Raw genomic sequence first — 55105 nt, forward strand, 5'->3', positions numbered from 1 at the left:
TCCAAAGACCGGACGAGGATAATTTGGCATTTGACAAGTGCACGCTGTTGAGTTCTCAAGGATCGGACGCACCCGAACACCCACCAACCAAGGCAGGACGCTCAGGGCAACTTCACAATCTTATCCGGCGGATCCGGGGCTGTCAAAGCAGCCGGGCCGGAGCCGGAACCTCCATCTTACACCCGCGAAACCGTGAGTGGAAGAAGAGGAGGTGTGGTCCGCTGCTTGAGGGGAGCTGGTGACCTTCCGGCCTCTCGCTCAACCCTTTGGGGCGAACAGGTAAAACATTACGCGGATCCCGCGGACCCGGCAAATCACGGCCTCACCCCGGGCGTGTCGCGATCAGTGAAGGCCAGGCCAGCGCACAGAACCAGGGTTGCGGCGCCCCACAGCCCGCTGGCGGCGGGGAGCACACGGTAGGCGAGGTGCTGCGCGGTGAACTCCGCGGTCAGCGGTCCGTATGCGGCCAGCCCGACCAGCCAGGCGGCCGCGAGAACGGCGGGCAGCGAGACCCACCAGGCCACACGCAGCCACGTCGGCGCGCGACGAACGACCGCGACGACCGGGCGTCGACGCAGCCAGAGCAACGCGAACACCGCGACGATCAACAGGCCGGCCGCGCTCGAGACGTGCTGCAGCCACCGATAGCCGGGCATCGGCCCCCACTGGTCAGCGAGGAGCGGCACAGCCTCGACGCCCCATCGCCCGTCGTGCGTGAACAGGTCCCACACGATGTGGGACAGCACCCCGAGCGCGAGCGACAGCACCACGAGCAGTGGATACGTCCACCGCCCGCGGGGCAGGAACGTCGCGGCGACGGCATCCCTCCCCCGCATCCGCCACTCGGCGGGAAGCCGCCCCGCAACCACAGCCGGCAGCAGTTCCACGGAGGCGGGGCGCAGCACCGCCCGCCAGATCAGCAGCAGCGCCGCGGCGATGAGCGTGGTCCACACGAGGTTGGCCGGCGCGTGCGTGAACCCGTAGGACGGGCCGAGGCCGCGCAGATACAGCGGCAGGTCCGGCGTCATCGCACCGATCGCGATCGCGGCCGGCACCAGGGGCGTGCGGACGAACGGCAGTGCCACGACGGCGTGGCTCGGGGTGAACGGCATGACGGGTGCGCGGCGACTCAACCGCCGATGAGCACTCCGGCGAGCGTCTTCTTCCCGCGGCGCAGCACCGACACCCCACCGGGCAGCGTGCCGTGCACCGCGACGTCATCGCTCTCCACCCGCTGCCCGTCGAGCGAGACGCCGCCCTGTGCGATCGCGCGGCGCGCCTCGGACAGGCTGGACACCAGTCCGGTGGCCACCAGCGCCTCGGCGACCGGCGTGCCGGCGGCGACGGTCGCGTTCGGCAGCTCGTCCAGCGCCGATCGCAGGGTCGCCGCGTCGAGCGCCGACAGGTCGCCCTGCCCGAACAGCGCCTCGGATGCCGCGATCGCGGCTGCCGTGGCATCCGCGCCGTGCACGGTCGTGCACACCTCGAGTGCGAGGCGCTTCTGCGCCGCGCGGCGGAACGGCTCGGTCGCGACGAGCTTCTCGTACTCCTCGATCTCGGCGCGGGTCAGGAACGTGAACACCTTCAGCCGCGCGATCACGTCGGCATCGTCGGTGTTCAGCCAGAACTGGTACATCCGGTACGGGCTGCACATCTCGGCGTCGAGCCAGATCGCGTTGCCCTCGCTCTTGCCGAACTTGGTGCCGTCGCTGTTGGTGATCAGCGGCGTGCCGATCGCGTGTGCGGAGACCCCCTCGACACGGTGGATCAGGTCGGTGCCGCTGGTGAGGTTGCCCCACTGGTCGCTGCCGCCGGTCTGCAACACGCAGCCGTACTGGCGGTACAGCTCCAGGAAATCCATGCCCTGCAGGATCTGGTAGCTGAACTCGGTGTAGCTGATCCCGGCGTCGGAGTTGAGGCGGGCGGCGACGGCATCCTTCTTCAGCATCGTGCCGACGCGGTAGTGCTTGCCGATCTCGCGGAGGAAGTCGATCGCGCTCAGCGGCGCCGTCCAGTCCAGGTTGTTGACGATGCGCGCGGCGTTGTCGCCCTCGAAGCTGAGGAAGCGCTCGACCTGGGCACGCAGCCGGCCGACCCACTCCTCCACGGTCTCGCGCGTGTTCAGGGTGCGCTCGGCCGTGGGCCGGGGATCTCCGATCAGACCGGTGGACCCGCCGACCAGTCCGAGCGGCTTGTGCCCGGCGAGCTGGATGCGACGCAGCGTGAGCAGCTGCACGAGGTTGCCGAGGTGCAGGCTGGGTGCGGTCGGGTCGAATCCGCAGTAATACGTGATCGGATCCCCGCCGAGAAGGGCGCGCAGCGCCTCCTGATCGGTGGACACGTGGACGAGGCCGCGCCACACGAGCTCGTCCCACACGTTCTCGAACGTGGGATCGAGCGCCACGGGCGCTGTCGTCAGAGCGGGATTCGACACGCGTTCCAGGCTATCAGCGGCGCCGAGCGCCCCTCACACGTGGGCGCACCACCACACCAGGAACGCCGCCCCCAGCCCGATCACCCAGCTCACCAGACTGCCCACGAGGAAGTACTCGGCGCGACCGCCGCTCTCGCCGTCCTTGGAGATCTCCGGAAAGCGCACGATGCCCTTCGCCGCGAGCATGGCGGCGAGCACCGGGTAGGCGGCCGTGAGCGTGAGCATGAAGACGATCACGCGCTCGAGCGGCCCGATCAGGCGCCCGCCCTTGAACCCGCCTCGCATGGTCGGCGGGTCGGATGCCGGTGGTGCGGCGATTCCTGCATCCGCGGGCTGCCACGCGTGCTCCCCCGTCAGCGCCGCGCGGACCACGAGGTTCGACGACTCCAGCAGGAACACCAGCACGCCGAGCACGAGCATGGCGAGGTCGAACGAGACGGCGCCGAAGGGTGTCTTCAGCTGCCAGACCTCGCCGACGATCCCGACCGTGCCGCGGTCCCCGATCCACAGCACCGCGACGATGCACACGAACGCGAGGGCGACCGCCGGCCAGAAGCTCCATCGGGCGTCACGGCTCTCGGGCATGCTCCACAGCCACAGCGCGCCCAGTACGGGCGCGACGATCATGGGCGCCAGTGCATCGGCCGCGCCGCCCAGGATGAGCAGCACGACGAGGATCGCCAGGTACCCGCCCCAGCGCCGCGGCACGAACTGCCGCACCAGGTCGGCGGCACCGATCGCGAACAACAGGAATCCGGCGACGATCACGCGGCGTCTCCCGTCAGCTCGGCGAGACCCTGCAGGATCGCGACCGCGCCGCTGCGGCGGAGCGCCTTGGACACCGCGGGCTGGGTGATCCCCTCGCGGTCGGCGAGCTCCTGCTGCGACGTCCCGATCACCCGGCCGTAGGCCAGGCGGCGCTCGCGCTCGCTCATCGACCCGACCAGTTCGTCGCGCAGAAGCAGATAGGCGTTCGCGGTGGCCACGGTGCTGTCCATGACCTCATCCTGCCCCGGGGCACCGACGATCCAGGTGCGCGCGTTCGGCGCGCTGCCGCGCTCGCGCGCATGCACGGTGTCGATCGCCTTCCGCGCTGCCCACCAGCCCGGCCCGTCGGTGAGCGGTCCGGAGGCGGATTCGATGGGTCGGATCTCGCCGATCCCGACGCCGAACCGGAACCCGATGCCGTCCGGAAGGGCGAGCTGCAGCATGAGCAGCGAGGTGAGCGCCGCGCCGAGCCCCGGGTACGTCCCCTGCTGCTCGTCCCCTACTGTGGGCGTCAGCGGCCGGGTGGCGAGGGGGCGATCGCGTTCCACGCGCGCGATGGCCTCGTCGAGGACGCGCTGGGCGTCGGCGCGATCCTCGAGTCTGCGGGAGCCGACGATGTCGGCGATGACGGCGATCACCATGGCATAACCATATCACTAATAATCTTAGTACATTCCAGAAACAGGAATATTTCAGAATCATGACCGATCAGAGCATCCCCTGGCAGGACGGCCACTGGACCACCGCTCCCCCGCACGTCGCACTGGACGACGGCATCCTGCGTGCCACGGCGGCGGAGGGCAGTGACGCATGGCGACACACCGCCTACGGGTTCGTGCACGACGACGCGCACGCGCTCGTCGCGCCACTGGCTGTGGGCGAGGCGATGGAGGTCTCCTTCACCGCACCGTGGCAGGGTCAGTTCGATCAGGCCGGCGTGTACGTGCACGTCGACGCCGAACGCTGGGTGAAGGCGGGCGTCGAATTCGCGGACGGGCACCTCGGGCTCGGCGCCGTGGTCACCGATCGCCGATCGGACTGGTCGGTGGGTTTCGTCGACGAGTGGCGGAATGCGGAGATCACCGTGCGGATCAGCCGCTGGCCGGATGCCGTGATCGTGCGCGCCAGGGCGGGTGCGGAACCGTGGCGGCTGGTGCGGGTCGCCCCGTTCGAGGCGGATGCCGCGGCGTCCGCCGGCCCGTTCCTCGCCGCACCCACGCGGGAGGGCCTGGAGGTATCGTTCACGCGCTGGCGACGCGGCGCCGCGGACGACGCCCTGCACTGACGCGGCTCAGCGTCGCAGGCGGCTCAGAGTCGCAGGCGGCTCAGAGTCCGAGAGCGTGCGCGGCAGCCTGCGCCCTCGCGACGAGCTCGGCGCGCTGCTCGGCCACCCGCTCAGGCGCCGTGCCGCCGGCGCCGGAACGCGACGCGACGGATCCCTCGATCGACAGCACCTCCCGCACCTCGGGGTCGAGGTGCTCCGATACGGAGCGCAGCAGCGCGTCGTCGGCGTCCTCGAGTCCGATCCCGCGCTCCTCGCAGGCGCGGACCAGCGCACCGGAGATCTCGTGGGCGTCGCGGAACGGCACGCGCCGCTTGACCAGCCACTCGGCGACGTCGGTCGCCAGCGAGAACCCCTGCGGAGCCAGAGACGCCATCCGCTCGGTGTCGAACCGCAGCGTGGCGATCATGCCGGCGAAAGCGGGCAGCACCACTTCGAGGGTCTGGACGGAGTCGAAGACGGGCTCCTTGTCCTCCTGCAGGTCGCGGTTGTACGCCAGGGGAAGGCCCTTGAGGGTGGCGAGCAGGCCGGACAGGTTGCCGATCAGGCGCCCGGACTTGCCGCGGGTCAGTTCCGCGATGTCGGGGTTCTTCTTCTGCGGCATGATGCTCGAGCCGGTGGAGTAGGCGTCGTCGAGGGTGACGAAACCGAACTCGCGCGTGTTCCAGAGGATGATCTCCTCGCTCAGGCGGGACAGGTCGATGCCGGTCATCGCGGCGATGAACGCGAACTCGGCCACCACGTCACGGGACGACGTGCCGTCCAGCGAGTTCTCCGCGGGGCGGTCCAGGCCCAGCTCGCGGGCGACGAGCGCCGGGTCGAGGCCGAGCGTGGAGCCGGCGAGCGCTCCCCCGCCGTACGGCGAGACCCCGGCACGCCGGCGCCAGTCGACCAGCCGCTCGATCTCGCGCACCAGCGGCCAGGCGTGCGCCTGCAGATGGTGCGCGAGCAGCACCGGCTGCGCGTGCTGCAGGTGCGTGCGGCCGGGAAGGATCGCGGACGGGTGCGCCTCCGCCTGCGCGACGAGCGCGTCGATGACGCGCAGCAGGTCGCGGGCGATGACCCTGGCGTGGTCGATGAGGTACATCCGCACGAGCGTCGCGATCTGGTCGTTGCGGCTGCGCCCGGCGCGCAGGCGCCCGCCCAGGTCGGCGCCGACCTCCGCGATCAGGGCCTTCTCGAGCGCGCCGTGCACGTCCTCGTCGCCCGGGTCGGGGCGGAGGGTGCCGTCCGCGATGCGGGCCGCGAGCGCGTCGAGACCCTCGTGCATGCGATGGGCCTCGTCGGGCTGCAGGTACCCGGCCGCCTCCAGCGCGGTGGCGTGAGCGTGGGATCCTGCGATGTCGTACGGGGCGAGCACCCAGTCGAAGTGCGTGGAGCGGCTCAGCTCCGCCAGCTCTGGCGACGGCCCGCTCGCGAACCGCGCACCCCACAGTGCGCCCTCGTTGGTGCCGTCGTGCTTCGCCTCACTCATCCGTCCAGCCTATGGGATCGGACCGCGAGCCTTGCGGCGCGGTCGACCAGCCACTCCAGGGGTCCGCGCCCGATCAGCAGCGCCCACACCGTGCACCCCGCGATCGTCCACACCGTGAGCGGCCAGAACGGCTCGAGGTCGCGGAACGCCTGCAGGTCGCCGGCGTCCCCGGCGACGGCGACGGCGATCGCCGCCCAGACCACCAGCTGCACGGTGTACGCGGTCAGCGGCATCGCGCCTGTCGCGCGCAGCGGCAGCACGATCATCCGCAGCATCCGGTTGCGGCAGAGCAGCAGGCAGCCGCCGATCACGGCGATCGCGAAGCCGCCGCTGCCGATCACCTCCAGCAGCCCGGTGGAGTGCGGCTCCGCCTGCCACACTCGCTGCAGGTACTCCGATGACGGGTCGGGCGGCACGAGCGCGAGCCCGTAGCCGAGCGTCGCGAGTGCGGCCCCGGCGATCAGCATCCGCAGCTGCACCGCGCGCGCGGTGACGCCGGCGCGCGCCACGCCGAGACCGGCGAGCAGGAACGCCATCCACGCCGGGAACGGATAGTGCCAGCCGAGCAGGTCGGACAGCTCAGCGCCGTACTGCGCCTGCCACAGCGGCAGGTCGGCAAGCATCGGTTGCAGGAGCGGCATGATCAGGGCGAGTGCCGCGGCGAGCGCCAGCAGCACGCCGGCGCCCAGCCGCAGGAACGGCAGGGCGAGCAGGAACAGGATGCCGTACGCCGGCAGGATCACGTACACCGGCACCCCGGTGAGGATGAGCAGGATCCCCAGCATCCACAGCAGTCCGGCTCGCGCCGCGAGACGTCCGCGGGCGCGATTCAGGGCGGGCCCCGGCAGCGGACGCGGGCCACCGGTGACCAGCCCGATCGACACGCCGGCGAGAGTGGCGAACAGAATGGAAGAGCGGCCGTCCACGATCGCCGACCAGGTGGCGGGGTCTGTCCACACCCACTGCTCGGCGGTGACGAGCAGGTGTGCGGCGAACATGCCGATCACGGCCAGCCCGCGGGCCAGGTCGACGCCGCCGACCCGGTCCGGTCCGTTCAGTCTGGCCAGCCGAGCGGCGAACGCCGCCGGAGTTCCGGTCAGCTCTTCTCGAGCAGCCACACCAGCAGGGCCTTCTGCGCGTGCAGGCGGTTCTCCGCCTCGTCCCACACCACGCTCTGCGGCCCGTCGATGACGTCGGAGTCCACCTCGTACCCGCGGTCGGCGGGCAGGCAGTGGATGAAGATCGCCTCCGCATCGGCGAGCCCCATGAGCTCGGCGGTGACCTTGTAGCCGCCGAGCTCCCGCAGACGGGTGGCCTTCTCCTCCTCCTTGCCCATCGACACCCACGTGTCCGTGACGATCACGTCGGCGCCTTCCGCGGCTTCGCGCGGATCGGTGAGCAGGGTGAGGGAACCCCCGGTCTCCGCTGCGCGGCGCTCGGCGGCCTCCACGACATCGGGGCGCGGCGCGTACGCCGTGGGCGACGCGATCCGCACGTGCATGCCGGCGGTCACTCCGGCCAGCACGTACGAGTGCGCCATGTTGCTGCGACCGTCGCCGAAGAACGTCAGTGTCAGGCCCCTCAGCTCGCCCTTGTGCTCGCGGATCGTGAGCAGGTCGGCCAGCAGCTGGCAGGGGTGGAAGTCGTCCGACAGCGCGTTGATGACCGGCACCCGGGTGCCCTCGGCCATCTCCTCCAGCCCGGACTGGGCGTAGGTGCGCCACACGATCGCGGCCACCTGGCGCTCCAGCACCCGCGCCGTGTCGGACGGGGTCTCCTTGCCGCCGAGCTGGCTGTTCGCCGTCGAGATGATCAGCGGCGAGCCGCCCAGGTCGGCGATGCCCACCGCGAACGACACCCTGGTGCGGGTGGAGGACTTGTCGAAGATAACGGCGACGGTCTGCGGGCCGGCGAGGGCCTTGTTCGCCCAGCGGTCCTTCTTCAGCTCCAGGGCGAGGTCGAGGATCTCGGCCTGCTCGGCCGGGGTCAGGTCGTCGTCTCGCAGCAGGTGGCGGGTCACTTCTGGGTCTCCAAGGGGGCGTGGGCGGTCTCGGCGACGGCGGCGAGCGCCGCGCCGAACAGGGTGAGGAACTCGGACACCTCGGCGTCGCCGATCGTGTACGCGGGGGCGATGCGGATGACGTCGTCGGTGGGTGCGTTGACGATGAGGCCGCGGTCGTGGGCGGCGGCGCGCACCTCGGCGGCCACCGGCGCGGTCAGGCGGATGCCGATCAGCAGGCCCGCGCCTCGGGTGTCCGCGACGAGCGGAAGATCGGCGACGCGCGCGCGCAGCTCGGCGCCCCGGGCGGTGACGTTCTGCAGCAGGCCGTTCTCCTCGATGTGCCCGAGCACGGCATTGGCGACCGCGCTCGCGAGCGGATTGCCACCGAACGTGGAGTTGTGCGTCCCGGGGTAGAAGAGTTCGCTGGCGGCGCCGAAGGTGATCAGCGCGCCGAGCGGGAAACCGGCGCCGATGCTCTTCGCCAGCGTCACGGCATCCGGCACCACACCCTCGCGCTGGAAGGCGAACCACTCGCCGGTGCGGCCCGACCCGGTCTGCACCTCGTCGAGGATCAGCAGCGCGTCGTGCTGCGTGGCCAGATCGCGGGCGCGGGCGAGGAAGCCGTCCGGCAGCTCGACGACGCCCGCCTCGCCTTGGATGGGTTCCACGATCAGGGCGGACACCGTCTCATCGAAGCCGGCCTCCAGACTCTCGATGCTGCGCTGGATGATCCGCACGCCGGGCAGCACCGGTTCGAACGGGTCACGGTAGGCGGGCTTCGGGGTCAACGAGAGCGTGCCCATGGTCCGGCCGTGGAACCCGCCTTCGACCACGAGGATCGTGGAGCGGTTCGTGCTGTTGCCGTGCAGGCGGGCGAGCTTGATCGCCATCTCGTTCGCCTCGGCGCCGGAGTTCGCGAGGAACACCCGCCCCTGCTCGCCGGTGCCGGCGAGTCGCTTCAGCCGGGCCGCCAGCTCCAACTGCTGCGGGCTGGCGAAGTAGTTCGACACGTGCGCGAGCGTGGCCGCCTGCCGCGACACCGCGTCGACGAACACGGGATGCGCGTGGCCGAGGCAGTTCACCGCGATGCCGCCGAGGAAGTCCAGGTAGCGGTTGCCCTCGGCATCCCACACCCACGACCCCTTCCCGCGCGTGAGCAGCGCGAGCCGCCCGCCCAGCGACATCAGGTCGCGTCCGGCGTCGTCCTGCCAGTTCATGCGCCCGTCTCCGCCCCGGCGACGACCTCGGTGCCGATGCCCTTGCTGGTGAACAGTTCGACGAGCACCGAGTGCGGCACCCGTCCGTCGATGATGGCGGCCGCGTCCACGCCGCCCTCGACGGCATCCAGGCAGGCGCGCATCTTCGGGATCATCCCGGATTCCAGCCCGGGGAGCATGCGGGTGAGGTCCCCGGACGTGATGTGCGAGACCAGCGAGTCGCGGTGCGGCCAGTCGGCGTACAGCCCCGGCACGTCGGTGAGGATGACGAGCTTGCGCGCCTTGAGGGCGACGGCGAGAGCGGATGCCGCGGCGTCGGCGTTCACGTTCAGCGACTGCCCGGGGTGGTCGAGATCGGGCGCGATCGACGACACCACCGGGATGCGACCGGACGAGAGGTGGTCGAGCACGGGCGTCGGATCGACCTGCACCACGTCCCCGACGCGGCCCAGGTCGACCTCCTCGCCGTCCACGACGATCCCGCGGCGGCGTCCGCCGAACAGGCCGGCGTCCTCGCCGCTCAGGCCCGTGGCGATCGGTCCGTGCGAGTTGATCTTCGCCACCAGGGTGGGGTTGATGTGCCCGGTGAGCACCATCCGGACCACGCTGATCGCCTCGGTGGAGGTGACGCGGTAGCCGCCCTTGAACTCGCTGGGGATGGCGAGCCGGTCGAGCATGCTGGAGATCTGCGGGCCGCCGCCGTGCACCACGACGGGCTGCACGCCCACGTAGCGCAGGTAGGCGATGTCCTGCGCGAACGCCTCCTGCAGCTCGTCGCTGATCATGGCGTTGCCGCCGTACTTGACCACCACGATCTGGTCGCGGAACTTCTTCAGCCAGGGCAGCGACTCGATGAGGGTGCCCGCCTTGACGGCGGCCTCCTCGGGGGCGGTGTCTTGCAGGTCTGTCATGAGGAGTAGGCGCTGTTCTCGTGGACGTAGTCGTGGGTGAGGTCGTTGGTGAGGATCGTCGCTGTCGCGTCGCCGGTCTTCAGGTCGATGAGCAGGTGCAGGGCGCGCGGAGTGAGATCGACCTCTTCGCGGGGACGGTCCGGGCCCCCCGCGGTGCACACGCGCACGCCGTTCATCGACACGTCGACGTCGTACGGGTCGAACTGGGCGCCGGTGGTGCCGATCGCGGCGAGCACCCGTCCCCAGTTCGGGTCGTTGCCGAACACGGCCGCCTTGAACAGGTTGTTCCGGGCGACCGAGCGCCCCACTTCGACGGCCTCGTCCTCGGTGGCGGCGCCGACCACCTCGATGGTGATGTCGTGGCTGGCGCCCTCCGCGTCCTGCTGCAGTTTCGCCGCCAGCTCGCGGCACAGCTCGGTGAGCGCCGCCGTGAAGTCCTCCAGGTCCGGCTTCACGCCGCTCGCCGCGTTGGCGAGCAGGGTGACCTGGTCGTTGGTGGACATGCAGCCGTCGGAGTCGAGGCGGTCGAAGCTGACGTGGGTGGCGCGCCGCAGCGCGGCATCCGCCTCGATGGCCTCCAGGTCGGCATCCGTGGTGATGACGACGAGCATCGTGGCAAGGCCAGGCGCGAGCATGCCCGCCCCCTTGGCCATGCCGCCGATCGTCCACCCGTCGCGGGCGATCACGGCGGTCTTCGGCACGGTGTCGGTGGTCATGATCGCCTCCGCCGCGGCCTGTCCGCCGTCGGCGCTGAGTGCGGCGACCCCCTGTGTGACGCCGTCCAGCACCCGGGATCGGAACGTCTCGTCGCCGGTGCCGATGAGCCCGGTGGAGCACACCAGGACGTCCCCGGCGCTCACGTCGAGCAGCTCGGCCGCCTTCTCGGCGGTGAGGTGCGTGGTCTGGAAGCCGAACGCGCCGGTGAAGCAGTTCGCACCGCCGGAGTTGAGCACGACCGCCTCGACGACCCGGTCGGCGATGGCCTGCTGCGACCACAGGATCGGGTTGGCCTTGGCGCGGTTCGTGGTGAACACCGCGGCGCCGACCTTGCGCGGTCCGCGGTTGACGACCACGGCGACGTCGGGCTTGCCGGTCGACTTCAGGCCGGCGGCGACTCCGGCGGCTTCGAATCCCTGAGGGGCGGTGACGGTCACGGTGCCACTCCGTTCACGGTGAGGGCGCGGTCCTCGGGCAGACCGAGCGCGATGTTCATGGACTGGACGGCCGCCCCGGCGGTGCCTTTGACGAGGTTGTCGACCGCGGTGACGACGGTGACCCGGCCTGCGGCGCGGTCCACGGCGAGACCCATCAGCGCGGTGTTCGCACCGAGGACGTCGGCGGTGCGGGGGAACCGCCCCTCCGGAAGCAGCTGCACGAACGTCTCGTCGCCGTACGCGCTCTGCCAGGCGTCCCGGATCTCGGCGTCGGTGGCGCCGTCGGCGATCGGCGCGCTCGACGTCGCGAGGATGCCCCTCGCCATCGGCACGATGATCGGGGTGAAGGAGATGCGGATGCCGTCTCCTTTCCCGGTCGTTGATGCGGAGTCGGTGTGGGTCCCTGAGCCTTTCGAAGGGCCCCGCGCTGCCTCCAGCGCCTGACGGATCTCCGGGATGTGCCGGTGCGTGCCGCCGACCGCGTACGGGTTGGCGCTGCCCAGGATCTCGCTGCCGAGCAGGTGCGGTTTGAGGCTCTTCCCCGCGCCGGACGGACCGACGGCGAGGACGGTGACGATGTCGGACGGGTCGATCACGCCTGCCGCCACGCCGGGCGCGAGGCTCAGGCTGACGGTGGACGCGTTGCAGCCGGGGGCGGCGATGCGAGTCGCGCCGCGGAGACGATCGCGCTGCTTGCCGTCGCCGACCAGCAGTTCGGGCACGCCGTAGGTCCACGGCTCGTGGAAGTGCCCGCCGTAGAAGGCGTCCCAGGCGTCCTGCGAGGTGAGCCGGTGGTCGGCCCCGGCGTCGATGACGAGCGGGACGTCGCCGAGTGCGTCGGTGTATTGCCCGGACTGGCCGTGCGGCAGCGCAAGGAACACGATGTCGTGCCCGGCGAGGATCTCGGGCGTGGTGTCCTGCAGGGTGAGATGCGCCAGGGAGCGCAGGTGCGGCTGGTGATCCGACAGCGACTGACCGGCGTTGGAGTGCGCGGTGACGGTTCGGATCTCGATGTCGGGATGCGCGGCGAGAAGCCGCAGGATCTCGCCTCCCGCATAGCCGGATGCGCCGGAGACGGCGACGGTGTACGTCATGGTTCCACCTTAACGGTCGGGGGTCGCCCGTTACGGGCGCGGGCCGAGGGGCGGCGACCCGGCTCACCCCGCCGACAGCGCGGCGCGGGAGGGCGGGGTCGCCTAGATTCGGCGGCCGCCACGACGTCGGCGCGCGACTGCGACGCTCGGAACGAGCGTGAGGCGGAAGGTCGCGGCCGGAGGCATGCCGCGACGATAGCGCCCGCGGTGCGGCATCCGCAAATCAGCCGTCGCCGGCCGTCGCGAAGGCGGCGTCGACGGCGTCGGCGAAGGCGGCCATGCTGAGGAACTCGAGATCGGGGGTGACGCTCACGCCCGGGTCCGGCGTCGCACCCCACCCCGGCTGCGCGTGCCGGCGGTTGATCCACACGGTCGGCAGTCCGGCGGCCTGGGCGGGGACGTGGTCGTGGAACAGCGACTGCGCGACGTGCAGCAGCCGGCCGGCGGCTCCGATCTGCTCGGCCCGGTCGAGGAGTGCCGTGAAGTTCGCCGGATTCGGCTTGTACGAACCGATGTCCTGCGCGGTGAGGATCTCGTCGAACTCGACCTGGAGCCGCCGATTGCTGCCGGCGAAGCCTACCCGGTCGACGTTGGAGAGGATGATGAGCCGGTAATGCCGCTTGAGCCGGTTGAGCGCGTCGGCGGAGTCCGGGAACGCCGGCCAGTCGGGCACGGACGCGGCGAGCGCGTCGGCGTCCTGGTCGGTCACCGGGAAGCCGAGCGTGCCGCCGGTGCGGCGGAAGGCCTCCCGCAGCACGTCGGGATAGCGGGTGGCCGGCTCCTCGCGCTCGACCGCGGCTTCGTGCTCGGCGTAGGCGACCAGGACGTCCTCGTCGGTGAGCGACGGGTCGTGCCGGCGCCCCCACGGCCCGAGGATCGCCGCGATGCCCGCCTCCCAGTCGATCAGCGTGCCGTAGCAGTCGAAGCTGAGGGCGCTGTACGCGGTCAGGTCGAGCGTCATCGTCATCTCCTGGAGGGTGCGTGGCTACTGCGTGACACACTACTCCCCTATAGTGAGGGCATGTCCGACGTCATCGCCGATCTCGCCCTCGTCGACGCCCGCCTCATCGCCGAGCGGGTGAGCATGGCATCCGCCATCGAGGCGCTCCAGACCACGCTCCGCAACGGATTCGACCCCGAGGACGACCTCCCCCGCACGATCGCCGACATCCCCGGCGGGCAGCTGCTGCTGATGCCCGCTGCGGCCGGCGGCGCGGTCGGCCAGAAGTTCGCGAGCGTCGCACCGGGCAACCCCGCGCGCGGGCTGGAGCGCATTCAGGCGGTCTACATTCTCATGGACGGAGAGACGCTGACCCCGACCGCGCTGCTGGACGGCACGGCGCTGACGAGCCTGCGCACCCCTGCGGTGTCCGCCGCGTGCGCCGACGTGCTCGCGGGGCCCGAAGCGGGCGACCTCGTCGTGTTCGGCACCGGCCCGCAGGCGGTCCGGCACGTCGAGGCGTTCGCCGCGATCCGGTCGTTGCGTTCGGTGCGTCTCGTCGGGCGTGATGCCGGACGCACGGCATCCGCCGCAGACGCGGCCCGACGCTACGCACCGGACGCCGACATCCGCCCCGGCACGGTCGACGACGTGCGGGCGGCCGACCTGATCGTGTGCGCGACGACCGCGGCCGCTCCCCTGTTCGCCGCGGATGCTGTCCGCGACGACGCCACGGTCGTGGCGATCGGCTCGCACGAGCCCGACCGCGCCGAACTGCCTCCGGAGCTGCTGGGCCGTGCGCAGGTGGTCGTGGAGAGCAGGCGCGTCGCCGCCGCCGAGGCCGGCGACGTGATCGGGGCGGTGCGGGCGGGGATGCTGCGCGCCGACGACCTCGTCACCATGCACGACCTGTTAACCGGGGCGATCGCCCCGGCCACCGACCGGCCCCGCGTCGTCAAGACCTGCGGCATGGGCTGGCAGGACCTCGTCGTCGCACGCCGCGCCGTGTGACGCGCAACCGCACCGCAGCACGAGCTGAGAGGACCCGCATGCGCTGGAGCACCGAGGACTGGCACACCGCCGGGGAGCCGTTCCGCATCGTCGAGGGCGTGCCGACGCACGGCGCCACCGTCGCCGAACGCCGGGTCGAGGCGATCACGGGCGAGGCGGACGCCGTCCGGCGCTTCCTGTGCCTGGAGCCCCGCGGGCACGACGACATGTACGGCGGGTTCATCACTCCCCCGGATGACGACGGCGCGGACTTCGGCGTGCTGTTCTGGCACAAGGACGGCTTCTCCACCGCCTGCGGGCACGGCACGATCGCGCTGGGCGCCTGGGCGGTGCGCACCGGACGGGTCGCCGCCGTCGAGGACGGCGAGACCGCGGTGACGATCGACGTGCCGAGCGGACGCGTGCAGGCGCTGGTCCGTCGCACAGCGGGCCGGATCGACGAGATCGTGTTCCGCAACGTCGAGTCGCGGGTGCTGCAGCGCGGCATCCGCCTGACGACATCGCGCGGAGAGGTCGACGTGGACCTGGTCTTCGGCGGTGCCGTGTACGCCACGCTCCCAGCCGCGGCGGTCGGCCTGACGGTGGCTCCCGAGCGCACCACCGACCTGATCGCGATCGGCCGCGAGATCAAATGGGCCCTCGACGAGCACCCCGCCGCGCAACTGGACGACGACCGCCTCTCCGGGGTCTACGGCACGATCCTGTTCGATGACCTCGGCCGCACCGACACGGGTCCGTGGCAGCGCAACGTGACCGTCTTCGCCGACGGCGAGGTGGATCGCAGCCCGTGCGGCTCCGGCACCGCGGCGCGGGTCGCGCTGCTGGCCGCCACCGGCGAACTCGCCGACGGGGAGGTCCTCACGCACGACTCGATCGTCGACACGCGCTTCCTGGCGAGAGTCACGGCGCGCACGGAGGCGGGCGTGATCCCCGAGGTGAGCGGACAGGCGTTCCGCGTGGGCGCGTTGTCGTTCGAACTGGACGAGGGCGACCCGCTCCCCGACGGCTTCAGCCTGCGCTGAGCCGCCGGGGACATCCCGCCGGCATGCGGGGTCAGCGGGCGAACGAGCCCCAGGACATGGAGAGGCCGGGCTCGCTGCGGCGCTGCGGCACGTTCCACGGGTTGTCGTCGCGCAGCGGCTCCGGCAGGAGCTCCTGCGGAGCCCCCTGGTACGCCACGCCGCGCAGGAAGCGGGTGATCGCCGCCGTGCCCACGCTGGTCGCGTCACTCGTGGTCGCCGGGTACGGTCCGCCGTGCTGCATCGCCGGCGTCACCGACACGCCGGTCGGCCACCCGCCGAACAGCACTCGACCGCTGGTCTGCGCCAGCGCGTCCACGAGGTCGGCGAGCGATCCGTCCGCGAGCTCCTCCGGCCGCGCGTGCACGGTCGAGGTGAGGTTCCCGGGGAACAGTTCGGTGTGCAGCGCCGGCAGCGCCGCGGCGTCCGGGTAGCGCACGACGACCGACAGCGGCCCGAACGACTCCTCCAGCAGCGCCTCGCGGTTCCGCAGCAGCGTGTCGACGTCCACGGTCACGACGGTGGGCGTCGCGTACGTCTGCCCCGCGTCGTCGGTGCGCACCTCCCCCTCGGCGAGGACGGTGACGCCGTCGGCGGCGAGCACGTCCTCACGCCGCTGGGTGAACCCGCGGCCGATGCCCGGGTTCAGCAGACGGTGCTCGGCGACCGCGGACGCCGAGGCGGTGACGGAGCCGAGGTCGGATCCCTCCGGGACGAACAGGAAGCCCGGCTTCGTGCACAGCTGACCGGCCGAGCCGGACACCGAGGTCACGAAGCCGTCCAGGAGGGCGGCGTCCGCATAGGTCGCGTACACCGGGTTGACGCTGCCGAGCTCGCCGTAGAACGGGATCGGCACCGGGCGGGATGCCGCGATGTCCGCCAGCATCCGACCGACGTGCGTGGACCCGGTGAACGCGCCGGCGCGGATGCGCTCGTCCTTCAGCAGCGCGACGCCGTTCTGCTGCCCCTCGATGAGCTGGAAGACGCCATCCGGCATCCCTGCGTCGCGCAGCGCACCGGTCACGATCTCCGCGGTGCGACGCGACAGCTCCGGATGCCCGGAGTGCGCCTTCACCACCAGCGGGCACCCGGCGGCGAGCGCGGCCGCAGAGTCACCGCCGGCGACCGAGAACGCGAACGGGAAGTTGGACGCGGCGAAGTTCAGCACCGGACCGACCGGTTCGAGCATGCGGCGCACGTCGGGTCGCGGACCGATCACGTAGTCCGGGTCGGCGAGGTCGATGCGCACGTCGAGGTACGAGCCGTCGACGATCGTGTCGGCGAACAGCCGCAGCTGCCAGGCGGTGCGGCGCAGCTCCCCCTGCAAGCGCGCCTCGCTCAGGCCGGTCTCGCGCATCGCGATGGCGATGAGCTCCGGCCCTGCGGCCTCCAGCGCGTCGGCCACGGCCACCAGTGCCGCACCCCTGTCGCGGGGCGTAGTCCTGGCGAACGGGCGGGCCGCGGCTGCCGCGGCTGCCGCAACCTCGTCGATCCTGCTGTCGTTGTCGGTCACGATTCTCCTTTAGAAGACGAAGCCCTCGGGGAACGGGTCGTTCTCGTCGAGCATGTACTGGCCCAGTCCGGTCACCCACGCCCGGCCCGTGATCGTCGGGATCACGGCCGGACGGTCGCCGACCGTCGTCTCGCCCACCAGACGTCCGGTGAACTCCGTGCCGATGAACGACTCGTTCACGAACGGGGTGTCCAGAGCGAGCTCGCCGCGGGCGTGCAGCTCGGCCATCCGGGCGCTGGTGCCGGTGCCGCACGGCGAGCGGTCGAACCAGCCGGGGTGGATCGCCATCGCGTGGCGCGAGCGGACGGCATCCGAGCCGGGGGCGATGAACTCGACGTGGTGCACGTGGTTCGCGCCCTCCAGCACCGGGTGCACGGGGGGCGCCTGCGTGTTGATGGCGTCCATGATGCGCAGTCCCGCGGCGATGATGTCATCCTTGCGCGCGCGGTCGAACGGCAGCCCGACCTCGTCGAGATCGACGAGGGCGTAGTAGTTGCCGCCGAAGGCCACCGAGTAGGTGATCTCGCCGATGCCGGGCACGTCGATGCGCTCGTCGAGCCGGTCCACGAAGCTGGGGACGTTCTCGATGGTCACATCGACCGCCCGGCCGTCCTCCACCCGCACCCGGGCGATGACGAGGCCGGCCGGGACGTCGAGACGGATCTCGGTGACGGGCTCGGTGACCTCCACCATCCCGGTCTCCACCAGCACCGTGGCGACGCCGATGGTGCCGTGACCGCACATGGGCAGGAACCCGGACGCCTCGATGAACACGACCCCCCAGTCCGCGTCCTCCCTGGCCGGCGGCTGCAGCAGCGCGCCGGACATGGAGGCGTGGCCTCGCGGCTCGTTCATGAGGAACCCGCGCAGACCGTCGAGGTGCTCCATCGCGTACAGCCGGCGGTCGTTCATGGTGTCGCCGGGGATGCGCCCGACTCCGCCGGTGACGACGCGCGTCGGCATCCCCTCGGTGTGGGAGTCGACGGCCTGAATGGTCCTGCGCGCGCGCATGTCAGGCGACCGCGGCGGAACGGGCCTTGATCGCGGCGAGGGCGCGCTCGGTGTCTGCCGTCACCTGCGCGCGCTGCTCGTCGCTCAGCGGACCGCGCGGCGGGCGGGTCGGGCCGCCGTACGAGTTGCCGCAGATGTCCATGGACAGCTTGATCGCCTGCACGAACTCGGTGCGCGAGTCCCAGCGGAAGACGGCGACGAGCTGCTCGTACAGCGCCTTGGCCTCGTGCCAGTTGCCGTCGGCGAGGAGGTTGTACAGCTCGACCGCCTCGCGCGGGAACGCGTTCGGGTAGCCGGCGAACCAGCCGACGGCGCCGTTGACCATGAGCTCGAAGAGCACGTCGTCAGCACCGGCGATGATGTCGATGTCGCACTGCTCCTTGATCTCGTACACGCGGCGGACGTCGCCCGAGAACTCCTTGATGGCGACGACCTCGGGGATCTCCGCGAGCTTGGCGACCAGCGAGGGCACCAGGTCGACCTTGGTGTCGAACGGGTTGTTGTACGCCATGATCGGAAGGCCGACCTTCGCGACCTCCTCGTAGTGCGCGATGACCTCGCGCTCGTTGGCGCGGTAGATGGTCGGCGGCAGCAGCAGCACGCCGTCGGCGCCGTCCTCGCGGGCGAGTTCTGCCCAGTGGCGGGCCTGGTGGCTGCCGACGCCGTGCACGCCGGCGATGACGATGCCGCGCCCGTCGACGGCCTCGACGGCGACCTGGATCACCTTGCGGCGCTCCTCGTCGGTGAGCGAGGAGTACTCACCGAGCGAGCCGTTCGGGCCGACGCCGCGGCACCCGTTCGCCATCAGGAAGTCGACGTGCTCGCCGAACTTGTCGTAGTCGACCGCGAGGCCGGCCGGGGCGGACGCATCTTCCTTGAACGCGAGGGTGGTGGCGACGACGACGCCGCCGAGGTCCATGTTCTGCTCGGTCATCTCTTCTCCTGGGGTGGGTGAGCGGATGCCGCGACCTCGGGCTCGAGGGCGGCGGGGCTGCAGTGCGCGGCGAGTTCACCGATGCGCACCGAAGACAGGACGGGTCGGCGATCCACGCCGAACGGGGTGCCGAGGATGTCCTCGACGCTGCGGCCGCAGGTGCGGCCCTGGCAGGCGCCGAGTCCGGCGCGGGTCGCGAGTCGCATCCCACGCGACGACGCGCCGGCGTACTCGTCGATCGTCGCCTTGCGCACCGATTCGCAGCGGCACACGATGGTGTCGGCGTCGAGCCAGCCGGTCCAGCCGGGCCGGATGCCGTGCACCTCGAGACGTGCGGCGAAGGCGCGCATCCGGCGGCGGGCGGCGAGGGGAGCGCGGTAGCGGAGGTCGGCGACGGGGACTCGTGCGGCGGCGAGCCCGGCGATCTCCCCCTCGGCGAGGGCGGCGTCGGCGCCGCCGATGCCGGTGATCTCGCCGGCGGCGTGCACGCCCGCGACGCTGGTGCGCTGCTGCGAGTCGACCTCCACGAAGCGCGCGGGCGTGATACGGCATCCGAACTGGATCGCCGCCTCGAGGCGCGGGGTGAACCCGTGACCGAGTGCCACGGCGTCGCACTCCACGGTGCGCTCGGTGCCGGGTACCGGTCGCCAGGAGGCGTCGATGCGCTGCACGGTGACCGCCTCGACCGACGACGTGCCGTGGATGCGGGTGACCGCGCTGCCGAACCGGTACGGGGTGCGGTGACGGGCGAGGGATCCCAGGTAGGACCCGAGCTCGCCGGCCTTGCCGGCCGCGGCGGTCAGCTGCCACGGGCGGGCTCCCCAGCCGGTCACGAGCGTGCGGACCGATGCGGCCTCGACCACCTCGGCGACCTCACCGCCCAGCAGGGACACGCTCTGCGCCACGGGGAGCAGGAACGGACCGGCGCCGGCGACCACGGTGCGCGTGCCGAGGGTCAGCCCGTCGCGCTTGGCCAGCGCCTGGGCGGCACCCGCCGACGTCACTCCGGGGAGGGTCCAGCCGGGCACGGGCAGCACGCGGTCGTGCGCACCGGTGGCCAGCACGACGGCATCCGCTTCGAGGGTCTCCCCGCGCCGCTCGGCCGCGTCGGCCGGGCCGATCAGCAGGTGCACCCGCGAGGGCGCGCCATGCTCGACGCGCCATACGCTCGCCGACGACAGCACGCGCACGCCGGCGATGCCGGCCTGGAGGGCGCCGAACCGGCCGAGCTGGTGCTGCAGGCGGGGATCGGTGAAGCCGGGGTGGTGCCGCCAGAACTGGCCGCCGACGCGCTCCCCCTCGTCGACCAGCACCACGTCCGCACCCGCGCCGGCGGCGGCCGCGGCCGCGGCCAGACCCGCGGGGCCGGCGCCGATGACGACGATCCGCCGTGCCGTGCCGCTCATGAGCGCACCTCCCGCTCGATGACGTCTCCGTCGCAGGCGGTGCGCTGGCAGGCGCGCACGCCTTCGACGCCGTTCACGGTGAGCACGCAGTCCTGGCATACGCCGATGCCGCAGAAGATGCCGCGGGCGGAGCCGTCGGCGTCGCGCCACGTGCGGTGCCCGTTCGCGAGCAGGACGCCGGCGATCGTCTGACCGTCGCGGCCGGCGATCTCGGTACCGTCGAAGCGGATGCGGACGCTCATGCGGGCACCCCCTGCAGGCTGCTGCGCGTGGGCAGGAACGGTGTCGGGTCCAGCGGGGCGGGTGCGCCGAGCACAGCGTGCGCGATGAGCGCCCCGGTGGTCGGCGCGAGTCCGATGCCCGCCCCCTCGTGGCCGGCGGCGTGGAACAGCCCGGCGACACGGCCGTCGGCGCCGATCGCGGGAAGGTGGTCGGGTGCGTACGGCCGGAAGCCGAAGTAGGTGCGCAGGAGCATCGTGTCGCTCAGGAACGGGAACAGCCGGGTCGCCTTGGCGGCGATCTCGGCGAGCGGCGCGAGCAGCCCGTCCTCGGAGAAGCCCACCCGCTCGCGGCTGGAGCCGATAAGCACGGTCCCTGCCGGGGTGGACTCCACGACGGTGGAGGTCTGCAGTGCGGCGTCGCCCGAACCCACCGCACTGACGTAGTCCGCGTCGTACACCTTGTGGAACACGCGCTGCGGCATCGGGGTGGTGACCAGGATCGTCCCGCGGCGGGGACGGATGTCGAGGTCGACGCCGAACAGCGCCGCGGCGGCGCCCGCCCATGGGCCGGCGCAGTTCACGACGGCATCCGCGTCGATCCGCCCCTCGGTCGTCTGCACGCCTCGGACGCGATCCGCCTCGACGACTCCGGCGACCGCCTCGGTGATGCGCAGCTGCGCGCCGAGGTGGCGGGCGCGGGCGAGCATCGCCTGCGTGGCGAGACTGGGCTGCACCTGCGCATCGTCGGGGTAGTGCACGCCGAGCGCGACATCGGGGGCCAGGTGCGGCTCCGCGGCGCGCAGTGCGCGCTCGTCGAGAAGGTCGGCACGGATGCCGATGCCGCGCTGCGACTCGGCGAAGCGCTCCAGCGCGGCAGCTCCGCGGTCGAACGCCACCACGACGCCGCCCTTGGCCTCGAACTCGGTGGCGGGCTGCCCCGGCACACGCTCGGCGTCGAGGCGCTCCGCCAGCTCGCGCCAGGCGCGGTTCGCCTCGATGGCCATCAGCGCCTCAGCGCCGGGCTCCTTGTCGGAGACCAGGATGTTGCCTTCACAGCGACTGGACGTCTCTCCCGCCACTCCCACGCGGTCCAGCACGATCACCTCGGCGCCGGCCTCGGTCAGCGCCAGTGCGCAGGCAGAGCCGACGGCGCCCGCACCGATGACGACTACGCGCATCCGTCGCTCCCTCCTTGAGTACCGTGTGACATATTACTCTATTCGGCGCGCGGACGCCAGTCGACGGCCGAGCGTTTCAGCCGCCCAGGTAGGCGTCGATCACCCTGGCGTCCGCGGCCAGCTCGGCGGCGGTTCCGGACAGCGTCGCGCGGCCGGTCTCCACGACGTAGGCGCGGTCGGCGATCTTCAGCGCCGCCCTGGCGTTCTGCTCCACGAGCAGCACGGTGGCGCCCTGCGCGTTCACCGCCTGGATCGTCTCCATCACCTGCTTCACCACGAGCGGCGCGAGTCCCATTGACGGCTCGTCGAGCAGGAGCAGCTTCGGGCCGCCGATCAGGGCACGGCCGATGGCGACCATCTGCTGCTCCCCTCCCGACAGCGTGCCGCCCTGCTGCTTGCGCCGTTCGGCGAGCCGGGGCATCAGCGCGTAGACCTGATCGACCCGTTCGGCGATGACCTTCTGGTCCTTGACGGTGTACCCGCCCAGCAGCAGGTTCTCGTGGACGGTCATGGTGGAGAAGATCCGCCGGCCCTCGGGTACGTGGATGAGCCCCGCCGCCACGATGTCCCAGGGCTTCGCGACGGTCAGATCCAGGTCGCCCCAGCGGACCACGCCGGACTTGGGGCGAACGAGACCGGACAGCATGTTCATCGTGGTGGACTTGCCGGCGCCGTTGTTGCCGAGCAGGCACACGATCTCGCCCTCGCGCACCTCGAAGCTCAGCTCGCGCAGTGCGTGCACTCGTCCGTAGTACACGTCCGCCGCTTCGACGGTCAGCGTGCTCATGAGCGCTTCTCCTTGCGGGTCTTGTCCAGCAGGGACAGATCGACCGTGCCGGTCTGCAGCTTGGTGTCGTCGATCGGTTCGTCCTCGACGCCCAGATAGGCCTCGATCACGACCGGATCGTTCTTGATCTGCTCGGGTGTGCCGACCGCGATCTCCTTGCCGTAGTTCAGCACCACGATGCGCTCCGCGAGCTCCATGATCAGCCCCATGTCGTGCTCGATCAGCACCACTGACACCCCGAGGTCGCGGATGCGGCGGATCAGGTCCATCAGCATCTGCTTCTCGTTGAAGTTCAGGCCGGCGGCGGGCTCGTCGAGCAGCAGCAGCTTCGGGCCGGTGGCCAGCGCGCGGGCGATCTCGACTCGGCGCTGCTCCCCGTACGGCAGCTGGGTGACGTAGAGGTTCTCATCCCCGGTGAACCCGACGAAGTCGAGCCACCCCCTGGCCTGCTCGGTGCACTCCTGCTCCGCGCGCCGGTACCCGGGCGTGTGCAGCAGCGTCGCCCAGAAACCTTCCCGCAGGGTCGCGTGCATGGCCGTCTTGACGTTGTCGAGCACGCTGAGCTCACGGAACAGGCGCAGGTTCTGGAAGGTGCGCGCCATGCCCCACTTGGTCACCCGCGACGGCAGCACCCGGTAGAAGCCGAAGCTCTGCAGCAGGTCGAGCAGGCGCAGCCGGCGCCAGATCGGGGGCGCCTCGCGCACGATGTCCTTGCCGTCGAACACGACGGAGCCGGATGTCGGCAGGTAGAACGCGGAGATGCAGTTGAACGCGCTCGTCTTGCCGGCGCCGTTCGGGCCGATCACCGCCAGGATCTCGCCGTGCTGGACGGAGAAGCTCAGGCCATCGACCGCCTTCACGCCGCCGAAGTGCAGGCGCAGGTCCTTGACCTCCAGCAGCGCGCTCATCGGCCCTCCTCCCCTTCGACGGGCTCGAGATCCTCGTTGTCGGTGGCCGCCGGCACCGCCATGAACCCGGCGGTGGGCGGCGGCTCGGGGCGCGTGCGCTTCAGCCACGGCAGCACCGCGGTCGCCGGCCACAGCCCCGCCGGCCGGAACAGCATGACGACGATCAGCAGGATGCCGAAGATCAGGAAGCGCCACTCGGAGAAGTCGCGCAGCAGTTCGGGTGCGAGCGAGACGAACAGCGCACCGATGATGACGCCGGGCGTGGACCCCATGCCGCCGAGCACGACGGCCATCAGGATCAGCGCGGAGTACAGGAACTGGAAGCTGTTCGGGCTGATGGCCGACAGGTGCGTCGCCATCAGCTGACCGGCGATTCCCGCCCAGACCGCGCCGATGATGTAGGCGGTGATCTTCGCGACGTAGGTGTTGATGCCCATCGCCTCGGCGGCGTCCTCGTCGTCGCGGACGGCCTTCCAGGCGCGGCCCAGACGGCCCTTCGCGAGCCGGCCGGCGCCGATGATGCCGACCAGCACGACGACAGCGGCGACGAAGTAGTAGAAGACGACGCGCTGCGGGAACTCCAGGCCGAACAGCACGAAACCGTCGGCGAAGCTCCAGTCGCCGAACGTCCAGGTCGGGATGCCGTGGATGCCGGACGGGCCTCCGGTGATGTCGAGGTTGTTCGCCGTGATGCGGATGATCTCACCGAACCCGAGCGTGACGATGGCGAGATAGTCGCTGCGCAGGCGCAGCGTGGGCGCGCCGATCACGATGCCGGCGAGGACGCACGCCAGGATCGTGGCGGGCAGCGCCGCCCACATCGGCCATCCCAAGACGGTGGTGAGGATGCCGGAGATGTAGGCCCCGACGGCGAAGAACGCGATGTACCCGAGGTCGAGCAGTCCGGCGAAGCCGACCACGACGTTCAGTCCCATGCACAGCATGATGTAGATCAGCGCGCTGGTGGCGATCGACATCGTGTAGCGGGAGGCGTCCAGGAAGGGAAGCACGACCAGGAGCACGACGCACAGCGCGCCGAGCGCGCGGAGGAAGCCCTGGTTCGAGCTGAACACGCCGCGGTCGGACGCCGGGCGGTCGAACAGCGGGGACGGCGCGCGCAGTGCGGTGTCTGCGGTGGGAGCGGACCGGGACATGTCACATCCTCTCGACGACGCGGGCACCGAGGATGCCGGTCGGTTTGAAGGTGAGGAACAGGATGAGGAACGCGAACGAGAACACGTCGCGCCATTCGCCGCCGAACCAGTGCGAGCCGAACGACTCGAGAAGGCCCAGCAGCAGGCCGCCGAGCATGGCGCCGTACAGGTTGCCGATGCCGCCGATCACCGCCGCCGTGAACGCCTTCAACCCGATGATGAAGCCCATCAGGAAGTCGATCGAACCGTAGTACGCGCCGGCCATGACACCCGCCGCGCCGGCGAGGGCGGAGCCGATGAAGAAGACCGTCGCGATCACGCGGTTGACGTTGATGCCCATGAGCTGGGCGCCCTGCGGGTCCAGCGCGATGGCGCGCATCGCGCGCCCCTGCCTGGTGCGCTCCACGATGTGCGCCAGCACGAGCATGAGCGCCGCGGCGATCACGACCAGCACGATCTGCGACGCGGTGATGCGCATGCCGGCGAAGTCGAACCCGCTGGACGCGAGACGCACGGGGAACGCCTCGGGGTTCGGTCCGAAGATCTGCCGCACGGCGTACTCGAGCGTGAACGAGACGCCGATCGCGGTGATCAGCACGGCGAGCCGCGGGCTCTTGCGCAGCGGCCGGTAGGCGATGCGCTCGATGCCGACGCCGATGAGGCCGGTGGTGACCATCGACAGCAGCAGGATCACCAGCAGCAGGGGGATCGACGACTCCCTGGAGATGCCGAAGGCCGACATGGTGGCGAAGCCGGCGAACGCGCCGAGCATATAGATGTCGCCGTGGGCGAAGTTCAGCAGCTTGATGATCCCGTAGACCATGCTGTAGCCGAGGGCGACGAGGGCGTAGAACGAGCCGACGATCAGCCCGTTCCAGATGAGTTGCATCACTGCGGATGTCCTTCGCGTCGGGGGACGCCGGCGGAGCGGGGCGGCTCGCGCCGCCCCGCTCGTCGGTTCAGTCCTGCAGGTCGTCCTCGAGCACGAAGTTGCCGGTGGCCGGGTCGATCGCCACGATGACGAAGCCGCCGCCGGACAGGGTGTGGTCCTCGGTGAACGTCAGCGGACCGGCGAAGGTGTCGAAGTCCTTCAGACCCTCGAGCGCCGCGACGACCTCGTCGAAGTCCGTGCTGCCGGCCTCCTTGATGGCCTCCGCCACCACGCGCACGGCGTCGTAGGACTGCGTCGAGTACGGGCCGGGGGCGCTTCCCGCGAGCTTCTCGTAGTCGGCGATCCAGTCGTCGGCACCCTCGATCATGTCGGGGGTCTGGGTGAAGGTGCCCAACACGTTCTCCGTGTAGCCGTCGCCGGCGATCTCGGCGAACTTGGCGTCGACCGAACCGTCGCCGACCAGGAAGGTGCCGTCGTACCCGGCATCCGTCGCCTGCCGGACGATCAGGCCGCCCTCCTGGTAGTAGCCGGTCCAGTACGCCAGGTCCGGCTTCGCGGACGTGAGCTGGGTCGCGACCGCCGAGTAGTCGTTCTCGCCCGGGGTGACGGTCGCCTCGAAGGCGACGGTCAGCCCCGCCTCCTTCGCCTGCTCGACGAACGACTTCGCGAGGTCGGCGGAGTACGCCGTGGCGTCGTCGATCGCCGCCACGGTCTTGGCGCCGCTCTTCTGCGCGTAGGCGACGGCGGCCTGCGCCTGCTGCGTGCCGGTGCCGTTGATGAGGAAGACGCCGGGCAGCTTCTGCTTGACCAGTTCGTTCGAGTTCGCTGCCGGGATCACCATCGGGATGCCGGCCTCGTCGAAGATCGGGAGGGTGGGCAGCGTGGCGCCGGAGCAGTAGCCGCCGACGGAGGCGACGATGCCCTCCGTGACCAGCTTGTTGGCGCCGGCGACCGCCGCGGTCGCGTCGCACGCGTCGTCCTCGACCACGAGCTCGAGCTCGCGGCCGTCGATGCCGCCGTCGGCGTTGATCTCGTCGATCGCGAGCTGGGCGCCGTTCTTCATGTAGTCGCCGAACGCCGACTCGCTTCCCGAGAACGGGGCGAGCATGCCCAGCTTGATCGGGCCGTCGCCGCCGTCGTCGTCACCGCCGTCGGATGCCAGTCCGCCGGAGCAGCCGGCGGTGAGGATGATCGCGCCGAGCACGGCGGTGAGGGACAGAGCGCGTCGGGTGCGCGAGGTGCGGATAGGCATGCGTTGGTCCTCCTGGGATGCTTCGTTGCAGTGCCGCGGATAGCATGTGACACATTACTTGAGGAAGTCCCGGGAAGGAACCACCGAGATGAATCCGTGATGTGGGGGCCGGGGGCTCAGTCCTCGTCGCGCCCGCTCCACACGCCGCCGACGTGGCCGATGTGGCGACGCATCAGCGCTTCGGCTCCCTCGCCGTCGCCGGCCACCAGGAGATCGACGAGTTCGGTGTGCTCGAGGGCGGTCGCCATCAGCGCGTCCGTCTCGGCGAGGTGCGCCAGGCCCACCAGCCGGGTCTGCTGCCGGAGTTCCCGCACCACCTCGACGAGCTTCGCGTTCCCCGTGAGCTCGAGGATCCGCAGGTGGAACGTGGTGTCGGCGGTGAGGTACTCCGTGAACCGGCCCTCCCGGCCGGCGTCGACGATGCGGGCGGCGAGGTCGCGCAGCTCGGTCGCGGTGGCTTCGTCGAGCCGACCGGCGAGCCGCCTCATCGGCGGCGCCTCGAGCAGCGTGCGCACCTCGCACAGCTGGTTCAGTTCGTCCTCCGACACCTCCGTGACCTCGAAGCCACGGTTGCGCATCGGACGGAGGAAGCCGCGCCGCGCCAGGTTGAGCATGGCCTCGCGCACCGGAGTCGCGCTCACGCCGAAGTCTCCGGCGAGGGTCGGCACGGTCAGCACGGCCCCGGGCGGGATCTCGCCGGAGACGATGCGGGAGGCGAGACGGCTCTCGATCTGCTCGCGCAGGCTCTCGGCGGGCGCGAGCAGCGACTCGAAGCCGGTCACGGCGCGTGCCTCTGTGTCATGTGGCACATATTACCCTCCGTAGCACCGCCGACCAGGGGTGAATCGTCCGATCCTTCAGCCGGCGGCGTCCGGCACCTGCCTGCTGAACGGATTCGGCGCGGCGGTGGCGTTCTCGACGACGAATGTGGCGCGCTCGGGGAGGTAGCGGTTGTCGGTGATGTCGATGATCCGGCCGTTCTGGTCGTACGTCGTGCGGCGCACCCGCAGCAGGGGCGAGCCGGGCGTGACGTCCAGCCAGCGCCCGTCCAGGTCGTCCGCCGCGACCGCGTCGATGACGTTCCGCGATCGGGTCGGCACGACGCCGTGCTCGCGGAAGGTCTGATAGATGCTGCTGTTCTCCAGATCGACGGCGAGCAGGTGCCGGCCGACGTCCATGATGTAGACGCTGCGCTCCAGCATGACCGGTTCGTCGTCGAGTCCGCGCACGCGGACGACCGCGACGACCGGGTCCGCCTCGGGGATGTCCAGGGCGTGCGCGAGCGACGGATCGGCCAGCTTGCGGCTCACCTCGATCACTTTGCGGCTGGGTGTCCTGCCCATCGAGTCGGCCCACTCGGTGAACGAGATGTAGCTGTCGAACGGCTGTGACGGCACGGTCTTGCGCACCCGTGGCGGCGCACCCCGCCCCCCGGTGATGAGGCCTTCGGCACGCAGCAGCGCCAGCGCCTGGCGCACGGGGCCGCGTGACGTCTCGAACTCGTCACGCAGTTTCTCCTCGCTCGGCAGGCGCATGCCCTCCCCCCATTCCCCGGAGCGGATGCGGTCGGCCATGACCGTGTAGATCCGCGAGTAGAGGGGGTGCTGCGAGGCCATGCCGTTACCCTATCGCCCGGGTTCCGACCGGCCCGGCGACGGCAGCGCCGGCGCCGTTGAGGGCCTCCAGCGCCCGGGCGTGCAGCTCCGGCGTCGCCGCCGCGACGCACGCGCGCGGGTCGCGGATGGTCAGCGGGGCCCCCTCGCCGTCGGTGATGACACCGCCCGCGCCCTCGATGATCGGGACGAGCGCGCAGACGTCGTACGCGCCGATGCCCCCGCTGTACGCCGCGACGTCGATGGCCCCCGCGGCGAGCCGACCGAAGCCGTACGAGGCGGCGCCGAAGACGCTCCACGCCGCCCGCGCCATCAGCGTGCGCAGGCCGTCACGATGTTCGTCGAGGACGTTGTCCGGCTGGCTCCAGCTGAGCGTCGCCCCGTCCAACTCGGTGCGTCCGCTGGTCCTGATCTCGCGGTCGTTGAGCGTCGTCGGTCTGCCCTGCACCCCGAGCCAGCGATCCTGCGACACCGACGCGTCCATCATCCCGACCACGGGGGTGCCCTGCTGGCAGAGCGCCACGAGCGTGGTGAACACGGGGACGCCTGCCACGAACGATTTCGTGCCGTCGATCGGGTCCATGATCCACACGAATTCCGCGTCGGCGCGTTCGGGCGGGAACTCCTCGCCGATGATGCCGTGGTCGGGGAACCGCTCCTGGATCATCGTGCGCAGCGTCGCTTCGACTCCCCGGTCGAACTCGGTGACGGGGCTCTGATCCTCCTTGGTCTCGAAGCGGCTGTCGTCGTGCCGCTCCCGGAGGACCCGCCGCGCGGCGTCGCCGAGTTCCGCGATGAAGTCGGTGAACTCGGTGAGCCGCGGGTGGTCGGCGAATGTCATGGGATGCCTTTCGGTCGGCGCGGTGGTGCGGTGCGGTCCCGCCACGGTGCGGTGCGGTCCCGCCACGCACCACCGCGACGTCGGTGCTAGAGCGTTGCCCAGAAGGCGAGGAAGTCCTGCCGCCCCTGCTCGTCCTGCTCCTCGTGGATGTCGACGATCTCCAGGTCGTCGAGCGCCTTGAACTCGACGAACTCGGTGACGTCGATGTCCTCCCGGCTGGGACGGCGGAACGACTGAGCGAGGTTCTCCTCCTGGGTCTCCTTGGCGAGGATGACGTCGACGAGCGCCTTCGCGCCGTCCGGGTTGGGTCCGTCCTTGACGATGAAGACCGCGTCGTGCTCGACGAAGGTGCCGTCCTCGGGATAGACCATCTCCACGCCGGCCTGTCCGCCCGCGATGTAGGGGTAGATGTTCGACTCGTAGCCGATCGACACGGCGTACTCGCCCTGGGCGACTGCCGGGTACACGTTGCCGGAGCTCTCGGTGATGTCCAGGTTCGCGGCGAGCTTGGCGAAGTCCTCCTCACCGAGCAGCTTGTACGCACCGTACAGCGCCGTCAGCGCGGTCGAGGACTGCGCGGGGTCGGCCGAGATGATCTTGCCCTTCCACTCCGGTTCGGTGAGCTCCTCCCAGGTGGTGGGCGCCTCGCCCCCGTCGATCTGGTCGGTGTTGACCATCAGGGCCACGACGTGGGTGTTGGTCGCCGTCCAGCGCTCGTCGGGGTCGATCAGCTCGTCGGGGATCGCATCCGCCTCCGGGGAGCGGTACGGCTCGATGAGCTCGGCGTACGCCTCGAACGAGGACCCGGGAGCGCTGTAGAACACGTCCGCGGCCGGCGCCGACGCCTCGGACTCGATGCGCTGCAGCAGCGGTCCGGTGCTGCCTGCGACCACGTCCACCTCCACCGCCGGATCGTGAGCGGCGGCGGCATCCGTCACGACGCCGATGGTCGTCTCGTTGTTCGAGCTGTACATCACGGCCGAGAGCGGACCGCCCTCGCCGCCGCCGTCGCCTCCGGCGGCGCCGGCTGAGCAGCCGGTGAGGATGAGGACGGCCGCCGAGGCGAGCGCACCGAGGGTGAGGATTCGTCGAGTGGGCATCATTGCTCCAAGGGTTCGGGTGACGGGTGGTTTCGGGTGAGGGGTCAGGTGAAGAGTCGGATCTTGAAGGCCCGGGTGGCGATCGCGATGGGCGCCACGGCGAGCAGGATCAGGATCAGTCCGTATGCGGCGGCCTGCGCGTTCAGACCGGTGTTCATGAGCTGGAAGACCTTGATCGTGATGGTCTCCTTGCCGGCCGAGTACACCACCAGCGACGCGGACAGCTCGCCGATGATGGTCACCCAGGTGAGCACCGTCGCGGCGGCGATGCCGGGGACCATGAGCGGCAGGACCACGTTCAGGAACGACCGGAACGGTGGCACGCCGAGGCTGATCGAGGCATCCTCCAGGGAGTCCGGGATGGCGTGCAGGGTGGCGGAGGCGTTGCGCACCCCGTGCACGAGACGGCGGATCACGAAGACGAGCACGATGATCGCCGTTGTGCCGGACAGGTTGAAGATGCCCGCGGGCCCGAAGGTGGTCACCATGCCGATGCCGAGGACCGTGCCGGAGAGCGCCATCGGCAGCATGACGAGGTAGTCGAGGGCGGGAGTCAGGACGGTCTTCTTCTTCACGATCACCACCGAGACGATGACGCTCACGAAGACGCCGATGGCGCACGCCATGGCGCCGTATCCGATGGTGTTGAGGATGGGCTGCGGCTCGCGCGTGAGCACCTTGACCACGTTGTCGAGCGAGAACGTGCCCCAGCGCAGCACCGGTCCGGCGCTCTCGGTGAACGCCATCACCGCGACCATGCCGAGCGGCAGTGTGGACGCGATCAGGATCACGGCGGCGATCGCTGCGAGCACCGCGCCGGACGCTCCGCGCAGGCGGATCGGCACCCAGGACCGGCCCTGGACCATCTCGTACCGCCGTCCGCCCACGGTCATCCGCTGGACGAACAGCACCAGCGCGACGATCGCGATCGCGACGGTGGCGAGGGTGGACTGCATCAGGGGGTCGCCGCCGGTCTCGGCGAGGAACGCCTTGTAGGTGAGGGGCGCGAGCAGCTCCACCTTGCCGCCGATGATGGTCGAGGTCGCGAAGTTCCCGATCGTGAGCGTGAACACCACCATGGACGTGCTCGCCACGGCGGGCAGGATCGCCGGGATCATCACGTTGAACCGCGCCGCCAGCGGCGAGGAACCGAGGCTCATCGCCGCCTCCTCGAGCTGCGAGTCGAAGCTCTTCAGGGCGGCCAGCGTGCCGAGGTAGACGTACGTGTAGTACAGCAGCGGCAGGATGAGGATGAGCCCGCCCCAGCCGTACAGCGATGGCAGCTGGATGTCGAACACGTCCCGCAGAAAGCGGGTGAGGAAGCCGTTGTTGCCCAGGAACATCAGCCATGCCTGGGTGACGATGACCTCGGGCACGAGGATCGCCGTGACGGGAAGGACGGCGATCGCGGCCTTCCCCCAGAACGAGAAGCGCGCCGTGAAATAGGCGAGGAACACGCCGATCGCCGTCGCCAGGACGGTGACCACGGCGGCGAGCAGCAGCGTGTTGCCGACTGCGGTGGGATACGTGGGGTCGGCGAAGAACTCCTTCCACCCGGCCAGTGGGTCGCCGCCGGTGCCGGAGAACGACTTCAGCAGCACGTTCAAGATCGGCCACGCGACGAACAGCAGCGCCAGCAGCACCGCCCCGATGGTGAGTGCGAGCCACGGCGAGAACGAGCGGCGCCGGGTGTCGCGGGTGATCCGGTACGCCTGCGTCTGGGCGTCGGCGGGTGCGCTCATGACGCCATGACCAGGGTCTCGTGCTCCGGGAAGAGCACCATCACCCGCTCGCCCGCTGAGAAGCCGCGACTGGCCGCGGGTTCCGACGTTTCGATCTCGGCGCCGGATGCCAGCCGCACGCGGTGCTGCTGACGATGACCGAGGTACTGCTGGCGGACGATCTCGCCCGGCAGCGCGGTCGCGCCCTCCCCGGTCCGCTCGTCGGCGGCGAGCAGCCGGAGGTGCTCGGGGCGGGCGATCGCGTAGGCCTCCCCCGCTGCGAGATCGGTGCGGCGCAGGCCGCGCAGGTTCGTGTCACCCAGCTGGACGGTGACGCCGCCGCCCGCCGGCCCGGCGGAGGTCTGCGGCACCGTGACGCGCAGCACGTTGGCTGCGCCGATGAAGTCGGCGGCGTAGCTCGACACCGGCACGCGGTAGATCTCCGACGGGGTGCCCAGCTGCTCGATGTTCCCCGACCGGAACAGCGCGATCCGGTCGGACATCGCGAGCGCCTCCTCCTGATCGTGGGTGACGAACACGGTGGTGATCCCGAGTTCGCGCTGGAGGTCCATGATCGATTCACGGATCTGCAGGCGCAGCTTGGTGTCCAGAGCCGACAGCGGCTCGTCCATGAGCAGCACGCTGGGACGGATGACCAGGGCGCGGGCGAGGGCGACGCGCTGACGCTGACCGCCGGACAGCGCCGCGGGATGCCGGTCCGCGAAGCTCTCCATCCCGACGCGCTCCAGGGCCTCCCGCACCCGACCGGCGATCTCGGTCTTCGGGGTGCGGCGGGCCTTCAGCCCGTAGGCGACGTTCGCGGCGACGGTCTTATCGGGGAAGAGCGCGTAGTCCTGGAACATCATGCCGATGTTGCGGCGGTGCGTCGGCACGTCGGTCACGTCGCGGTCGCCGAACGTGATCCTGCCGGATGCCGGACGGATAAAGCCGGCGATGGTGCGCAGCAGAGTGGTCTTGCCACAGCCGGACGGCCCGAGCAGCGTGAAGAACTCACCGTCCTCGACGGTGAGATCCATGTCGGAGATCACCGTGTTCTCGCCGTACGTCACGGTCAGACGGTCCACATGAATAGCGGTCATGAATTATCCTTCACAGCTCCATCGCCGGGGCACCTGTCCGCACAGGCTAACAGCGAACTCGACGTGTTGTAAAGATAACTCTGCGACTGTTACGAGATTTCTCGTGGCACACCGCGTGCGAAATGGCGTCTAGTATGTACTACTTCGGATCGAGCTCACCGATCAGTTGCAGCTCGACCTCGCGGCTCAGACCGGCCCGCCGAGGGCGGTCGACTCCCCGTTCGCGTTCGTCGGCGAGCACCCGCTCGATGGTGGCGTCGAGCGGGTCGAGCGTCCCGCCCTCGCGCCGGTACGCCGCGTTGGAGCGGTTCATGAACCCGGGCATGTCGGCGGGGAGCCACAGCGGCAGCGACCGCTCCCCCATCCAGTACGCCACGTCGTGCTCCTCCAGCCAGCCGTCATCCGCTCGCACCAGTTCGCCGGTGTGACCGGCGGCGACGCGCACCCGCTCGAGCACGTCGTCGAGCGGATGCGGGTCGCCGATGGCGTTGACGACACCGCTTCGTGGTGCCGCGGTCAGGAACCGAGCGAGGTCCTCGACGTCGATGACCTGCGCGAGCCGCCCCTCGGCGCGGGGCAGGAGCACCGGCCCGTCCCCGGCGCGCGCGAACGCGGCGGCCCAGTACCCGAACCGGTCGCTCGGGTCGCCCGCACCGACGATGAGCCCTGGGCGCACGATGAAGGCGCTGTCGCCCAGCGCGCGCACCGCCCCTTCGGCGGCCACCTTCTGGGCGCCGTACTCGTACTCGTCCCCCTCGGCCGCGGCGGCCAGCAGCGGCGTATTCTCGTCGCCGCCCGCGGCGTCGTCGGCGTACACCGACATCGACGACACGTACGTCCAGTGCCCTGTGCGGTGGCCCAGCGCGGCGACGGCATTCCGCACGTGCCGCGCCTGCGATGAGATGTCGACGACCTCGTCCCAGTCGTGCAGGGCCAGGTCGTCGTACACCTCCGGATCGTCGCGGTCTCCGCGTACCAGCACGGCGCCGGACGGCGCGGAGCGCTCGCCTCGCGCCAGACACGTCACCTCTGCGCCGGCATCCACCCACCGACGCGCGACGCGACCCGACAGCCAGCCCGTTCCCCCGAGGATCAGCACATTCGTCATGTGCCCATACAACCCGTGGGCGACCCGCTGCGGAAGACGCCGCCGGCGAAGGTGGCTACCCTGCCGTCGGCAGCGGTGCGTCGAAGAATGCCAGCTCGTGCCGAGCAGACGCTTCGAAGGCGCGGAACATGCGCTCCCGCGCGGCGGAGTCGGATGCCGCCGCCGCCCTGCCGACGTACCGGAGCGCCTGTTCGGCGGCCTTCTCGAACGCCGGGTCGCTGTACGTGGCCAGCCAGGAGGCGTACGGATGATCGCGGTCACGAGGCCGCTCACCGAACTCGCCGGCTGCCAGCCGGGCGCCGATCTCCGCATACAGCCAGTAGCACGGCAGCACTGCGGCGATCAGTTCGCCGTGGTCGCCGCCGAACGCGGTGGAACGGAGGTGGTCGAGGTAGGCGGTCGTCGCCGGCGCCGGGTCGTCGACGCCGCCGGGCGCCGACGCGATCCACGACGTGTGCAGCTCTCGCTCGCACACGATCGAGTTCTGCGCCGATCCGGCCCAGAACGCCTGCTCGGCTTCGGTCGGTGCGAGGCGGGACGCCGCCGCGAGCACGCGGGCGTACTCGCGCAGGTAGAGCGCGTCCTGGCGGAGATAGAACAGGAACACCTCACGCGGCAATGTGCCGTCGGCGAGCCGGCGGATGAACGGCAGTTCGTCGATGGCAGAGCGGATGCCGGCGATGCGGCCCCACCACTCCGCCACCACCTCGTCGGCGGTCGGGCGCGCATCGGTCCCGCCACGCTCCCACAGCCCGGCGAAGTGACTGATCGGTCCGTTGCCGCAGCCGACCTGCAGGGTGTCGCTCGCGCGAAGGGATTCGCGCAGCCAGGCACGAGCGTCCGCCACGGCGTCCACCGCGTGCTGGCCCCGGGCGAGGCGTGTGGCGAGCGCGGACGACAGCGAGCAGCCCGTGCCGTGTGTGTTGTCGGTGTCGATCCGGATGCCGGGGAACTCGTGCACCAGACCGCGCGCAGCGTCGACCAGCGCGTCGGGGGCGTGATCTCCTGTCAGGTGCCCGCCCTTGACGAGCACGGCCGTTCCGCTTCGGGCCGACAGCCGCTCTCCGGCGGCGAGGGCGTCACCCCAGCCGTCGAACTCGCGGCCGGTGAGCACGCCGAGTTCGGGGAGGTTCGGGGTGACGACGTGCGCCCGCTGCAGCAGGTCGTGCAGGGCCGTTTCGGCATCCGCCTCGAGCAGGCGGTCGCCGCTGGTCGCGACCATGACCGGATCGACGACCACGACCGGTGGGCGCACTTCGTCGAGCCACGCCGTGACGGCCCGGATCACCTCGGCGTTCGCGAGCATCCCGATCTTCACCGCGTCGACCCGGATGTCGTCCGAGACGGCGTCCAGCTGCTGGCGCACGAAGGCGGCCGGTGGCACGTGCACGGCCCGGACTCCCCGGGTGTTCTGCGCGGTGAGCGCGGTGAGCGCCGCCATGCCGTAACCGCCGTTGGCGGCGATGGACTTCAGGTCGGCCTGGATCCCCGCCCCGCCGGAGGGGTCGCTGCCGGCGATGCTCAGCACGCGGGGCACCGCGCCGTCACGCCACCTGCGCAGGAGTGCGTCGGCCGCGGCGGCCGGATCCGGGGCCGCGCACAGCGCCGACACGACGGCCACGCCGGCGGCCCCCGCGTCCCGGAGCGGGGCGACGTCGGCGGGGCCCACGCCGCCGATCGCGACGCACGGCAGCGGACTCGCCGCCGCGAAGGCCGCGAACCCGTCCACGCCGAGTGCGGGCGGGTGATCCGGCTTGGTACGGGTGGGGTGGATCACGCCGACCCCGAGATAGTCCACCACGTCGGCGGGCAGACGCCGCAGCTCATCGAGGTGAGCAGCGGTGTTCGCGGTGAGACCGATGATCGCATCGGGTCCGAGAAGCTCGCGTGCTCGCAACACCGAGGCGTCGCCCTGCCCGAGGTGCACGCCGTCCACGCGCGCGCCTCGGGCGAGGGCCGCGAGCGCGGCGTCGAGCCGGTCGTTCACGAGCAGCAGCGCACGGCCGCCGATCACCCCGGAGAGCTCGACGAGCTGTTCGGTGATCTCGGCGTCGGTGGCCGTCTTGTCCCGCAGCTGCACCGCGCGCACGCCGCCGGCCACCGCGGCGCGCACCGTGTCCACGACGCCACGGTCGCCGCACAGCACCGGATCGGTGACGAGGTACAGGACGAGGTCGGCAGGCCGCAGGCGGCTCATCCGTGCACCTCGACCGGGCGGTCCTCAACCGCGGAGACCTCGACGCGGGCTCCGCTCAGGATCCGCACGGGTTCCACCGCGGCGAGCGCATCGAGCAGCGCCACCGCGAACGACCCGGGTCCACCGGCGGCCACGGCGGCGTCCTCGGCGGCGAGTGTGTACGCCAGTGACGCCGCCGCGACGGCCTCGAGAGCGGTGTGCCCTGTCGTGCGAGCGGCTCCCAGGAACGCCGCCATCACCGCGCCCAAGGCGCAGCCGCCTCCGGTCACGCGCGTCAACAGGGCGTCGCCGTTCGCGATACGGATCACGGTGTCGCCGTCGGTGATGAGGTCGACGGGACCGGACACCGCCACGACAGCGCCGTGCGTGCGGGCGAGGCTCCGGGCTGCGTCGGCCGCCGCTTCCGGCGTATCGGTGGCGTCCACACCGCGACCCCCGGCACTCGCGCCGGCGAGCGCGAGGATCTCGGACGCGTTGCCGCGGATCGCGGACGGTCCGACCGCCACGAGGTCGCGGGCGAGCGCGGTGCGCACCGGCAGCGCGCCGACCGCGACCGGGTCGAGCACCCACGGGGTTGCCGCTGTGTGTGCAGCCGCGGCCGCCTCCAGGCTCGCCCGCCGCTGCTCGGGGGTCGGGGTGCCGAGGTTGATCAGCAGACCGGCCGTGACACCGGCGAACATCCCGGCCTCATCGACGATGTCGACCATCGCCGGGGCGGCGCCGACAGCGAGCAGGACGTTGGCTGTGAAGCCGGTCACCACGCTGTTGGTGATGCACTGGGTCAGTGGCTGCCCCTCGCGGACAGCGGTCAGGAGCTCGGCGGTGGCCGTGGCCACGGACTCGGCGGACGGTGGACGCAGAAGATCGCTCAACGCGACATCCCTTCGCTAGTACGAACTAGATCAGGTTCGACGGGTGTGTTCTCAGCCGCAGATGCGGCACCCCGTGTCACTGCTCGCAGTCTAGCGACCCGCGGTCGGGATCAGCTCCGCCACTCCGGTACCGGGTTGGTGAGCTCGGCGATCGTCCACGACGGATCGGGGCGCCAGTCGCACCATTCGCGATGGAACGGCCAGTGGTGGGCGCGAAACGAGGCGATGGCGGCACCCGTTCGCAGGTGCGCGTTCTCGAGGTTGACGTACCAGCCGGCGAACTCCCCGTCATCGCGGACGACGCGCATCGGCGCGATGTTGGAGGCGTCACCCTCTCTCCACCCGGGCTTGCGGTAGTGCCACTCGACGACCTCACCGGGCTCGAGGTGCGGTGCGGCGCCCAGCTCCCTCGCCCCTTCGGGAACCGACGGCGGCGTGGGCCGGGCGACGAACGTCACTCCGCGTTCGTCCAGGGCATCGGGCGTTCGGTGTCGCGCGTGCCGTCGTCGGGCAGGTGCGGGAGCCGCTCCCCGCCGGCGCGGATGCACAGCCAGCGCAGCTCACCCGGGCTGTCGGGACGCGCCCGCCAGGTGCGCCAGACGCCGTGCCCGACACGCACCACCGTGCCAGGGCCGACATCGACCGTGTCGTCGTCGAGACCCATCTGTCCGAGTCCCTCCAGGAAGACGTACAGCTCCTCGACCCGGGCGTGGGTGTGCCAGTAACCGGCCTCCTCGCCCGGGGCCAGCGCGTTCGCCGTCATCCCGATGTACTGCATTGTGAGTTCGTGGTCGACGACGCGGCGGCCGTCGCGGGAACGGGCCGCGTCGAAGCCGCCGAAGTGCCCGCGCCACTCGCTCAGCGCACCGATCTGGGTGATCTCGTAATCGCTCATCTGGTCACTCCCCTCCCGTGGTCACTCCCGGATGCCGGCACCGAAGCGCTCCGCGGCGACCGCCACACCGGCCATCTTCGCCTCGGTCGCCTCGGCAGACGTCAGCGTGCGGTCCGCTGCGCGGAACCGGAGGGCGAACGTCAGGCTCTTGCGTCCCTCCCCCACGCCCTCGCCCCGGTAGTCATCGACGAGGCGGATGGACTCCAACAGCGGCCCGGCACCCTCGACGACGGCCGCGCGCAGGTCGGCGGCCGACACACCGGCGTCGACGACCAGAGAGACGTCCTGGGTCGCGGCGGGGAACGTCGACAGCGATTCGGCGACGACGCGCTCCCCCGCCAGCGTGAGCAGTCGGTCCAGGTCGAGCTCGGCGACGACGGCGCGCCCGGGCAGGTCGGCGTCGGCGGACACCTGCGGGTGCAGCTCGCCCACGTATCCGATCTCCTCGCCCCGCACCGTGAGCACACCCGCACGACCGGGGTGCAGTGCGGCGCGGGTCGTCTGCGCGACCTCGATCTCGGCACCGGCGGCGGCGGCGATCACCCGCACCGCATCCAGTGCGTCACCCAGATCGGCGGGCTCCGCCGCCCGTCCCGGCTGGCGAGGCGTGATGCTCCCGGTGAGCAGCACGCCGACGTGGCGCGGCTGCGGCGGGATCGACGCGTTCAGCTCGGCGAGCGTCTCGTCCGACGGGCGCTGCGCCAGCGGTGGGATGAAGTCGGTCCCGTACGCGACGTCCTGCTCCGGGGTGAACACCGTGCCGCTCTCGAAGATCGCGAGGTCGACGAGACCCCGGGAGATGTTGCGGTGGGCGGTCTGCAGCAGCCCCGGGATCAGCGAGCGGCGCAGGAACGGCGCCTGCCCGTCCAGCGGATTCGCGAGACGGATGCTGGGCAGGTGCGCGCCCGACGGGGACGCGTGCAGGTCGTTCTGCTCCTCCGTCGTGAACGGGAACGACGGTGCCTCCACGAAGCCCGCGGCGGCCAGGGCGTCGGCGACGCGCTTGCGGCCCTGCTGCAGCGGCGTGTATCCGCGCCCGGACGGCGGCACCGGCAGCACGGAGGGGATGCGGTCCAGCCCGTGGATGCGGGCGACCTCCTCCGCGAGCGTCCACTTGTCGGTGAGGTCGGGGCGCCAGGTCGGCGGGATGACGAACCACCCGCCTTCCCGGGCCCCTGACGCGGTCGACGGGTTGACCTCGGCGCCGATCGTCTCCAGGGCGCCGGTGATCTCGGCATCGGTGTAGTCGACCCCGATCAGGCCCTGCACGAAACCGGCGGGCAGCTCGATGCCCTCCACGACGACCTCGGTGTAGAGGGCGCCGCCCTCGTCGGTCAGCGTGCCGCCGGCGAGTTTGACCATCAGGTCGGCGACGCGGCGGGCGGCGACGAACGGGATCAGCGGGTCCACGCCGCGTTCGAAGCGCTTGGACGCCTCGCTGGGCAGCTTGTGCCGGCGCGCGGTGCGTGCGATCGTCACCGGGTCGAAGGTCGCGGCCTCGATGAGCACGTTGCGCGTGCTCTCGCTCATCTCGGTGGTGCCACCGCCCATGACGCCGGCGAGACCGATCGGGCCGGAGCCGTCGGTGATGAGCAGGTCCTCCGGGTGGAGCGTGCGCTCCTGACCGTCCAGTGTGGTGAGCTTCTCGCCGCGCTCGGCACGCCGCACGGTGATCGTGCCGTCGAGCCGGTCGAGGTCGTAGCCGTGGATCGGCTGCCCGAGCTCCAGCATCACGTAGTTGGTGATGTCGATGAGCACGCCGAGGGAGCGCATGCCCGCCAGCGTGAGACGGGCGATCATCCACGGCGGGGTCAGACGCGACGGGTCGACGTCGCGCACGACCCGGGTGACGAACTCGCTCGCGCCCACACGGCCGCGGATCGGGCGGGCGTCGTCGACGGTCGCGGTCTGCCCGGTGCCGGGCTGCAGCTCCGCGAAGTCGCGCTCGGCGGGGTCGCGGAACGCGGCCCCCGTGGCGTGGGAGTACTCGCGCGCGACGCCGCGCACCGAGAAGGCGTAACCGCGGTCGGGGGTGACGTTGATGTCGACGGCGACGTCGTCGAGTCCGAGCAGCGCGATCGCGTCGGTGCCGACCGGTGCGTCGACGCCGAGCTCGGACAGGATGAGGATGCCGTCGTGCTCGTCGCCCAGGCCGAGCTCGCGGGCGGAGGCGATCATGCCGTCCGAGGTGTGGCCGTACGTCTTGCGCGCGGCGATCGGGAACGGCCCGGGCAGCACGGCGCCGGGCAGGGTCACGACGACCTTGTCACCGGCGGCGAAGTTGCGGGCGCCGCACACGATGCCGCGCGGCTCCTCCTCGTTCACGTCGACCTGGCACCAGCGGATGGTCTTGCCGTTCTTCTGCGGCTCCTCCTCGAAGGACAGCACCTGCCCCACGACGACAGGACCGGTGATCTCGAAGCGGTGGACGTCCTCCTCCTCGAAACCGACGCTGACCAGCGCGGCCAGGACATCCTCCGGCGTGGCATCCGCTGCCACATCCACGTACTCACGCAGCCACGAAAGCGGGACGCGCATCACACCACCATCCCGAACTGCTCGCTGAAGCGCACATCGCCCTCGGCCATGTCGCGCATGTCCTTCACGTCGCTGCGGAACATCAGGGTCCGCTCGATCCCCATCCCGAACGCGAACCCGCTGTACTCGTCCGGGTCGATCCCGGCGGCGCGCAGCACGTTGGCGTTCACCATGCCGCATCCGCCCCACTCGATCCAGCGCGCCCCGCCCTTGAAGGTGGGGTGCCAGAGGTCGAGCTCGGCCGACGGCTCGGTGAAGGGGAAGTAGTTGGTGCGCAGCCGGGTCTTCGCCTCGGGGCCGAACATCTGCCGGGCGAAGTGGTCGAGCGTGCCTTTCAGGTGCGCCATCGTGATGCCCTTGTCGATGACCAGCCCCTCGAACTGGCTGAAGACCGGCAGGTGCGTGGCGTCGAACTCGTCGGTGCGGTACGTGCGGCCGGGGCACAGCACGTAGATCGGCAGTTCGCGGTCGAGCATGGAACGCACCTGCACAGGGCTGGTGTGGGTGCGCATGACCAGGTGGCGGGCGGCCGGGTCGACGTAGAAGGTGTCCTGTTCCTGGCGGGCGGGGTGGTCCTCGTCGAAGTTCAGGGCATCGAAGTTGAACCACTCGTGCTCGAGCTCCGGGCCTTCCGCGATCTCCCAGCCCATCCCCACGAACACGTCGCACACCTGCTCCTGCAGGAGGGAGAGCGGATGCCGGGCGCCGACGCGCGAGCGGGAGGCGACCGCCGTGATGTCCACGCGCTCCGCTTCGAGGCGGGCGGCGGTCTCCGCGGCGGCGAGCTCGGCCTCCTTTGCCGCGAGCGCCTGGGTGACGCGCCCGCGCCCCTGCCCGATCAGCTTTCCGAAGGTGGCCTTGTGCTCGGGTGCCACCTGGCGCATCGACGCGTTGAGCGTCGCCAGCGGCGACCCCTCGGCGATGTGCGCGGCGCGGGCGGACTTCAGCTGGGCGGTGTCGGCTGCGGACTCGATCGCGGCCAGGGCGGCGGCGACAGCCGCTTCGACCGCTTCAGGGGTGATTTCGGGGACGTCAGACACGAGAACCGAGTCTACCGGTGCGGCCGTCACCGCCCGGCATCCGCCCGCCGTCAGGGCTGTGTGGGAGGCATCCCGCCCGCGTCGAACCTGCCCGCTCCGCGCTGCATGGCGATCACCTCGGTCACCGTGGACTCGTCGTGAAGGCGCGGGTCGGTCCCGGCATCCGGCGGGGCGATGCCGCGCACCTTCGGCGAGCGGCGCGTGCGATCTTCGACGACCTTCGCCACCCAGGCGAGGATGAGGCAGAGCACGATGTAGATGCCGCCGATGATGAAGGCCGACTGCAGGATGGGCCGTCCCTGCTGTGACGTGAGCTGCTTGGCGTAGTACAGCAGTTCGGGATACGTGATGATGAACCCGAGTGCGGTGTCCTTCAGGGTGACGACGAGCTGGGCGATGATGACCGGCAGCATCGCCCGGATCGCCTGCGGCAGCAGAATGAACCGCATCACGCCGCTCTTGCGCAGGCCGATGGCATAGCCGGCCTCCTTCTGACCGCGGGGCAGCGATTCCACACCCGCGCGCAGCACCTCGGCGAGCACCGAGCCGTTGTATGCCATCAGGCCCAGCACCACCGCCCAGTACGGATCCATGCGGACGCCGAGCACAGGCAGGCCGTAGTAGAGCAGCATCATGAAGACCAGCACGGGTACGGCGCGGAACAGCTCGATGACGACCGTGACCGGCAAACGCACCCACGCATGCTCGGAAAGCCGTCCGATCGCCAGCACGAAACCGAGTGCCAGTGCGAGCACGGCTGCAAGGGCGAACGCCCCGAGTGTGTTGCCGAGCGCTTTGAAGATGCCGGCCCACACCGCGCTGAACGTGAAGACGTACCACTTCTGCGGGTCGAACTGGCCGGTGACGGCCATCCGATAGATCAGGAAACCGAGGATCCCGAGTACCAGGAGCACGGTGAGGACGGCGAGGATGCGGTTGCGTGCGACGGCCCGCGGCCCCGGCACGTCGTAGAGGACGGAAGTCATCGGGCGATCCTCCAGCGGTTCTCGAGATGGCGCTGTACCGCGCTCATCAGCAGCACCAGCACGACGAACACGACGGCGACCCAGAGCAGGACCTCCATCGGGTTCCCGGGCCGATCCGGCGCATCATTGATCGTGGCGCGAAGGGCGGCGAGTTCGGCGACCGAGAAGCCCGCCGCGACGGTGGTGTTCTTCAACAACGCGATGAACACGCTCATCATCGGAGGCACGACCGACCGGAACGCCTGCGGCAGGACGACCAGGGTCATCACCTTCCCGAACGGCAATCCGATCGCGCGCGCCGCTTCGGCCTGCCCCACCGGCACGGTGCTGATGCCGGCGCGGAGCACCTCGGCGACGTACGTCGCGGTGTAGACGCCGATGGCGAGGATGCCGAGGACCGTGTTCGACAGTTCGGGGAGCCCGAGCTGCGGGTAGCCGAACACGAAGAAGAAGAAGACCAGTGTGAGCGGCGTGTTGCGGACCAGGTTGACGTACACCGTTCCCACACCGCGCGCGATGGGCACCGGCGCGACGCGCATCGCCCCGACAACGACTCCGAGCACGAGCGCGATGAGCCCGCCGACGAGGAACACGAGGAGGGTGTTCCCGATGGCCTGGCTCCACAGGTCGAGGTTGCCGAAGATCACGTCCACGCAGTCGTCTCCTTCTCAGCTGCCGGGGAGCGGGCGGCCCTGGACGATGCCGGGGCCGCCCAGTCGATCAGTACGCGTCGACTTCGGGCTGCTCGACCTCGATGCCCGAGTCACCGAGGTTCTTGTCGAAGATCGCCTGCCAGATGTCGCCGCCCTCGGTGAAGAGGTCGTTGATGTGCGCGCGCAGCGCGTCGTCGCCCTTCTTGAGGCCGACGCCGTAGCGCTCCTCGGTGAACAGGCCGCCGGTGACCTTCACGTCGTCCGGGTACTGCGCGGCGTAGCCGATCAGGATCGCCTGGTCGGTGGTGACCGCGTCGACCTTGCCGTCGATCAGGTCCTGCACGCAGGCGGAGTACAGGTCGTACTCCTGGGTGTCGATCTCGGGGAAGTTGGCCTTGATGTTCTGGATCGGAGTGGAGCCGGTCGCCGAGCACACCTTCTTGCCGTTGAAGTCCTCGAGCTTGTCGGCCTCGGGTGCGTCCTTCGCGACCAGGAGCCCCTGCCCGGTGATGAAGTACGGACCGGCGAAGTCGATCTGCTCCTTGCGCTTGTCGTTGATCGAGTAGGTGCCGACGTAGTAGTCGATGTCGCCGTTCACGATCGCCTGCTCCCGGTTGGCGGAGGCGATCGGCTTGAACTCGATCCTGTCCTCGTCGTAGCCGAGCGACGCCGCGATCCAACGGGCGATGTCGATGTCGAAGCCGGTGCGCTCGTTGGTGGTCACGTCGAGGTAGCCGAGACCGGGCTGGTCCTCCTTGACGCCGACGATGACCTTGTCGCGCTCCTGGATGGCGTCGAACGTGGGGCTGCCCTCGAGCTGGACGTCTTCCGCCACCTCGAACCAGGCGCCCTCCTCCTCGCCCTCTCCCCCGCCGCCGGTGCCGCCACCGGGGCTGGTCGGGCTTCCGCTGTTGCAACCGGTCAGCGCGAGCAGCGCGGCCGCCGCGATGCCGATGCCTGTCAGAGTCCGTGTGCGTCGCATGTGCGTCTCCTTCGTGTGCTGTGGGTGCAGGGATGGGTCAGTGGGTGAGCAGCTTGGAGAGGAAGTCCTTGGCCCTCGTGCTCTTCGGGTTCGTGAAGAACTCCTCGGGCGTCGCCTCCTCGACGATCTGCCCGTCGGCCATGAACACCACGCGGTTGGCCGCCTTGCGGGCGAAGCCCATCTCGTGCGTCACCACGATCATGGTCATGCCCTCGTGCGCGAGGCCGACCATGACGTCGAGCACCTCGTTGATCATCTCCGGGTCCAGCGCGCTGGTGGGCTCGTCGAACAGCATCACCTTCGGGCGCATGGCGAGTGCCCGCGCGATCGCGACGCGCTGCTGCTGGCCGCCGGAGAGCTGCGCGGGCAGCTTGGACGCCTGCTGGGCGACGCCGACGCGCTCCAGCAGCGCCATCGCCTCCTTCTCGGCATCCGCCTTCTTCATGCCGCGGACCTTGATCGGGCCGAGTGTGACGTTGTCGAGGATCGTGAGGTGTGCGAACAGGTTGAACGACTGGAAGACCATCCCGACGTCCGCGCGCAGGGTGGCCAGGCCCTTGCCCTCGGCGGGCAGCGCCTTCCCGTCGATGCGGATCTCACCGCTCGTGATCGTCTCGAGTCGGTTGATCGTGCGGCACAGGGTGGACTTGCCCGACCCGGACGGCCCGATGACGACGACCACCTCGCCCCTGTTCACCGTCAGGTTGATGTCCTTGAGCGCGTGGAACTCGCCGTAATGCTTCTGGACGTTCTCGACCACCACGAGGGCGTCGCTGCTCTCTGCCATGACTCCACACTAGGAGCACGCCAGTGCCGCCACGTGTACCGGACTCGGTGTTTACCGATTCGTGACCAGGGCGTTCGCGTCAGCCGACGGTTCGGTGCGCGAACGCGCTCTCGTACAGGCAGACGCTGGCGGCCGTGGCGAGGTTGAGCGATTCGGCACGTCCGAAGATGGGCAGCCGCAGGGCGCGGTCGGCGAGACCCAACGCGGCGTCCTCCAGTCCGCGGGCCTCGTTGCCGAACAGCCACGCCGTGGGACGCTCCAGCACCCCCTCGGCGCGTGCCTGAAGCAGGTCCTCGCCCTTCACGTCGGCCGCGATCACCTGCATCCCGGCTCCGCGCGCCCTGCCCACGACGTCGGCGAGGTCGCCGCCCACCGAGATCGGCAGGTGGAACAGCGAACCGGTGGTCGAGCGCACCACCTTCGGGTTGTACGGGTCGACCGTGCGGCCGGTGAGCACGACGGCATCCGCTCCCGACGCGTCGGCGGCGCGGATGATCGTGCCGAGGTTGCCCGGGTCGCGCACCTCCTCGCAGATCGCGACGAGGCGAGGGGATGCCGCGAAGATGTCGCGCACCGAGCTCGGCGTCTGCCTGGCGACGGCGACGACGCCCTGCGGGGTCACGGTGTCGGCCATGGCGGACAGCACGAACTCCGTCACGAACTCGGCCGTCAACCCGGCGTCCTGCGCCTGCTGGCGCAGATCGGCGTGCTTCTCCCAGCTGGTAGGCGTGACGAACAGCTCGATGATGGCCTCGGGGCGGTACGTCAGCGCCTCACGGACCGCCTGCGGACCCTCGAGGAGGAAGAGGCCCGTCTCGGTGCGGGCACTGCGCTTGGTGAGTTTGGCGACGGCACGGACACGGGGGGAACGGGGGTTCTCCAGCACGGTCTCAGTCTAGGGACACAGCGGGACCAGCCGAGCATCGCTGCGACGCGGGACGTGGTTAGCAGTACCCCGGACGCCTGAGCAAGGGGCGCGCGCATCGGGCCGAATCGCTCTATGACGGCAGTATGCAGATCATCACGTACGCGGGAGACGAGTATTTGACCGGGGACGCGATCGCGAGCGCGTTGCTGGCGTACAGCCGCGCGCTGGGGGAAGAAGATCGCGCGGAGGTCGTCGAGATACCGATTCGAGACGAGGACGGCTCGGTCGTCACAGCGAAGTTCCTGATCGGGCCGGCGAGCCAGATCGTGGCCAAGAGCGTGACGGGGCATGGGCCGGAACTTGAGGATCCCGAACTGGTTCAGCGGTTGCAGCAGCTGACCCGCGGGGTCGAGTCGCCTGCGGGCGGCGCACTGGAGGCCTCGGACGAGATGAATCGGCAGTTCGACTGAGGTGAAACGCGAACGGGTGCCTCCCCGAAAGGAGACACCCGTTCATGTTGATGTCGGATCAGGCAGCCGACTTCGGAGCGTTGACGTCCGAGGGCAGAGCCTTCTTCGCGACCTCGACGAGGGCGGCGAACGCACCCTGGTCGGTCACGGCGAGCTCGGCGAGCATGCGGCGGTCGACCTGGACGCCGGCGAGGCCGAGGCCCTGGATGAAGCGGTTGTAGGTGATGCCGTTCTGGCGGGCAGCGGCGTTGATGCGCTGGATCCACAGACGACGGAAGTCGCCCTTGCGCTTGCGGCGGTCACGGTACGCGTAGACGAGCGAGTGGGTGACCTGCTCCTTCGCCTTCCGGTACAGACGCGAACGCTGACCGCGGTAACCCGACGCGCGCTCGAGGATGACCCGACGCTTCTTGTGCGCGTTGACTGCGCGCTTGACTCTTGCCATTTCTCTGTCTTCCTATTCCTGCGTTCGGGCGCTCAGCGGCCGAGGAGCTTCTTGGCGACCTTGGTGTCGTTCTTCGACAGCACCTGGTCCTGGTTCAGGCGGCGGGTGCGGCGGCTCGACTTGTGCTCGAGGTTGTGGCGCATGCCGGCCTGCTGCTTCTTCAGCTTTCCGCTGCCGGTGATCTTGAAGCGCTTCTTCGCACCCGAGTGGGTCTTCTGCTTCGGCATCTTCTCTTCCTTCGTGTGGCGCCCTGCTGGGCGACGGTGGTACCCGCTGAGAGAGCGGGAGACTGCGGGCGGATTACTCCGCGGCGGGTGCGGTGCCCGGCTTGGCCTCGCGGGCCGCCTGCCGGTTGGCCGCGCGGACGGCGTTCTGCTCGGCCTTGGCCTCGGACTTGTTCTTGAGCGGCGCGATGACCATGACCATGTTGCGACCGTCGATGGTCGGGTTCGACTCGACCGTTCCGAACTCCGCCACGTCCTCGGCGAACTTCTTCAGCAGGCGCACACCCTGCTCGGGACGCGACTGCTCGCGACCGCGGAACAGGATCATCGCCTTCACCTTGTCGCCGGCCTTGAGGAAGCCCTCGGCCCGCTTGAGCTTGGTCGTGTAGTCGTGCGCCTCGATCTTCAGGCGGAAGCGGACCTCCTTGAGGACCGTGTTCGCCTGGTTGCGGCGTGCTTCCTTGGCCTTCTGCGCGGCCTCGTACTTGAACTTGCCGTAGTCCATGATCTTGACCACGGGCGGCTTCGAGTTCGGGGCGACCTCGACCAGGTCGAGATCCGCCTCCTGTGCGAGGCGCAGCGCCGCCTCGATGCGGACGACGCCGATCTGCTCACCCGCGGGGCCGACGAGGCGGACCTCGGGGACGCGGATGCGCTCATTGGTGCGGGGATCGCTGATGCGGAGCTCCTTAGACGTGGGGTTTCGGCCACCGGGACGCGGTTCGCGTCTCGGGCGAAATCGGAGTCACCCACCCTGCCGGCAGCTCAGACGCCGGCTCTGCACCCTGCACCGGTGCGAACACCGGTCTACCGGTACGCGACCGGCGGAGCGCAAGACCCGGTAGCCTGGAACGGCAAGCGCGGGTGGGAATCGAATCCTCTTTCGTACCGGAGCATGACACTCCGGAGCCCGCAGAAGTCTACCAGAAAGCACCACGAAGTGACGATTCCGGGATCGGATGCCGCAGACGACCGCCACGAGCGCTGGAAGAAGCAGGAGGACGCCGCCTCCGCCGCCACCAGGGACATCGCCGACGTCGGCGCCGTCGAGGTGATCACCACCACCGCGGTGCACCTGATGAGTGCCGCCGCGGTCAAGGTCGGCCTGGCCGACGACCCGGACAGTCAGCTGGATCTCGACGAGGCGCGCAAGCTCATCAACGCCCTCGCCGGCCTCATCACCGCGGGGGCCCCGGAGATCAGCGACATGCACGCGCGATCGCTGCGCGACGGACTGCGCTCCCTGCAGCTGGCGTTCCGTGAGGCGTCGGTGATCCCGGACCCGATCGGCAAGGGACCGGGCGAGAAGTGGACCGGGCCGGTCACCTGAGATCCGGGATACCGGGACCGGGCGGTTCCCTGCGCTTGTGGCGCGAATGACCGCCTGGTCCCCGCCTCGCCCTGAGGATGTGGCCGGAATGGTCGTATCCGCCTGAGGGTGGGGCGCGACTGGCCGCTTCGTCGCGCCTGAAGCGGCCAGGTGCGCCACATCGACGCCCACGCCACCGGGGACGGACCCGGTTACCGGCGAGCGCTCAACGACCGGAAGATCTCAACTTCACGCTGAGCGAGTCGACGAGCACTGCCATCCTGTCGTCGGCGGCCCAGCGCTGCGCGAGCCGTGTCAGGACTGCGTCCAGCGTCGCCCGGTCGAGGCCGTCGATCAGCTCGAGTGTGACGATGAGCTCGGGGCCCCGCATCCTGGCATCCGCGTCGCCGGGGGCGACCGAGACGTCGATCACCGCCAGCTCGTGGGCGATGCTGCGCTGCAGTGCCTGGAACACCTCCGGGGAGAGAAAACTCGGCTCCCACGGCTGCCCCTGGGCCACGGCCCACACGGCGGGCCGACGGATCACGAACTCCGTCTCGGAGGTCGGGTCGAGCACGATGAGGTCGGTCTGCTCGCTCGAGGCGGCCAACGCCGCGCGGACGGCCTCGACCGGGATCGGCCGCGCCGCGGCATCCCATCGCGCCATCGTCTCGACCGAGGTGAAGACGGGCTGGACGCGGCGGCCGTCGGGGGCCGACACGGTGACGAGCGACAGCTCCTGCGTCTTGTCGACGGCGAGGCCGGAGGGCGCGACGCCCTCGAGACCCTTCTCGGCGATCAGCGGGACGAGCACGCGGGCCGAGCGGAACGCGTCGACGACCTCGCTCTGGCTGGCCCGCCCGGCGCGGAAGCGCAGCAGTGAGTCGAGCAGCGCCGGGTCGGCCGACCCGTCATCGCCGGACCGCTCGTTGGGCCGGAAGCGGCGGCCCTCCCAGGGGACCCCCGCGGAGTCCGCCGCCGGATGACAGGCGTGGTCGTCAGTCTCCCGCGACATCCAGCGCCTCGGCCAGGGTGAACTGCCCGGCATAGAGTGCCTTGCCGATGATGGCGCCTTCCACGCCGAGCGGCACGAGTTCGCGCAGCGCGACGATGTCGTCGAGGCTGGACACGCCGCCGGAGGCGATCACGGGCTTCGGGGTGCGCGAGGTGATCTCGCGCAGCAGGTCGAGGTTCGGTCCGCGCAGGGTGCCGTCCTTCGTGACGTCGGTGACGACGTAACGGCTGCAGCCGGCCTCCTCGAGACGCTCCAGGACCTCCCAGAGGTCACCGCCCTCCTTCGTCCAGCCGCGGGCGGCGAGGGTCGTGCCGCGCACGTCGAGGCCGACGGCGACGGCCTCCCCGTAGCGGCTGATCACGTCGGCAGCCCACTCCGGGTTCTCCAGCGCAGCCGTACCGAGGTTGATGCGCGTCGCGCCGGACTCCAGCGCCGCCTCGAGGCTGGCGTCGTCGCGGATGCCGCCGGAGAGCTCGATGTTGACGCCGCGATACTGCTTGATGACCTTGCGCACGATGCCGGCGTTGCTGCCCCGGCCGAACGCGGCGTCCAGGTCGACCAGGTGGATCCACTGCGCCCCCTGGTCCACCCACTCCCCCGCCGCGTCGATCGGGTCGCCATAGCTGGTCTCGGTGCCCGCCTCGCCCTGAGTGAGGCGGACCGCCTTCCCGCCCGCCACGTCGACGGCGGGGAGCAGGATGAGCGAGGGAGACTGCGCGAAGTCGTTCATGTCGTCCTTGCGTGAGGAATGTGGTCGCGCCCGATCGAGGCGCGAGAACCGAGACTAGTCCTGGTCGGCAGCCGGTTCAAACCGGGCGCCTCATGGCGACACCGCGGCTTTCAGACGCCGCCGGTAGGCTTCGAGGGATGTCCGACACGCCTGATGAACCGAACGCACCCCGGCCGGAGTACCGCCGACGTCGGCGGGAGCAGCATCAGCCCGAGCCGGCGGCACCAGATCTCATCCTCGGCGCACCGCTCTGGTCCGGAGAGGAGCCGGTGCTCCCCGAGCGTGCCGCGGAGCCCGGTCCGCTGCGCGCGGACACGATGCCGGAGCGACGCTCGTTCCTGCAGACGGAGCGCCCGGAGGAGCCGGCGCGGGACGGGATGCGCGGGGCGCTGAACCGACTGGGCCTGCGGCTGCCACCGGGCGAACGGGAGCAGTCGGAGCGCGACGACGAGCTGGCGGTGAGCCAGCATTGGGCCGGCCCGCGCACCATCGCGGTGGTGAACGGCAAGGGGGGCGCGGGCAAGACGCCGACCACGATCCTGCTGTCCGCCGTGTTCGCCCGCTACGGCGGGGCGGGCGTGCTCGCGTGGGACAACAACCAGACGCGCGGCACGCTGGGTTGGCGCACGGAGAAGGGTGCGCACGACCGCACGCTGCTCGAACTGCTGCCCGAGGCGGGGCGGCTGCTGGGAACGGCGGCGCAGTCGGCGGACCTCGCCCACTTCGTCCACCACCAGCCGCGCGAGAAGTACGACGTGCTGCGGTCGAAGCCGATTCGCCTCGCGCACGAGAACCGCGTGAATCCCGACGACGTCGACGCGATCCACGCCGTCGCCGCGAAGTTCTACCGGCTGATCTTCATCGACTCCGGCAACGACGAGTCCGACCCGATGTGGCTGCGGATGATCGACCACGCCGATCAGATCGTCGTGGCGACGACCACCCGCGACGACCATGCCGAGGCCGGCGCGCTGCTGCTGGAGGCACTGGCGCAGCGTGACGCCCGTTCGGCGCGCCTCGCCGAGCAGTCGGTCGTCGTGGTGTCGCAGGCAGACCGCAACGCCACGCCCGCGGACGTCGGCCACATCGTCGACGGCTACCGCTCCCTCGCACGCGAGGTCGTCAGCATTCCGTTCGACCACGAGATGGTGGACGGGCATCTGCGGTATAGCAGCCTCGGCCGGCGCACGCAGCGCGCCTGGCTCTCGGCCGCGGCGGCGGTCGCCCGCGGCCTCTGACGGGCGGTCGTCCCGACCGGGGATCAGCGCAGGCTGCCGACCCAGTTGCGCAGCAGCCGGATGCCGGCATCGCCGGACTTCTCCGGGTGGAACTGCGTCGCCGACAGCGGACCGTTCTCCACGGCGGCGAGGAACCGCTCGCCGTGGGTGGCCCAGGTCAGAGCCGGCTTCGGGAACGGTGGCTGAACGTCGAGGTCCCAGCTCTTCGCCGCGAACGAGTGGACGAAGTAGAACCGCTCGTGCTCGATGCCGCGGAACAGGACGCTGTTCTCGCCGGCTTCCACGGTGTTCCAGCCCATGTGCGGAAGCACCGGGGATTCCAGCTGCGTGACAGTGCCCGGCCACTCGCCGAGGCCGTCGGTGTTCTGACCGCGTTCGACGCCGCGGGCGAACATCACCTGCATGCCGACGCAGATGCCGAGCACTGGGCGGCCACCCGCGAGGCGACGTTCGATGATCTCGTCCCCGCCGTGGGCACGGAGCGCCTCGCGGACCGCGGCGAACGCCCCGACACCGGGGACGACCAGACCGTCGGCCTCCAGCGCCGCCGTGCGATCACCGGTGAGCTCGACCTCCGCCCCGGCGGCGGCCAATGCCTTCACCGCCGAGTGGACGTTGCCGGATTCGTAGTCGAAGACCGCGACTCGAGGTGCGCTGCTCACAGTGCGCCCTTCGTGGAGGGGATGCCGTCGACCAGCGGGTCGAGGGTCTTGGCCTGTCGGAACGCGCGCGCGAAGGCCTTGAACTCCGCCTCCGCGATGTGGTGCGGGTCGCGGCCGCCCACCACGCGCACGTGCACGGTGAGTCCGGCGTTGAAGGTGATCGCCTCGAAGACGTGGCGCACCAGGGAACCGGTGAAGTGCCCGCCGATGAGGTGGAACTCGAACCCGGCGGGCTCCCCCTCGTGCACGAGGAACGGCCGGCCGGAGATGTCGACGACGGCCTGCGCCAGCGCCTCGTCCAGCGGCACCAGGGCGTCGCCGTAGCGGGAGATGCCCGCCTTGTCGCCGAGTGCCTCACGGATCGCCTGACCGAGCACGATCGAGACGTCCTCGACGGTGTGGTGCGCGTCGATGTGCGTGTCGCCGGTCGCCTTGACGGTCAGGTCGGTCAGCGAGTGCTTGGCGAACGCCGTCAGCATGTGGTCGAAGAACGGCACCGACGTGTCGATGCTGCTGCGCCCGGTGCCGTCGAGGTCGAGTTCGACCTCGACCGTCGACTCCGAGGTGCTGCGCGTGCGGCGGGCGGTGCGTGCGGTCATGAAGGCGATCCTATCGACGCCAGCGCGTCCAGGAACGCGGTGGTCTCCGCCTCGGTGCCGGCGGTCACCCGCAGGTGGCCAGGGATGCCGACGTCCCGGATGAGCACGCCACGGTCGTACAGCCCCCGCCACACCGCCTTGGGGTCGTCGACGCCGCCGAACAGCACGAAGTTGGACCAGGACGGGTGCGGGTCGTAACCCAGCGCCTCGAGCGTCGCGGAGATGCGGTCGCGCTGTGCGACGATCTCGTCGACCATGTGCAGCATGGTGGCGGAGTTGCGCAACGCTGCCACAGCCGCCGCCTGGGTGAGCGCGCTGAGGTGGTAAGGCAGTCGCACCAGCCGCAGGGCGTCGATGAACACCGGATCAGCGGCCAGGTAACCGACTCGGGCTCCGGCGAACGCGAATGCCTTGCTCATCGTGCGCGAGACGGCAAGGCGGGGACGGCCGTCGAGGAGCGTGAGAGCGGATGCCGCATCGTGCGGCGCGAACTCGTGATAGGCCTCGTCGACGATGACCACACCCTTGGCCACCTCGTAGACCGCCTCGACGACATCCAGCCCGAGAGGCGTACCCGTCGGGTTGTTCGGCGAGCACAGGATGACCACATCGGGGTCGGCCGCTGCGACCTGGGCGGCGGCGTCCTCGGCGGTGAGGGTGTAATCGGGCTCGCGGGTGCCGGCGAGCCAGCGCGCGCCCGTGCCCTGGGCGATCAGCGGGTACATCGAGTAGGTCGGTGAGAAGCCGAAGACCGTGCGACCGGGTCCGGCGAACGCCTGCATGATGTGCTGCAGCACCTCGTTGGATCCGTTGCCTGCCCAGATCCGGTCGGCGCTCAGGCCGTGGCCGAGGTACTCGGCGAAGGCCTCGCGGAGCGGCGTGAACTCGCGGTCCGGGTAGCGGTTCACGTCGCGCAGGGCGAGGGCGATGTCGTCGAGGATGTCGCTGGCGACGTCGTCCGGCACCGGATGCGTGTTCTCGTTCACGTTGAGCGCGATGGGCAGGGGTGCCTGCGGCGCACCGTAGGGGGTCGAGCCGCGAAGATCGTCGCGGAGGGGCAGCTCATCGAGGGATGTCACTCTTCCCATGCTAGAGCGCGGGGAATGGGAGGGCCCTTCGGATGACGGGGCTCAGTCGGCGTACTCCACCGGGATCGCGATCTCGCTGCCGGCCTGGACCATCCCGCTGGGGAGGTTGTTGAGGCGGATGATGTCCTCGACCACCTCACGAGGGTCGACGCCGGGCGCCGCCTCGGCCGCGATGGACCACAGGGTGTCGCCGGGAAGCACGGTGACGGTCTCGAAGACGACCGGCTCGGCCTGCTCCCCCGAGGCGAGAGCGGAGCCGCCGGCGAGCACCGAGGCGACGATACCTGCGACGAGGGGCGTCGCAGCCAGGCCGAGCAGGACGCGACGCCCACGGGTGGTGAGCCGCAGCCGCGTCGTCGCGGCGCTCGCGCGCCGAGCGGCCAGGGTGGCGGTGATGTCGATGGTCACGGGTGCCTGGATGCCGGTGGTGCTCATGTGACGCTCCTCTGCGCTCCGCCGGCGGAGCCGGTGGGAAGTGGTGCAGCTTTCGCATCCGCCATCCGGCCGGGGATGGCGGATGCGAAGCTACGTTCCGAATATATCTTCGATATCGAACATCTGTCAACCGTTCTTCGAAACCTGGTTCGAGTTTCTTCCGACACGCTCGAACAGATCTTCCGAATCCCGGAGGAACTCGGATACCGTTTCGATATGCACAGCCCACCACGGGCCACCGACATTCGAATCCGACGCCAGCGACGGCGTCCGATGCAGCAGCGCGGACAGCGCACGAAGGAGCACTGATGAGCGAGACACCCGCCCCGGCATCCGACGCCCCGCGCACCCGCCGCCGGAAGAGCCTGAGCCCCAAGCAGATGGCCATCCTGGAGGTCATCCAGAGCTCGATCGCGCGTCACGGGTACCCCCCGAGCATGCGGGAGATCGGCGACGCGGTGGGGCTGAAGTCGCTGTCCAGCGTGACCCATCAGCTGGGTCAGCTGGAGTTGAGCGGCTACCTGCGCCGTGACCCGGGCAAGACGAGGGCGATGGAGGTGCTCATCGATCTGCCGGGGACGAGCACCGAGAACCCGGCCGACGCCGGCCCCTCGGTGGGCGACGCCGCGCTCGTACCGCTGGTCGGCCGGATCGCCGCCGGCGTGCCGATCACCGCCGAGCAGCAGGTCGAGGAGATCTTCCCGCTCCCCCGGCAGCTCGTCGGCAAGGGCGAGCTGTTCATGCTGAAGGTCAGCGGCGACTCGATGATCGATGCGGCCATCTGCGACGGCGACTGGGTGGTCGTGCGGTCGCAGAACACCGCCGAGAACGGCGAGATCGTCGCGGCGATGCTCGACGGCGAAGCCACCGTCAAGACGTTCCGGCGCCGTGACGGGCACACCTGGCTGCTGCCGCGCAACTCGGCGTTCGAGCCGATCCTCGGCGACGACGCGACCGTGCTCGGCAAGGTCGTCGCCGTGCTCCGCGCCGTCTGACCCCTCTCTCAACCCCTCTCTCAACCCGTTTG

57 protein-coding genes and 1 riboswitch are annotated in these 55105 nt (G+C 70.5%); of the genes, 7 read left to right on the top strand and 50 right to left on the bottom strand.

The features are described from left to right. Positions 1-314 precede the first annotated feature (314 nt). The 4 genes from RIF65_RS14235 to RIF65_RS14250 are packed head-to-tail and all read right to left on the bottom strand — an operon-like array spanning position 315 to position 3843. The gene (locus RIF65_RS14235) at positions 315-1112 is read right to left on the bottom strand and encodes a DUF4184 family protein (RefSeq protein WP_309067038.1); all 798 of its coding nucleotides are present in this window, start codon (positions 1110-1112) and stop codon (positions 315-317) included. 17 nt (positions 1113-1129) lie between these two features. After that, a complete protein-coding gene (gene tyrS / locus RIF65_RS14240) occupies positions 1130-2434 on the bottom strand; it encodes a tyrosine--tRNA ligase (RefSeq protein WP_309067037.1) in 1305 nt (434 codons plus the stop codon). A 33-nt stretch (positions 2435-2467) separates the two neighbouring features. Further along, a complete protein-coding gene (locus tag RIF65_RS14245; RefSeq protein WP_309067036.1) occupies positions 2468-3202 on the bottom strand; it encodes a hypothetical protein in 735 nt (244 codons plus the stop codon). Continuing rightward, the gene (locus tag RIF65_RS14250; protein WP_309067035.1) at positions 3199-3843 is read right to left on the bottom strand and encodes a SatD family protein; all 645 of its coding nucleotides are present in this window, start codon (positions 3841-3843) and stop codon (positions 3199-3201) included. The genes RIF65_RS14245 and RIF65_RS14250 overlap by 4 nt, the downstream gene beginning before the upstream one ends. 59 nt (positions 3844-3902) lie before the next feature. Between RIF65_RS14250 and RIF65_RS14255 the strand changes: the two genes are divergently transcribed. Beyond that, positions 3903-4487, top strand: coding sequence for a DUF1349 domain-containing protein (locus RIF65_RS14255; protein ID WP_309067034.1), 585 nt, complete (start codon positions 3903-3905; stop codon positions 4485-4487). Positions 4488-4527: 40 nt separating this feature from the next. Here RIF65_RS14255 and argH read toward each other — a convergent pair whose 3' ends face one another. From argH to RIF65_RS14295, 8 genes are all read right to left on the bottom strand, one after another. Then, a complete protein-coding gene (argH, locus tag RIF65_RS14260; protein WP_309067033.1) occupies positions 4528-5958 on the bottom strand; it encodes an argininosuccinate lyase in 1431 nt (476 codons plus the stop codon). Continuing rightward, positions 5955-7076, bottom strand: a complete 1122-nt coding sequence (locus RIF65_RS14265) for a heparan-alpha-glucosaminide N-acetyltransferase domain-containing protein (RefSeq protein WP_309067032.1) — start codon at positions 7074-7076, stop codon at positions 5955-5957. The genes argH and RIF65_RS14265 overlap by 4 nt, the downstream gene beginning before the upstream one ends. Then, positions 7055-7978 carry an ornithine carbamoyltransferase gene (gene argF, locus RIF65_RS14270; protein WP_309067031.1) on the bottom strand — a complete coding sequence of 308 codons (924 nt, stop codon included), beginning with the start codon at positions 7976-7978 and terminating at the stop codon, positions 7055-7057. Before argF ends, RIF65_RS14265 begins: the two co-directional genes overlap by 22 nt. After that, positions 7975-9177: an acetylornithine transaminase gene (locus RIF65_RS14275; protein ID WP_309067030.1), complete on the bottom strand. Its 1203-nt coding sequence runs from the start codon at positions 9175-9177 to the stop codon at positions 7975-7977. Before RIF65_RS14275 ends, argF begins: the two co-directional genes overlap by 4 nt. Then, a complete protein-coding gene (gene argB / locus RIF65_RS14280; RefSeq protein WP_309067029.1) occupies positions 9174-10088 on the bottom strand; it encodes an acetylglutamate kinase in 915 nt (304 codons plus the stop codon). Before argB ends, RIF65_RS14275 begins: the two co-directional genes overlap by 4 nt. Next, positions 10085-11242 carry a bifunctional glutamate N-acetyltransferase/amino-acid acetyltransferase ArgJ gene (argJ, locus tag RIF65_RS14285; RefSeq protein ID WP_309067028.1) on the bottom strand — a complete coding sequence of 386 codons (1158 nt, stop codon included), beginning with the start codon at positions 11240-11242 and terminating at the stop codon, positions 10085-10087. The genes argB and argJ overlap by 4 nt, the downstream gene beginning before the upstream one ends. Further along, positions 11239-12336: an N-acetyl-gamma-glutamyl-phosphate reductase gene (gene argC / locus RIF65_RS14290; protein WP_309067027.1), complete on the bottom strand. Its 1098-nt coding sequence runs from the start codon at positions 12334-12336 to the stop codon at positions 11239-11241. The genes argJ and argC overlap by 4 nt, the downstream gene beginning before the upstream one ends. A gap of 223 nt (positions 12337-12559) precedes the next feature. Further along, the gene (locus tag RIF65_RS14295; RefSeq protein ID WP_309067026.1) at positions 12560-13297 is read right to left on the bottom strand and encodes a haloacid dehalogenase type II; all 738 of its coding nucleotides are present in this window, start codon (positions 13295-13297) and stop codon (positions 12560-12562) included. 60 nt (positions 13298-13357) lie between these two features. On the opposite strand from RIF65_RS14295, the gene RIF65_RS14300 reads away from it, so the two are divergent. Together RIF65_RS14300 and RIF65_RS14305 are read left to right on the top strand one after the other, a co-directional pair. Further along, complete coding sequence (locus tag RIF65_RS14300) at positions 13358-14287, top strand: ornithine cyclodeaminase family protein (protein WP_309067025.1); 930 nt, start codon at positions 13358-13360, stop codon at positions 14285-14287. A gap of 38 nt (positions 14288-14325) precedes the next feature. Beyond that, positions 14326-15309 (top strand): proline racemase family protein, encoded by a 984-nt coding sequence (locus RIF65_RS14305; protein ID WP_309067024.1) that lies wholly within the window; start codon positions 14326-14328, stop codon positions 15307-15309. 31 nt (positions 15310-15340) lie between these two features. Here the strand turns inward: RIF65_RS14305 and RIF65_RS14310 are convergent, their stop codons facing one another. The 29 genes from RIF65_RS14310 to RIF65_RS14450 form a co-directional block, all read right to left on the bottom strand. Beyond that, on the bottom strand, positions 15341-16819 hold the full coding sequence (locus tag RIF65_RS14310) for an aldehyde dehydrogenase (NADP(+)) (protein ID WP_309067023.1): 1479 nt from the start codon (positions 16817-16819) through the stop codon (positions 15341-15343). A 9-nt stretch (positions 16820-16828) separates the two neighbouring features. Next, positions 16829-17830 carry a proline racemase family protein gene (locus tag RIF65_RS14315; RefSeq protein WP_309067022.1) on the bottom strand — a complete coding sequence of 334 codons (1002 nt, stop codon included), beginning with the start codon at positions 17828-17830 and terminating at the stop codon, positions 16829-16831. A gap of 1 nt (position 17831) precedes the next feature. Further along, positions 17832-18764: a dihydrodipicolinate synthase family protein gene (locus RIF65_RS14320; RefSeq protein ID WP_309067021.1), complete on the bottom strand. Its 933-nt coding sequence runs from the start codon at positions 18762-18764 to the stop codon at positions 17832-17834. After that, positions 18761-20170: an FAD-dependent oxidoreductase gene (locus tag RIF65_RS14325; protein ID WP_309067020.1), complete on the bottom strand. Its 1410-nt coding sequence runs from the start codon at positions 20168-20170 to the stop codon at positions 18761-18763. Before RIF65_RS14325 ends, RIF65_RS14320 begins: the two co-directional genes overlap by 4 nt. After that, positions 20167-20412 carry a (2Fe-2S)-binding protein gene (locus RIF65_RS14330; protein WP_309067019.1) on the bottom strand — a complete coding sequence of 82 codons (246 nt, stop codon included), beginning with the start codon at positions 20410-20412 and terminating at the stop codon, positions 20167-20169. Before RIF65_RS14330 ends, RIF65_RS14325 begins: the two co-directional genes overlap by 4 nt. Beyond that, positions 20409-21569: an NAD(P)/FAD-dependent oxidoreductase gene (locus RIF65_RS14335; RefSeq protein ID WP_309067018.1), complete on the bottom strand. Its 1161-nt coding sequence runs from the start codon at positions 21567-21569 to the stop codon at positions 20409-20411. The genes RIF65_RS14330 and RIF65_RS14335 overlap by 4 nt, the downstream gene beginning before the upstream one ends. A 76-nt stretch (positions 21570-21645) precedes the next feature. Further along, complete coding sequence (locus RIF65_RS14340) at positions 21646-22356, bottom strand: ABC transporter ATP-binding protein (RefSeq protein ID WP_309067017.1); 711 nt, start codon at positions 22354-22356, stop codon at positions 21646-21648. Further along, a complete protein-coding gene (locus tag RIF65_RS14345; protein WP_309067016.1) occupies positions 22353-23264 on the bottom strand; it encodes an ABC transporter ATP-binding protein in 912 nt (303 codons plus the stop codon). The genes RIF65_RS14340 and RIF65_RS14345 overlap by 4 nt, the downstream gene beginning before the upstream one ends. Further along, a complete protein-coding gene (locus tag RIF65_RS14350; protein ID WP_309067015.1) occupies positions 23261-24418 on the bottom strand; it encodes a branched-chain amino acid ABC transporter permease in 1158 nt (385 codons plus the stop codon). The genes RIF65_RS14345 and RIF65_RS14350 overlap by 4 nt, the downstream gene beginning before the upstream one ends. Position 24419: 1 nt before the next feature. After that, positions 24420-25307 carry a branched-chain amino acid ABC transporter permease gene (locus RIF65_RS14355; protein WP_309067039.1) on the bottom strand — a complete coding sequence of 296 codons (888 nt, stop codon included), beginning with the start codon at positions 25305-25307 and terminating at the stop codon, positions 24420-24422. 70 nt (positions 25308-25377) lie between these two features. Next, a complete protein-coding gene (locus RIF65_RS14360) occupies positions 25378-26562 on the bottom strand; it encodes a branched-chain amino acid ABC transporter substrate-binding protein (protein ID WP_309067014.1) in 1185 nt (394 codons plus the stop codon). Between the two features lie 116 nt (positions 26563-26678). Then, positions 26679-27371: a GntR family transcriptional regulator gene (locus RIF65_RS14365; RefSeq protein WP_309067013.1), complete on the bottom strand. Its 693-nt coding sequence runs from the start codon at positions 27369-27371 to the stop codon at positions 26679-26681. Positions 27372-27419: 48 nt separating this feature from the next. Then, on the bottom strand, positions 27420-28178 hold the full coding sequence (locus RIF65_RS14370) for a GntR family transcriptional regulator (RefSeq protein ID WP_309067012.1): 759 nt from the start codon (positions 28176-28178) through the stop codon (positions 27420-27422). A gap of 4 nt (positions 28179-28182) precedes the next feature. Then, positions 28183-29016, bottom strand: a complete 834-nt coding sequence (locus tag RIF65_RS14375) for an inositol monophosphatase family protein (protein ID WP_309067011.1) — start codon at positions 29014-29016, stop codon at positions 28183-28185. A gap of 86 nt (positions 29017-29102) precedes the next feature. Continuing rightward, entirely contained in the window at positions 29103-30116 is a 1014-nt protein-coding gene (locus tag RIF65_RS14380; RefSeq protein WP_309067010.1) for an extracellular solute-binding protein, read from the bottom strand. A 44-nt stretch (positions 30117-30160) separates the two neighbouring features. Further along, positions 30161-31858, bottom strand: coding sequence for an ABC transporter permease (locus RIF65_RS14385; protein WP_309067009.1), 1698 nt, complete (start codon positions 31856-31858; stop codon positions 30161-30163). Further along, positions 31855-32937 carry an ABC transporter ATP-binding protein gene (locus RIF65_RS14390; protein ID WP_309067008.1) on the bottom strand — a complete coding sequence of 361 codons (1083 nt, stop codon included), beginning with the start codon at positions 32935-32937 and terminating at the stop codon, positions 31855-31857. The genes RIF65_RS14385 and RIF65_RS14390 overlap by 4 nt, the downstream gene beginning before the upstream one ends. 139 nt (positions 32938-33076) lie before the next feature. Further along, positions 33077-34045, bottom strand: a complete 969-nt coding sequence (locus tag RIF65_RS14395; RefSeq protein ID WP_309067007.1) for an NAD-dependent epimerase/dehydratase family protein — start codon at positions 34043-34045, stop codon at positions 33077-33079. Positions 34046-34100: 55 nt separating this feature from the next. After that, entirely contained in the window at positions 34101-36242 is a 2142-nt protein-coding gene (locus RIF65_RS14400; RefSeq protein WP_309067006.1) for a bifunctional hydroxymethylpyrimidine kinase/phosphomethylpyrimidine kinase, read from the bottom strand. Next, a complete protein-coding gene (gene thiM / locus RIF65_RS14405) occupies positions 36239-37114 on the bottom strand; it encodes a hydroxyethylthiazole kinase (protein ID WP_309067005.1) in 876 nt (291 codons plus the stop codon). The genes RIF65_RS14400 and thiM overlap by 4 nt, the downstream gene beginning before the upstream one ends. After that, positions 37105-37198: riboswitch (TPP riboswitch) on the bottom strand. (Overlaps the previous gene by 10 nt.) Before the next feature lie 26 nt (positions 37199-37224). After that, complete coding sequence (locus RIF65_RS14410; protein WP_309067085.1) at positions 37225-37572, bottom strand: hypothetical protein; 348 nt, start codon at positions 37570-37572, stop codon at positions 37225-37227. Then, a complete protein-coding gene (locus RIF65_RS14415) occupies positions 37569-38009 on the bottom strand; it encodes a cupin domain-containing protein (RefSeq protein ID WP_309067084.1) in 441 nt (146 codons plus the stop codon). The genes RIF65_RS14410 and RIF65_RS14415 overlap by 4 nt, the downstream gene beginning before the upstream one ends. Positions 38010-38030: 21 nt before the next feature. After that, complete coding sequence (pheT, locus tag RIF65_RS14420) at positions 38031-40547, bottom strand: phenylalanine--tRNA ligase subunit beta (protein ID WP_309067083.1); 2517 nt, start codon at positions 40545-40547, stop codon at positions 38031-38033. Then, positions 40547-41587 (bottom strand): phenylalanine--tRNA ligase subunit alpha, encoded by a 1041-nt coding sequence (pheS, locus tag RIF65_RS14425; RefSeq protein ID WP_309067082.1) that lies wholly within the window; start codon positions 41585-41587, stop codon positions 40547-40549. Before pheS ends, pheT begins: the two co-directional genes overlap by 1 nt. Before the next feature lie 50 nt (positions 41588-41637). Beyond that, positions 41638-42573 (bottom strand): amino acid ABC transporter permease, encoded by a 936-nt coding sequence (locus RIF65_RS14430; protein WP_309067081.1) that lies wholly within the window; start codon positions 42571-42573, stop codon positions 41638-41640. Then, positions 42570-43226, bottom strand: a complete 657-nt coding sequence (locus RIF65_RS14435) for an amino acid ABC transporter permease (RefSeq protein ID WP_309067080.1) — start codon at positions 43224-43226, stop codon at positions 42570-42572. The genes RIF65_RS14430 and RIF65_RS14435 overlap by 4 nt, the downstream gene beginning before the upstream one ends. A 67-nt stretch (positions 43227-43293) precedes the next feature. Then, a complete protein-coding gene (locus RIF65_RS14440) occupies positions 43294-44208 on the bottom strand; it encodes a glutamate ABC transporter substrate-binding protein (RefSeq protein ID WP_309067079.1) in 915 nt (304 codons plus the stop codon). A gap of 37 nt (positions 44209-44245) precedes the next feature. After that, on the bottom strand, positions 44246-44995 hold the full coding sequence (locus tag RIF65_RS14445; protein WP_309067078.1) for an amino acid ABC transporter ATP-binding protein: 750 nt from the start codon (positions 44993-44995) through the stop codon (positions 44246-44248). Between the two features lie 79 nt (positions 44996-45074). Next, positions 45075-45881, bottom strand: a complete 807-nt coding sequence (locus tag RIF65_RS14450; protein ID WP_309067077.1) for a TrmH family RNA methyltransferase — start codon at positions 45879-45881, stop codon at positions 45075-45077. 125 nt (positions 45882-46006) lie between these two features. Here RIF65_RS14450 and RIF65_RS14455 point away from each other — a divergent pair, with 125 nt between their 5' ends. After that, a complete protein-coding gene (locus RIF65_RS14455) occupies positions 46007-46333 on the top strand; it encodes a hypothetical protein (protein ID WP_309067076.1) in 327 nt (108 codons plus the stop codon). Positions 46334-46391: 58 nt separating this feature from the next. Here the strand turns inward: RIF65_RS14455 and rplT are convergent, their stop codons facing one another. From rplT to infC, 3 genes are all read right to left on the bottom strand, one after another. Further along, the gene (gene rplT, locus RIF65_RS14460) at positions 46392-46778 is read right to left on the bottom strand and encodes a 50S ribosomal protein L20 (protein WP_309067075.1); all 387 of its coding nucleotides are present in this window, start codon (positions 46776-46778) and stop codon (positions 46392-46394) included. Positions 46779-46810: 32 nt separating this feature from the next. Then, positions 46811-47005: a 50S ribosomal protein L35 gene (gene rpmI, locus RIF65_RS14465; protein ID WP_243232621.1), complete on the bottom strand. Its 195-nt coding sequence runs from the start codon at positions 47003-47005 to the stop codon at positions 46811-46813. 73 nt (positions 47006-47078) lie between these two features. Continuing rightward, on the bottom strand, positions 47079-47681 hold the full coding sequence (infC, locus tag RIF65_RS14470) for a translation initiation factor IF-3 (protein WP_309067003.1): 603 nt from the start codon (positions 47679-47681) through the stop codon (positions 47079-47081). Positions 47682-47942: 261 nt separating this feature from the next. Here infC and RIF65_RS14475 point away from each other — a divergent pair, with 261 nt between their 5' ends. Then, positions 47943-48332: a DUF1844 domain-containing protein gene (locus RIF65_RS14475; protein WP_309066963.1), complete on the top strand. Its 390-nt coding sequence runs from the start codon at positions 47943-47945 to the stop codon at positions 48330-48332. 205 nt (positions 48333-48537) lie between these two features. On the opposite strand, the gene RIF65_RS14480 is transcribed toward RIF65_RS14475, so the two are convergent. After that, on the bottom strand, positions 48538-49326 hold the full coding sequence (locus RIF65_RS14480; protein ID WP_309066964.1) for an SseB family protein: 789 nt from the start codon (positions 49324-49326) through the stop codon (positions 48538-48540). Beyond that, positions 49310-50056 carry a bifunctional 1-(5-phosphoribosyl)-5-((5-phosphoribosylamino)methylideneamino)imidazole-4-carboxamide isomerase/phosphoribosylanthranilate isomerase PriA gene (priA, locus tag RIF65_RS14485; RefSeq protein WP_309066965.1) on the bottom strand — a complete coding sequence of 249 codons (747 nt, stop codon included), beginning with the start codon at positions 50054-50056 and terminating at the stop codon, positions 49310-49312. Before priA ends, RIF65_RS14480 begins: the two co-directional genes overlap by 17 nt. Positions 50057-50193: 137 nt before the next feature. Between priA and RIF65_RS14490 the strand changes: the two genes are divergently transcribed. Continuing rightward, entirely contained in the window at positions 50194-51294 is a 1101-nt protein-coding gene (locus RIF65_RS14490; RefSeq protein WP_309066966.1) for a MinD/ParA family ATP-binding protein, read from the top strand. A gap of 23 nt (positions 51295-51317) precedes the next feature. Here the strand turns inward: RIF65_RS14490 and hisH are convergent, their stop codons facing one another. The 4 genes from hisH to RIF65_RS14510 are packed head-to-tail and all read right to left on the bottom strand — an operon-like array spanning position 51318 to position 54078. Then, complete coding sequence (hisH, locus tag RIF65_RS14495; RefSeq protein WP_309066967.1) at positions 51318-51956, bottom strand: imidazole glycerol phosphate synthase subunit HisH; 639 nt, start codon at positions 51954-51956, stop codon at positions 51318-51320. After that, positions 51953-52555: an imidazoleglycerol-phosphate dehydratase HisB gene (hisB, locus tag RIF65_RS14500; protein ID WP_309066968.1), complete on the bottom strand. Its 603-nt coding sequence runs from the start codon at positions 52553-52555 to the stop codon at positions 51953-51955. The genes hisH and hisB overlap by 4 nt, the downstream gene beginning before the upstream one ends. Next, positions 52552-53643: a histidinol-phosphate transaminase gene (locus tag RIF65_RS14505; RefSeq protein WP_309066969.1), complete on the bottom strand. Its 1092-nt coding sequence runs from the start codon at positions 53641-53643 to the stop codon at positions 52552-52554. Before RIF65_RS14505 ends, hisB begins: the two co-directional genes overlap by 4 nt. Before the next feature lie 42 nt (positions 53644-53685). Next, positions 53686-54078 (bottom strand): LysM peptidoglycan-binding domain-containing protein, encoded by a 393-nt coding sequence (locus RIF65_RS14510; RefSeq protein ID WP_309066970.1) that lies wholly within the window; start codon positions 54076-54078, stop codon positions 53686-53688. Positions 54079-54386: 308 nt separating this feature from the next. Between RIF65_RS14510 and lexA the strand changes: the two genes are divergently transcribed. Continuing rightward, the gene (gene lexA / locus RIF65_RS14515; RefSeq protein WP_309066971.1) at positions 54387-55073 is read left to right on the top strand and encodes a transcriptional repressor LexA; all 687 of its coding nucleotides are present in this window, start codon (positions 54387-54389) and stop codon (positions 55071-55073) included. Positions 55074-55105 lie beyond the last annotated feature (32 nt).

This window comes from Microbacterium sp. (assembly GCF_031180975.1).
Classification (GTDB): Bacteria; Actinomycetota; Actinomycetes; order Actinomycetales; family Microbacteriaceae; genus Microbacterium.

What these genes read in the sequence shown, in the direction of transcription:
- rpmI (WP_243232621.1), bottom strand. Translation starts at nt 47,005, where the DNA reads ATGCCGAAGCAGAAGACCCACTCGGGTGCGAAGAAGCGCTTCAAGATC.
- RIF65_RS14505 (WP_309066969.1), bottom strand. Translation starts at nt 53,643, where the DNA reads ATGGGAAGAGTGACATCCCTCGATGAGCTGCCCCTCCGCGACGATCTT.
- RIF65_RS14255 (WP_309067034.1), top strand. Translation starts at nt 3,903, where the DNA reads ATGACCGATCAGAGCATCCCCTGGCAGGACGGCCACTGGACCACCGCT.
- RIF65_RS14400 (WP_309067006.1), bottom strand. Translation starts at nt 36,242, where the DNA reads ATGAGCCGCCTGCGGCCTGCCGACCTCGTCCTGTACCTCGTCACCGAT.
- argH (WP_309067033.1), bottom strand. Translation starts at nt 5,958, where the DNA reads ATGAGTGAGGCGAAGCACGACGGCACCAACGAGGGCGCACTGTGGGGT.
- RIF65_RS14455 (WP_309067076.1), top strand. Translation starts at nt 46,007, where the DNA reads ATGCAGATCATCACGTACGCGGGAGACGAGTATTTGACCGGGGACGCG.
- RIF65_RS14390 (WP_309067008.1), bottom strand. Translation starts at nt 32,937, where the DNA reads ATGACCGCTATTCATGTGGACCGTCTGACCGTGACGTACGGCGAGAAC.
- RIF65_RS14325 (WP_309067020.1), bottom strand. Translation starts at nt 20,170, where the DNA reads ATGAGCGGCACGGCACGGCGGATCGTCGTCATCGGCGCCGGCCCCGCG.
- RIF65_RS14415 (WP_309067084.1), bottom strand. Translation starts at nt 38,009, where the DNA reads ATGAGCGATTACGAGATCACCCAGATCGGTGCGCTGAGCGAGTGGCGC.
- RIF65_RS14395 (WP_309067007.1), bottom strand. Translation starts at nt 34,045, where the DNA reads ATGACGAATGTGCTGATCCTCGGGGGAACGGGCTGGCTGTCGGGTCGC.
- RIF65_RS14300 (WP_309067025.1), top strand. Translation starts at nt 13,358, where the DNA reads ATGTCCGACGTCATCGCCGATCTCGCCCTCGTCGACGCCCGCCTCATC.
- RIF65_RS14375 (WP_309067011.1), bottom strand. Translation starts at nt 29,016, where the DNA reads ATGACATTCGCCGACCACCCGCGGCTCACCGAGTTCACCGACTTCATC.
- RIF65_RS14385 (WP_309067009.1), bottom strand. Translation starts at nt 31,858, where the DNA reads ATGAGCGCACCCGCCGACGCCCAGACGCAGGCGTACCGGATCACCCGC.
- RIF65_RS14345 (WP_309067016.1), bottom strand. Translation starts at nt 23,264, where the DNA reads ATGAGCGCGCTGCTGGAGGTCAAGGACCTGCGCCTGCACTTCGGCGGC.
- RIF65_RS14370 (WP_309067012.1), bottom strand. Translation starts at nt 28,178, where the DNA reads ATGGCCTCGCAGCACCCCCTCTACTCGCGGATCTACACGGTCATGGCC.
- RIF65_RS14380 (WP_309067010.1), bottom strand. Translation starts at nt 30,116, where the DNA reads ATGCCCACTCGACGAATCCTCACCCTCGGTGCGCTCGCCTCGGCGGCC.
- RIF65_RS14340 (WP_309067017.1), bottom strand. Translation starts at nt 22,356, where the DNA reads ATGAGCACGCTGACCGTCGAAGCGGCGGACGTGTACTACGGACGAGTG.
- RIF65_RS14335 (WP_309067018.1), bottom strand. Translation starts at nt 21,569, where the DNA reads ATGCGCGTAGTCGTCATCGGTGCGGGCGCCGTCGGCTCTGCCTGCGCA.
- argB (WP_309067029.1), bottom strand. Translation starts at nt 10,088, where the DNA reads ATGACAGACCTGCAAGACACCGCCCCCGAGGAGGCCGCCGTCAAGGCG.
- RIF65_RS14295 (WP_309067026.1), bottom strand. Translation starts at nt 13,297, where the DNA reads ATGACGCTCGACCTGACCGCGTACAGCGCCCTCAGCTTCGACTGCTAC.
- hisB (WP_309066968.1), bottom strand. Translation starts at nt 52,555, where the DNA reads ATGACCGCACGCACCGCCCGCCGCACGCGCAGCACCTCGGAGTCGACG.
- RIF65_RS14235 (WP_309067038.1), bottom strand. Translation starts at nt 1,112, where the DNA reads ATGCCGTTCACCCCGAGCCACGCCGTCGTGGCACTGCCGTTCGTCCGC.
- RIF65_RS14430 (WP_309067081.1), bottom strand. Translation starts at nt 42,573, where the DNA reads ATGACTTCCGTCCTCTACGACGTGCCGGGGCCGCGGGCCGTCGCACGC.
- priA (WP_309066965.1), bottom strand. Translation starts at nt 50,056, where the DNA reads ATGAACGACTTCGCGCAGTCTCCCTCGCTCATCCTGCTCCCCGCCGTC.
- argC (WP_309067027.1), bottom strand. Translation starts at nt 12,336, where the DNA reads ATGACGTACACCGTCGCCGTCTCCGGCGCATCCGGCTATGCGGGAGGC.
- RIF65_RS14445 (WP_309067078.1), bottom strand. Translation starts at nt 44,995, where the DNA reads ATGGCAGAGAGCAGCGACGCCCTCGTGGTGGTCGAGAACGTCCAGAAG.
- RIF65_RS14355 (WP_309067039.1), bottom strand. Translation starts at nt 25,307, where the DNA reads ATGCAACTCATCTGGAACGGGCTGATCGTCGGCTCGTTCTACGCCCTC.
- RIF65_RS14350 (WP_309067015.1), bottom strand. Translation starts at nt 24,418, where the DNA reads ATGTCCCGGTCCGCTCCCACCGCAGACACCGCACTGCGCGCGCCGTCC.
- RIF65_RS14490 (WP_309066966.1), top strand. Translation starts at nt 50,194, where the DNA reads ATGTCCGACACGCCTGATGAACCGAACGCACCCCGGCCGGAGTACCGC.
- RIF65_RS14275 (WP_309067030.1), bottom strand. Translation starts at nt 9,177, where the DNA reads ATGAACTGGCAGGACGACGCCGGACGCGACCTGATGTCGCTGGGCGGG.
- RIF65_RS14250 (WP_309067035.1), bottom strand. Translation starts at nt 3,843, where the DNA reads ATGGTGATCGCCGTCATCGCCGACATCGTCGGCTCCCGCAGACTCGAG.
- pheT (WP_309067083.1), bottom strand. Translation starts at nt 40,547, where the DNA reads ATGCGCGTCCCGCTTTCGTGGCTGCGTGAGTACGTGGATGTGGCAGCG.
- rplT (WP_309067075.1), bottom strand. Translation starts at nt 46,778, where the DNA reads ATGGCAAGAGTCAAGCGCGCAGTCAACGCGCACAAGAAGCGTCGGGTC.
- RIF65_RS14510 (WP_309066970.1), bottom strand. Translation starts at nt 54,078, where the DNA reads ATGAGCACCACCGGCATCCAGGCACCCGTGACCATCGACATCACCGCC.
- RIF65_RS14305 (WP_309067024.1), top strand. Translation starts at nt 14,326, where the DNA reads ATGCGCTGGAGCACCGAGGACTGGCACACCGCCGGGGAGCCGTTCCGC.
- RIF65_RS14320 (WP_309067021.1), bottom strand. Translation starts at nt 18,764, where the DNA reads ATGACCGAGCAGAACATGGACCTCGGCGGCGTCGTCGTCGCCACCACC.
- RIF65_RS14440 (WP_309067079.1), bottom strand. Translation starts at nt 44,208, where the DNA reads ATGCGACGCACACGGACTCTGACAGGCATCGGCATCGCGGCGGCCGCG.
- RIF65_RS14315 (WP_309067022.1), bottom strand. Translation starts at nt 17,830, where the DNA reads ATGCGCGCGCGCAGGACCATTCAGGCCGTCGACTCCCACACCGAGGGG.
- RIF65_RS14330 (WP_309067019.1), bottom strand. Translation starts at nt 20,412, where the DNA reads ATGAGCGTCCGCATCCGCTTCGACGGTACCGAGATCGCCGGCCGCGAC.
- RIF65_RS14480 (WP_309066964.1), bottom strand. Translation starts at nt 49,326, where the DNA reads ATGTCGCGGGAGACTGACGACCACGCCTGTCATCCGGCGGCGGACTCC.
- lexA (WP_309066971.1), top strand. Translation starts at nt 54,387, where the DNA reads ATGAGCGAGACACCCGCCCCGGCATCCGACGCCCCGCGCACCCGCCGC.
- RIF65_RS14360 (WP_309067014.1), bottom strand. Translation starts at nt 26,562, where the DNA reads ATGCCTATCCGCACCTCGCGCACCCGACGCGCTCTGTCCCTCACCGCC.